This is a genomic window from Bacillus sp. AR2-1 (assembly GCF_008368755.1).
GTDB classification, from domain to species: Bacteria; Bacillota; Bacilli; order Bacillales; family Bacillaceae_G; genus Bacillus_A; species Bacillus_A wiedmannii.
This window is the reverse complement of sequence record NZ_QORY01000003.1, coordinates 115343-172962: the sequence shown is the minus strand read 5'-3', so window position 1 is coordinate 172962 and position 57620 is coordinate 115343. Positions and strand designations below refer to the sequence as shown.

Annotated in this window: 42 protein-coding genes and 7 pseudogenes (1 of these 49 cut by a window edge); 37 read left to right on the top strand and 12 right to left on the bottom strand. The window is 32.0% G+C overall.

All coding sequences use genetic code 11. The annotated features are described in order from the left end of the window. Nucleotides 1–26: 26 nt before the first annotated feature. The 5 genes and pseudogenes from DT250_RS03880 (at nucleotide 27) to DT250_RS03860 (ending at nucleotide 6648) form a co-directional block, all read left to right on the top strand. Nucleotides 27–1458 (top strand): annotated as a pseudogene (locus DT250_RS03880) (IS4 family transposase). Nucleotides 1459–2232: 774 nt separating this feature from the next. After that, nucleotides 2233–3462, top strand: coding sequence for an aminopeptidase (locus tag DT250_RS03875; protein ID WP_149212581.1), 1230 nt, complete (start codon nucleotides 2233–2235; stop codon nucleotides 3460–3462). A gap of 141 nt (nucleotides 3463–3603) precedes the next feature. Further along, nucleotides 3604–4977, top strand: a complete 1374-nt coding sequence (locus DT250_RS03870; RefSeq protein ID WP_149212580.1) for an alpha/beta hydrolase family protein — start codon at nucleotides 3604–3606, stop codon at nucleotides 4975–4977. A 400-nt stretch (nucleotides 4978–5377) separates the two neighbouring features. Continuing rightward, the gene (locus DT250_RS03865; protein ID WP_070169424.1) at nucleotides 5378–5962 is read left to right on the top strand and encodes a TetR/AcrR family transcriptional regulator; all 585 of its coding nucleotides are present in this window, start codon (nucleotides 5378–5380) and stop codon (nucleotides 5960–5962) included. 62 nt (nucleotides 5963–6024) lie between these two features. Next, the gene (locus tag DT250_RS03860) at nucleotides 6025–6648 is read left to right on the top strand and encodes a GNAT family N-acetyltransferase (protein ID WP_149212579.1); all 624 of its coding nucleotides are present in this window, start codon (nucleotides 6025–6027) and stop codon (nucleotides 6646–6648) included. 60 nt (nucleotides 6649–6708) lie between these two features. Here DT250_RS03860 and DT250_RS03855 read toward each other — a convergent pair whose 3' ends face one another. Both DT250_RS03855 and DT250_RS03850 read right to left on the bottom strand, forming a co-directional pair. Continuing rightward, on the bottom strand, nucleotides 6709–7188 hold the full coding sequence (locus DT250_RS03855; RefSeq protein ID WP_149212578.1) for a CPBP family intramembrane glutamic endopeptidase: 480 nt from the start codon (nucleotides 7186–7188) through the stop codon (nucleotides 6709–6711). Nucleotides 7189–7396: 208 nt separating this feature from the next. Further along, nucleotides 7397–7558, bottom strand: a pseudogene (locus DT250_RS03850) (zinc ribbon domain-containing protein); the annotation flags it as partial. Between the two features lie 491 nt (nucleotides 7559–8049). Between DT250_RS03850 and satA the strand changes: the two are divergent. Continuing rightward, a pseudogene (satA, locus tag DT250_RS03840) lies at nucleotides 8050–8199 on the top strand (streptothricin N-acetyltransferase SatA); the annotation flags it as partial. Nucleotides 8200–8334: 135 nt separating this feature from the next. Here satA and DT250_RS03835 read toward each other — a convergent pair. Continuing rightward, nucleotides 8335–9828, bottom strand: a complete 1494-nt coding sequence (locus DT250_RS03835; RefSeq protein ID WP_149212576.1) for a peptide MFS transporter — start codon at nucleotides 9826–9828, stop codon at nucleotides 8335–8337. 226 nt (nucleotides 9829–10054) lie between these two features. Between DT250_RS03835 and DT250_RS03830 the strand changes: the two genes are divergently transcribed. After that, entirely contained in the window at nucleotides 10055–11041 is a 987-nt protein-coding gene (locus DT250_RS03830) for a DUF4046 domain-containing protein (RefSeq protein ID WP_149212575.1), read from the top strand. 202 nt (nucleotides 11042–11243) lie between these two features. On the opposite strand, the gene pdxR is transcribed toward DT250_RS03830, so the two are convergent. Then, entirely contained in the window at nucleotides 11244–12635 is a 1392-nt protein-coding gene (gene pdxR / locus DT250_RS03825) for a MocR-like pyridoxine biosynthesis transcription factor PdxR (RefSeq protein WP_149212574.1), read from the bottom strand. A 109-nt stretch (nucleotides 12636–12744) separates the two neighbouring features. Here pdxR and DT250_RS03820 point away from each other — a divergent pair, with 109 nt between their 5' ends. From DT250_RS03820 to DT250_RS03795, 5 genes are all read left to right on the top strand, one after another. Then, nucleotides 12745–13650: a DMT family transporter gene (locus DT250_RS03820; RefSeq protein WP_149212573.1), complete on the top strand. Its 906-nt coding sequence runs from the start codon at nucleotides 12745–12747 to the stop codon at nucleotides 13648–13650. Nucleotides 13651–14409: 759 nt separating this feature from the next. Continuing rightward, nucleotides 14410–15174 (top strand): SDR family oxidoreductase, encoded by a 765-nt coding sequence (locus tag DT250_RS03810; protein ID WP_149212572.1) that lies wholly within the window; start codon nucleotides 14410–14412, stop codon nucleotides 15172–15174. A gap of 316 nt (nucleotides 15175–15490) precedes the next feature. Further along, a complete protein-coding gene (locus DT250_RS03805) occupies nucleotides 15491–15919 on the top strand; it encodes a DUF4879 domain-containing protein (protein WP_098346578.1) in 429 nt (142 codons plus the stop codon). A 494-nt stretch (nucleotides 15920–16413) separates the two neighbouring features. Then, nucleotides 16414–18375: a DUF3472 domain-containing protein gene (locus tag DT250_RS03800; protein ID WP_149212571.1), complete on the top strand. Its 1962-nt coding sequence runs from the start codon at nucleotides 16414–16416 to the stop codon at nucleotides 18373–18375. A 267-nt stretch (nucleotides 18376–18642) separates the two neighbouring features. Further along, nucleotides 18643–19293 (top strand): RpiB/LacA/LacB family sugar-phosphate isomerase, encoded by a 651-nt coding sequence (locus DT250_RS03795; RefSeq protein WP_149212570.1) that lies wholly within the window; start codon nucleotides 18643–18645, stop codon nucleotides 19291–19293. A gap of 231 nt (nucleotides 19294–19524) precedes the next feature. On the opposite strand, the pseudogene DT250_RS32635 reads toward DT250_RS03795, so the two are convergent. Both DT250_RS32635 and blaIII read right to left on the bottom strand, forming a co-directional pair. Beyond that, nucleotides 19525–19691: pseudogene (locus tag DT250_RS32635) on the bottom strand (IS256 family transposase); the annotation flags it as partial. 163 nt (nucleotides 19692–19854) lie between these two features. Beyond that, on the bottom strand, nucleotides 19855–20805 hold the full coding sequence (gene blaIII / locus DT250_RS03785) for a class A beta-lactamase BlaIII (protein WP_149212569.1): 951 nt from the start codon (nucleotides 20803–20805) through the stop codon (nucleotides 19855–19857). Between the two features lie 842 nt (nucleotides 20806–21647). Here blaIII and DT250_RS03775 point away from each other — a divergent pair. Then, the gene (locus tag DT250_RS03775; protein WP_149212568.1) at nucleotides 21648–22418 is read left to right on the top strand and encodes an ABC transporter ATP-binding protein; all 771 of its coding nucleotides are present in this window, start codon (nucleotides 21648–21650) and stop codon (nucleotides 22416–22418) included. Beyond that, nucleotides 22393–24336, top strand: coding sequence for an ABC transporter permease (locus DT250_RS03770; RefSeq protein ID WP_149212567.1), 1944 nt, complete (start codon nucleotides 22393–22395; stop codon nucleotides 24334–24336). The genes DT250_RS03775 and DT250_RS03770 overlap by 26 nt, the downstream gene beginning before the upstream one ends. 119 nt (nucleotides 24337–24455) lie before the next feature. Here the strand turns inward: DT250_RS03770 and DT250_RS03765 are convergent, their stop codons facing one another. After that, the gene (locus tag DT250_RS03765; RefSeq protein WP_087984373.1) at nucleotides 24456–24710 is read right to left on the bottom strand and encodes a LacI family transcriptional regulator; all 255 of its coding nucleotides are present in this window, start codon (nucleotides 24708–24710) and stop codon (nucleotides 24456–24458) included. Between the two features lie 1051 nt (nucleotides 24711–25761). On the opposite strand from DT250_RS03765, the gene DT250_RS03750 reads away from it, so the two are divergent. After that, nucleotides 25762–27189, top strand: coding sequence for an S-layer homology domain-containing protein (locus DT250_RS03750; RefSeq protein WP_149212564.1), 1428 nt, complete (start codon nucleotides 25762–25764; stop codon nucleotides 27187–27189). A gap of 148 nt (nucleotides 27190–27337) precedes the next feature. On the opposite strand, the gene DT250_RS03745 is transcribed toward DT250_RS03750, so the two are convergent. After that, entirely contained in the window at nucleotides 27338–27892 is a 555-nt protein-coding gene (locus DT250_RS03745) for a helix-turn-helix domain-containing protein (RefSeq protein ID WP_149212563.1), read from the bottom strand. Nucleotides 27893–28048: 156 nt separating this feature from the next. Here DT250_RS03745 and DT250_RS03740 point away from each other — a divergent pair, with 156 nt between their 5' ends. From DT250_RS03740 to DT250_RS03725, 4 genes are all read left to right on the top strand, one after another. Then, complete coding sequence (locus tag DT250_RS03740; RefSeq protein WP_227557778.1) at nucleotides 28049–28210, top strand: hypothetical protein; 162 nt, start codon at nucleotides 28049–28051, stop codon at nucleotides 28208–28210. Nucleotides 28211–28556: 346 nt separating this feature from the next. Then, on the top strand, nucleotides 28557–29378 hold the full coding sequence (locus DT250_RS03735) for a peptidoglycan-N-acetylglucosamine deacetylase (protein WP_149212562.1): 822 nt from the start codon (nucleotides 28557–28559) through the stop codon (nucleotides 29376–29378). A 258-nt stretch (nucleotides 29379–29636) separates the two neighbouring features. Beyond that, on the top strand, nucleotides 29637–31367 hold the full coding sequence (locus tag DT250_RS03730; RefSeq protein WP_149212561.1) for a methyl-accepting chemotaxis protein: 1731 nt from the start codon (nucleotides 29637–29639) through the stop codon (nucleotides 31365–31367). Between the two features lie 549 nt (nucleotides 31368–31916). Continuing rightward, nucleotides 31917–32912: a DUF4046 domain-containing protein gene (locus tag DT250_RS03725; protein ID WP_149212586.1), complete on the top strand. Its 996-nt coding sequence runs from the start codon at nucleotides 31917–31919 to the stop codon at nucleotides 32910–32912. Nucleotides 32913–32961: 49 nt separating this feature from the next. On the opposite strand, the pseudogene DT250_RS03720 reads toward DT250_RS03725, so the two are convergent. After that, a pseudogene (locus DT250_RS03720) lies at nucleotides 32962–33117 on the bottom strand (IS4 family transposase); the annotation flags it as partial. Between the two features lie 258 nt (nucleotides 33118–33375). Here DT250_RS03720 and DT250_RS03715 point away from each other — a divergent pair. The 5 genes from DT250_RS03715 to DT250_RS03695 all read left to right on the top strand — a co-directional run bounded on the left by DT250_RS03715 (nucleotide 33376) and on the right by DT250_RS03695 (nucleotide 38278). Then, nucleotides 33376–33756: a GntR family transcriptional regulator gene (locus DT250_RS03715; protein ID WP_149212560.1), complete on the top strand. Its 381-nt coding sequence runs from the start codon at nucleotides 33376–33378 to the stop codon at nucleotides 33754–33756. Beyond that, nucleotides 33753–34451, top strand: coding sequence for an ABC transporter ATP-binding protein (locus DT250_RS03710; protein ID WP_149212559.1), 699 nt, complete (start codon nucleotides 33753–33755; stop codon nucleotides 34449–34451). Before DT250_RS03715 ends, DT250_RS03710 begins: the two co-directional genes overlap by 4 nt. Further along, nucleotides 34448–35242 (top strand): ABC transporter permease, encoded by a 795-nt coding sequence (locus DT250_RS03705; RefSeq protein ID WP_149212558.1) that lies wholly within the window; start codon nucleotides 34448–34450, stop codon nucleotides 35240–35242. Before DT250_RS03710 ends, DT250_RS03705 begins: the two co-directional genes overlap by 4 nt. 39 nt (nucleotides 35243–35281) lie before the next feature. Further along, on the top strand, nucleotides 35282–36016 hold the full coding sequence (locus DT250_RS03700; protein WP_149212557.1) for a Bax inhibitor-1/YccA family protein: 735 nt from the start codon (nucleotides 35282–35284) through the stop codon (nucleotides 36014–36016). Nucleotides 36017–36886: 870 nt separating this feature from the next. Next, nucleotides 36887–38278, top strand: a complete 1392-nt coding sequence (locus DT250_RS03695; protein WP_149212556.1) for a family 8 glycosyl hydrolase — start codon at nucleotides 36887–36889, stop codon at nucleotides 38276–38278. Between the two features lie 197 nt (nucleotides 38279–38475). On the opposite strand, the gene DT250_RS03690 is transcribed toward DT250_RS03695, so the two are convergent. Beyond that, a complete protein-coding gene (locus tag DT250_RS03690) occupies nucleotides 38476–39468 on the bottom strand; it encodes a helix-turn-helix domain-containing protein (RefSeq protein WP_087984364.1) in 993 nt (330 codons plus the stop codon). A 383-nt stretch (nucleotides 39469–39851) separates the two neighbouring features. On the opposite strand from DT250_RS03690, the gene DT250_RS03685 reads away from it, so the two are divergent. After that, nucleotides 39852–41024 (top strand): tyrosine-type recombinase/integrase, encoded by a 1173-nt coding sequence (locus DT250_RS03685; RefSeq protein WP_149212555.1) that lies wholly within the window; start codon nucleotides 39852–39854, stop codon nucleotides 41022–41024. Between the two features lie 406 nt (nucleotides 41025–41430). On the opposite strand, the pseudogene DT250_RS03680 reads toward DT250_RS03685, so the two are convergent. Beyond that, nucleotides 41431–42276: pseudogene (locus tag DT250_RS03680) on the bottom strand (APC family permease); the annotation flags it as partial. Here DT250_RS03680 and DT250_RS31580 point away from each other — a divergent pair. The 11 genes and pseudogenes from DT250_RS31580 to colA form a co-directional block, all read left to right on the top strand. Next, nucleotides 42260–43193: pseudogene (locus DT250_RS31580) on the top strand (SLC5/6 family protein); the annotation flags it as partial. The pseudogenes DT250_RS03680 and DT250_RS31580 overlap by 17 nt on opposite strands. Nucleotides 43194–43422: 229 nt before the next feature. Beyond that, nucleotides 43423–43995, top strand: coding sequence for a sigma-70 family RNA polymerase sigma factor (locus DT250_RS03665; protein ID WP_011040847.1), 573 nt, complete (start codon nucleotides 43423–43425; stop codon nucleotides 43993–43995). Further along, nucleotides 43961–44632: a septation ring formation regulator EzrA gene (locus tag DT250_RS03660; protein ID WP_149212554.1), complete on the top strand. Its 672-nt coding sequence runs from the start codon at nucleotides 43961–43963 to the stop codon at nucleotides 44630–44632. Before DT250_RS03665 ends, DT250_RS03660 begins: the two co-directional genes overlap by 35 nt. A gap of 104 nt (nucleotides 44633–44736) precedes the next feature. Further along, nucleotides 44737–46167: an IS4 family transposase gene (locus DT250_RS03655; RefSeq protein ID WP_149212553.1), complete on the top strand. Its 1431-nt coding sequence runs from the start codon at nucleotides 44737–44739 to the stop codon at nucleotides 46165–46167. Between the two features lie 686 nt (nucleotides 46168–46853). Beyond that, nucleotides 46854–47606 carry a lipoprotein BA_5634 family protein gene (locus tag DT250_RS03650; protein ID WP_149212552.1) on the top strand — a complete coding sequence of 251 codons (753 nt, stop codon included), beginning with the start codon at nucleotides 46854–46856 and terminating at the stop codon, nucleotides 47604–47606. 26 nt (nucleotides 47607–47632) lie between these two features. Continuing rightward, nucleotides 47633–48340 (top strand): ABC transporter ATP-binding protein, encoded by a 708-nt coding sequence (locus DT250_RS03645; RefSeq protein ID WP_149212551.1) that lies wholly within the window; start codon nucleotides 47633–47635, stop codon nucleotides 48338–48340. Between the two features lie 2 nt (nucleotides 48341–48342). Further along, nucleotides 48343–50328, top strand: coding sequence for an ABC transporter permease (locus DT250_RS03640; RefSeq protein WP_149212550.1), 1986 nt, complete (start codon nucleotides 48343–48345; stop codon nucleotides 50326–50328). A 79-nt stretch (nucleotides 50329–50407) separates the two neighbouring features. Beyond that, the gene (locus tag DT250_RS03635) at nucleotides 50408–51106 is read left to right on the top strand and encodes a response regulator transcription factor (protein ID WP_149212549.1); all 699 of its coding nucleotides are present in this window, start codon (nucleotides 50408–50410) and stop codon (nucleotides 51104–51106) included. 8 nt (nucleotides 51107–51114) lie between these two features. Continuing rightward, complete coding sequence (locus DT250_RS03630) at nucleotides 51115–52350, top strand: HAMP domain-containing sensor histidine kinase (protein ID WP_149212548.1); 1236 nt, start codon at nucleotides 51115–51117, stop codon at nucleotides 52348–52350. A 45-nt stretch (nucleotides 52351–52395) separates the two neighbouring features. Next, nucleotides 52396–53202: a hypothetical protein gene (locus DT250_RS03625; protein ID WP_149212547.1), complete on the top strand. Its 807-nt coding sequence runs from the start codon at nucleotides 52396–52398 to the stop codon at nucleotides 53200–53202. Nucleotides 53203–53605: 403 nt separating this feature from the next. Beyond that, on the top strand, nucleotides 53606–56488 hold the full coding sequence (colA, locus tag DT250_RS03620; protein ID WP_149212546.1) for a collagenase ColA: 2883 nt from the start codon (nucleotides 53606–53608) through the stop codon (nucleotides 56486–56488). Nucleotides 56489–56708: 220 nt separating this feature from the next. Here colA and DT250_RS03615 read toward each other — a convergent pair whose 3' ends face one another. Further along, nucleotides 56709–57026 carry a winged helix-turn-helix transcriptional regulator gene (locus DT250_RS03615; protein ID WP_098802611.1) on the bottom strand — a complete coding sequence of 106 codons (318 nt, stop codon included), beginning with the start codon at nucleotides 57024–57026 and terminating at the stop codon, nucleotides 56709–56711. Nucleotides 57027–57329: 303 nt separating this feature from the next. On the opposite strand from DT250_RS03615, the gene DT250_RS03610 reads away from it, so the two are divergent. Beyond that, nucleotides 57330–57620: the 5' portion of a GTP cyclohydrolase II gene (locus DT250_RS03610; RefSeq protein ID WP_149212545.1), read on the top strand. 447 nt of this gene lie beyond the right edge of the window; only the first 291 of its 738 coding nucleotides appear in the window; it begins with the start codon at nucleotides 57330–57332; the stop codon falls past the right edge of the window.

Here is a 57620-nt window from a genome sequence, read left to right as displayed (position 1 = left end):
TATACAGAAAGGATGGCGTTTTTGGTATGAATTTATCGATTTCTGATGAACTAGAATTGTTTTCTCAAGAATTGCAACGATATATGTCACCGCATGCTTTAGAAAAGTTAGCCAGAGAACTAGGATTTGTCCAACGAAAAAGCAAATATCGTGCACAAGATTTAGTTGCTCTGTGTGTCTGGTTAAGCCAAAACTTAGCGAACACTTCATTGACACAACTATGTAGTCGATTAGAAGCTAACACAGGTATTTCTATGAGTCCAGAAGGACTCAATCAACGCTTTAACTCTCAAGCTGTTCAGTTTTTACAACAAATATTAACATCTTTACTCCATCAACAATTTTGTTCATCTAGCCACATTCTAACATCGTATACAAACTATTTTCGTAGGATTCGTGTATTGGATTCTACACATTTTCAGATTCCAGATAAATTCGCCTCTACATATCAAGGTTCAGGAGGTAGTGGGCATAGTGCAGGTGTGAAAATTCAACTTGAGTATGATTTACTAAATGGTCAGTTCCTACATGTTCATGTAGGATCGGGAAAGCACAATGATAAAACTTATGGTTCTACATGTTTAACGTCTCTTCAACCGCACGATGTATTTATACGTGATTTAGGATACTTCGACTTAAAAGATCTACATACTATAAGCGAGTGTGGTGCTTATTTTATTTCACGATTAAAGCTCAATACTCGTATATATCAGAGAAACAAAGAGCCTGAATACTTTCAAAATGGAATGATGAAAAAACATTCTGAGTACATCCAACTAGATATGGAACAATTTATTGACCAATTACAACCTGGTGAAACATATGAAATCCCTGAGATTTATATCGGAATGTATCAAAAGCTTCCTGCAAGACTTATTTTGTATAAATTAACTGAAACGCAAATGAAACGTAGGCAAAAGGATTTAGCATCTAAAGAACATAAGAAGCAAATTACCTATAAAGATCGCAGTAAACGACTTAGTGCAATTAACTTTTACATTACAAATATTCCATTGGAATATCTACCAAAAGAACAAGTATACGATTTTTACTCCTTACGATGGCAAATTGAACTTATCTTTAAAACATGGAAATCATTTTTTCGTATTCATCACTGTAATTCTGTAAAATTAGAACGACTAGAATGTCACTTATACGGACAATTAATTAGCATCCTGCTTTGTTCCTCCACCAATGTTTCAAATGCGCCAATTACTCCTCATCAAGAAGAAACGAGAATTAAGCGAATATAAAGCGATTTATATCATAAAAGATTATTTTCCACTTATCTATCAATCTTTACAAAAAGACATCCAAGAATTAACAAAGATCTTGTTTCGTCTGTTCAATCTCTTACAGAAAAACGGACGAAAATCCCATCGGTATGAGAAGAAAACAGTCTTTGATATCTTAGGCATCGTATACAATTTTTCTACGTCTCACAATCATTTAGCGTAATCAAAAAAATTGAAACCCGAAGGGGTTTATTTGGTATGCAAATCTTTATAGAAATTACACTGGATCTTTAGAAAAAAGAAAAAATTTCATATGAAATTAAATTTAAATAGGCTTAGCTTGATGGGCATGGGGTATCGCCCACATTTTAAAGAAAATATACGCTAAGCAAATTTTGAAACAAAAAAGCCGATTTTTACCCAGTTAAGAGTACATCGGCTCGTTAATATTTAGCAGTAATTTCGTACTGTGTGCATAAAGATCTTTCTGATATCGCTCCCTCAGATAGAATCCAGCTTCACTTAGTTCTCTACCAAAAATTTGAAAAAATAAGTTTAACGGCTTGATAATTAATCTTAAATGATTTATATTTGTATTAAATGATAGTATTATCTATCAAAAATGACTTTATACAGAGAAAGGTGTGATTGAAATTGTTAAACTCCACATTGGTGGAAAGCCTTTAGGTGCAGCAGCAATGAAAAGATTGGGAAGAAATGAGTGAGCTTTCACAATAAAGAACGCTATAAATTTAAGTAGTGCTTGATACCCTTGAATTGGATTATTTGGTAAAAACATCGAAACTCATTGAAATATATTCTCGTCTAGTAACTAAATTTATTTTAAGAGATAACTAATGAATTGAAAAAATCCATTAGTTGAAAAACGTAAAAATAGACAAGAGAAAATCCTGAAAAACCTATTCACAAAGTATGGTATGAAGGCAAGCTAGTAAGGGGAATTCAAAAATTATTGGATAAAAGCGAGGTAAATAATATGACTTTTGAAGAAAAATTACAAGCATATGCAGAACTTACGGTGAAAATTGGTGTCAATATTCAACCAGGGCAATATTTATTAGTCAATACATCAGTGGATGCATTGGATTTCGTTCGTTTAGTTGTGAAAGAGGCCTATAAGGCTGGGGCAGGACGTGTTCATGTTAATTTTACTGATGAGGAAATGGATCGTGCTTACTTTGATCATGCCTCAGATGAGGAATTTAATCATTTCCCAGAATGGATAGTCAAAATGAATGATGAGCTGATTGAACGTAAAGGCGCACTATTAATAATAGATGCTACAGATCCTGATAAATTTACAGGTATTTCAGCTGATCGTCTAGCTACCTATCAAAAGGTATCAGGAGCTGCTCTAGAAAACAATCGCAACGCCGTAATGAAGGATTTAATAGCTTGGTCGATGGTAGCAGTTCCTTCATCAAAGTGGGCATCAAAGGTGTTTCCGAATTTAGCATCTGAGGAGCAAGTACCAGCATTATGGGAGGTTATTTTTAAAGCTGTTCGTATCGGTGAAGGCAATGCTGTTGAAAAATGGCGTCAACATGTAACACATTTAGAATCTCGTGCGGTCCTACTGAACAATAAAAAATATGCGAAGCTTCACTATACATCACCAGGTACTGATTTAACAATTGCATTAGCACCAGAGCATAAATGGATTACTGGAGGTGGTAAAACGCCAGATGATACTAACTTTATGGCTAATATGCCGACAGAAGAGGTTTATACGTTACCGATGAAACAAGGTGTAAATGGCTATGTAAGCAATACAAAACCATTAGTTTATCAAGGGAATATTATCGACGGCTTTAAACTGACATTTGAAGAAGGAAAAATTATTAAAGCTGAAGCACAGATAGGACATGATTTATTACATGAGCTTATTAATGTGGATGAAGGCGCCTGCTATTTAGGTGAGCTAGCACTTGTACCACATCTATCGCCAATTTCAGCATCGGGGATTTTATATTTTAATACATTGTTTGATGAAAATGCATCGAACCATTTAGCGATTGGTACAGCTTATCCAACTTGCTTAGAAAATGGAAGGGATTTAGAAAACGATCAACTCGAAACGTTAGGTGCAAATATTTCAGTAATACATGAGGACTTTATGATTGGCAGCAGTGAGATGGACATCGATGGTATTTTACCAGATGGAACTGTAGAGCCAATTTTCCGTAAAGGTAGCTGGGCATTTTAAGTTATTAATTTGAAGAAAGGAGTATATGAAACGATTATTAAGCATAATTGGTGCAACTATATAGGTGTTTCATATGTTTTTGCTCAGATTGAAAATTACCTCTTTAATTAGAAGTAAAATGCATTCAAAGGAGATAGGCCAATGAATTTCTGGGAAATCGTTTTGATAGTTGTGAATTTTAGTCTATTGAGTTGGATACTGTTAGTAGACAGAGAAACGAAAAAGTGGTCTAAATTAGCTACTTTGGTTGCTGTTGTAATGGTTACAGTTCAGCTATTGGTAGAAGGTTTTAGATGGCAGATGATTCCGGCATATGCATCCCCAGTTATCTTGATTTTATGCTATTTATTAGCGGGGCGGAAAAATGGCTTTAGAAGCCGGGGGATATTCTTAGTTAAAACTTTGTTGTTGTGCATCTATTTGTCTGTAGCAGTTGCGCTACCCTTACTTATGCCAGTATTTTCATTTGAAGAACCAACAGGCCCACATAGGATCGGTACGAAGCTATATCATTGGGTTGATCATCAAAGAAATGAACCATATTCGCAAAATCCAAATGATCGACGCGAACTGATGGTGCAAATTTGGTATCCTGCAGCTGAAAAAAGCAAGGGGGATCAAGAACCTTATATTCGTAACATAAATGAACTCTCTAAGGGATTGGAAAAAACATTGTCCATTCCTGCATTTGCATTCAGCCACTTAGAATTGGTAAAATCTCATTCGTTTATTGATTTAGAACTCTCAGACTCAGAGAATCAATATCCTATATTACTTTTCTCTCATGGTTTTAATGGTTTTCGTAATCAAAACACGTTTGAAGTTGAGGAGTTGGCTAGTCAAGGCTATATTGTTCTAAGTATCGATCATACCTTTGATACTGCAGCTACCGTCTTTCCAGATGGTCGAGTTGCTTACGTACAGCCCTTCAATTTAACTGATGACGAAGGGGATAGCCACATAAAATTATGGGAGGAAGATGTCACCTTTGTGCTTAATCAGATAGAGAAACTTAACCAAAACGATGAGACCGGCTTCTTTACAGGAAGGCTTGATACCTCACGAATTGGAATGTTTGGGCACTCTTACGGTGGAGCTACCGCAGCACAAATACTTACAAAAGATTCTCGTGTCAAAGCAGCTATTAATATGGATGGCGCTTTGTATGGGGAAATTTTACCTGAAAGTGGGATTGGAAAACCATTTCTGCTCATGAGTGCAGAAGAGCCTGATGAAGCAGATCCCGATAAAGTGACGGAGCGATATGAACGTGGGTTAGCTGGCGGTGGTATGTCAATGGTCATTCCTCATACAGATCATACAAGCTTCACTGATTTACATTTGTTCTCCCCACTGTTGCAGAGCCCAGGTGAAAATCCAAAGGAAGTTCATCGCATTATCAACGAATTCAGCCTGGCATTTTTTGACCAGTATGTAAAACAGAAGGATGATGGCTCAAACCTTAAAAGGCTGATGAACAAATACCCGGAAGTGAATTTTAAAGTAAACCGATAACTTTATGCAGAAAGTACCTTCATGAAAAAATGCTGAAGAAATTAGCAAGAAGGATAACCATATTAGTGAAAAAAATAAAAATATCACAAGGGAACATCGTAAAAATAGCTTGGAAAACCCAGCTAATGTGATCATTTTCTCTACTAAGAAAGCGACTTGTACCATTTCCTTTAGCTTTTGTATTTATTACATTAAAAAATTAATTTCTTCATCGTCATCTAAATAATGAAATGCTAAAAATGAAACATTTAAGTACCATCAGTTTCAGTAATATAATTCTTTTGGAAAAGCTACATTCAGCAGCTGGACACTTTGTTTGGGATTGTTTATCATAATATCAAATGATATATTTATCTATCAAAAAATGAAGACTTTATATATAAAAAGGGAGAGATTGACGATGAAGAAAGACTTATCAACGTTAAAGGAAGCGAGATTTAACGCAATTCTTGATTCGGCTACTATATTGCTGGTTGAAAATCCTACTGCTTCGATGAATGAAATTGCGGAATATGCGGGAATTGGCATTGCTACACTCCATCGCTACGTCGAAAGCAGAGAGAAATTGATGCTATTCTTGGGCCATCGAGCTATACAATTGGTAAGTGATACCGTAAACCAGATTCCACTGGATGAGGATAGAAGCGAAAACTATATCCCAGAACTCATTGAAGCGTTAATCCCTTTAGGTGACAAAATCTATTTTCTAGGTCATGATGCATCTGTATTTAACAACAAAGAATTAGGTGAAGCCGAAGAGAAGCTGAGGGAACCCTTACGACGCGTTATTGAGCTGTTACAACAAAAAGGTTACTTTCAGCAAACGGTTAGCAGCGAATGGATTTTGAATACGCTTTATGCCCTGCTTTTCCATACTTGGGAACAGGTACATGAAGGAAATGTGGCTAAAAAATCTGCTGCAGAGCTTGTTTTAAATACATTTTATTATGGTTTCAAAGCTAAGGATGAGTCGAGAGGGAAGTGAAATGATACAAATCCATGATAATTAACATCAATAATATAGAAAGCGAAAAGGAGTACTGGGAAATGAATAAAATCTCTATTGTAAAGGCTGTTCATCAATCCATGGTCGGTGCCCAGCTAAATGTAATGGCATTGGAATACATGGCATTTGCACTTGCAGGATCTGAGGAGAAGAACAAAGTCGAAGGGACTTTTTGTAAGCTATGGCGGCAGGGGAACAACCGTTTTAGTCATCAATACGCTTATGAAGCTCAAATGGACGGAAAAACTCTAGGGATGATTACTTGCTATCCCATCCCCGTTTTAAATCGTCTTGCTTGGCCCACTTTTAAACAGCTGCTTTCATTCGGAAAGTTGGGTTTTGTTTTTTATAACATTCTGAATATCAAAATGCTTTATTCCATGATTACCTTGAAGGAGGGAGAAGATGACGAGTTTCACATCGGAACAATCGCTTTATTGCCTGAAAGTCGAGGACTGGGGATAGGTACCAGACTACTTGAGTTTGCCGAGGAACAAGCTTCCCTGCAAGGCTTTGCCAAATGCTCACTAACGGTAAAGAAAGAGAACCAACTTGCCATTAAATTGTATCAGAGGTTAGGCTACCAGATTACAAGTCAAATCAGTAAACCAAAGTTATCGTTGTACAGAATGGTCAAAAACATAGGACGTTACAACCTGTTATAAAAAAGTTGTAACGTATTAGGGCAGTACTAATGGTACCGTCACATCAATATCAATCCAAGATTAAAAATTTTTAGCTAAAAAGACAACAATATTATGTATGATATGTATACTCCATACAATCCAAAACGCTGAAATTTTAGTATGTCCATTTTCTTTTTTCTGTGTATAATTCCAATAAGAGTATGCAAATACCCATCCCATAATTCCAGCATATAACATATAAGTATAGCCAAAACTGTGGCTCAATCCAAATATACAAGATGAAATAAAGATAATTGATTTATTGTATTTTTCCATCCCGGGAATTAATCTTAAAATCCAAAATACAAACATTTGATATAGAGCTGTTTCTAATAAAGGTGCAAGGACTATACCATCGACTATTTGAACTGATAAATCTTCATCTTCAATAGGATTTTTTTGTATACCTCCTGGTAGAAAGCTAGTTGGCATTGGTAACAAGAAAGATGCAAAAGTCATGACTAGTATAAACCAGGGTGCTTTTAAATGATATAAATAATGTTGTATCTTCTGAATCATTGTTATATTCTCCTATTGTACATTTATAATATGCTGTCTATTAATTTTTAGAATAATAGAATTCAAAAGTGAAATACCCGCCACTTAACGTCCTAATGGACTGTTTGAAGTGGGGGCTTCTCGGTTAGTCGTTACTTTTGATAGCTAACGAATTCGTCCTAAGACAACCGAGCTAACTCCCTCGTTCCCAGGGTTATTTTATTGCTATCTATGCTAACGCTAATAGGCGTATTGCTTCATTTTTGATATTGATAGCTGCGTTATAATCTCTATCGAGATTTACACCACATATACAAGAATATACTCGCTCAGACAATGACATATTTTTCACATTTCCACAACGGCTACATGTTTTTGTGGAAGGAAACCATAAAGGCTTATGTTTTAGATTCAAATGATAATACAATACTAGAAGTTAATAGTGGAAAAAGTAAAAATAATATTAAAGTAAATAAAGATGACACATATCAAGTTAAAATTATAACAGAAGAACATGAGGGGGAATTTAGAATATCATGGAAAAAAGAAAAATAGCTAATTTAATAAAAAGACACTTTATAAAGTGTCTTTTTATACGTTGACATACTATGAAAGAAAATGTAGTGATTAATCAAAATATGTTGGATGCTTCTTGGTTGGTTTTATTATAACATTGATATCAATAATTTTAAATGCAATTTTACATATATATAGATTATTTTATATTTATGCATGCCGCTCGTCATCTTCTTTTCGTTTTCATATTTTGTTATTCTGATTTGCAATAACGATAATGAGTTAGTAAATTAGAATCAAGTAAAGAATATATAAAGAACCATGGGAAATAATATTAATTGTAGGCACTCCTTAAAGGAGGATACGATGGATCTTTTGATTAGAGAATTAGAAGTAAATGATTTAGACAATTCACTTGAGATTGATGATAGTTTTATAGTGGGTTCTTGGTTCATTCTTTCTCTTTCAAAAGTAAATAAAAGGATAGAATATACAGTAGAAGACGTTCCAAGTTATTAGAAAAGCTATTTACACAATCAATATGATGATGAACTGGTATGCAAAGAATATATAAATATATAAAACTAAATAATTATTCAAAAAAACTGTGCATAAAAACCTGCATTATAACAAGTTCTTAGCACAGTTTTTTTATTTTATGCCTTTCATTAAAACTTGAATCCTTGGGGCCATAAAATATAAAATTACACTTAAAATGATTGAAAGACCACCAATGACACCGAAATAAATAATTTCTGTTTCAGGATTATATAATCGAACTATTTGAGCATTTATAGCTTGTGCAGCTGCACTAGTTAAGAACCACAGACTCATTGTTTGAGCAGAGAAGGCAGCTGGTGCTAATTTGGTTGTAATTGATAGACCTACAGGTGATAAACAAAGTTCCCCGATTACTACTAATAGGAAGCTAATCGCTAACCACATAGGGCTTACAAGGGATTCTGTACCATGGATATATGCAGGGATAATCATAACTAAGAAGGATAAACCAGCAAATAGTAAACCAATAGCAAATTTATTAGCTGTACTTGGTTGACGTGAATTAAGCTTTATCCATAACCAAGCAAATACTGGTGCTAACAAAACAATATAAATTGGGTTTAATGATTGAAACCATGAAGATTGAAGTTCAATCCCGGCCAATTTTAATTGAGTACGCTGATCAGCATATGAAGCTAAAATGATAGCTCCTTGTTCTTGAATGGCCCAAAACATTGTAGCAGCGATAAATAATGGTATGTAAGCAATTAAACGAGACTTTTCAATTTTTGTAGTTTTCGGACTACGATACATAAAAATAAAGTAACCAGTTGGAATGAGAATACCTAAGATACTTACTAATAAAGTGAATCGATTAATAGTTAAAATACCTGTTGGTATCGTTAATATACAAAATAGTACTATAGCTATTGTACCAATACTAAACTGTATAATAACTTTTTTTCTTTCGATGTCTGTTAAAGGATTTGGTACTTGTGTTCCTGCTAAACCAAGATTTTTCTTTTTTGTAAGAACGAAAATAATTAAGCCTAATAGCATACCAATTGCAGCAACACCAAAACCTAGGTGGAAGTTATACTTTTGACCAAGTGTCCCTATAATAAAAGGAGATAAAAGAGCTCCTAAATTAATACCCATATAGAAAATACTGAAACCTGAGTCACGTCGAGTATCTGTTTCACTATATAAATCACCAACAATGCTAGATACATTAGGCTTTAATAAACCTGTACCTAGTACTAAAAATACCATAGATATGAATAAAGTACTTATAGTTCCTGGTAGTGCTAAAATCAGGTGACCTATCATAATTAAAACTCCACCCCAAAAAATCGTTCTACTTGAACCTAATAGACGATCTGCAATCCACCCACCAATAATGCCAGACATGTAAACGAGAGATCCATAGATGGCCATAATTGACGCTGCGGTCGCATGATCCATCCCTAAACCACCTTGTGAGATTGAATAATACATGTAGTAAAGTAATATTGCTCTCATCCCATAGTAAGAGAATCGCTCCCAAAACTCTGTAAAGAATAGGGTAAACAGCCCCTTAGGGTGTCCGAAAAAACCGCTTTGCGGAACAGTACGAATAATATCGCTTTTACTAAGCTTCTCCATACGAATGCACTCCTTATATTTTAATATAACAATACTAGATTAGTATAAACCAATAATTAGAAAATTAAAATAAAAATTTACTTAGTTAATTATTAGAATTTTTATAAAAAACAAATTTTGTGTTGCTTTTAATTTGGGTTTTAATTATATTATTTAATATAGATATATTGATTGGAAATAATGATAGTGTATAAATATTAATACAAAATGTAGGAGGATTTATATATTGTTAATGAAAGAAGTTGCTATAGAAGATATTTATCAGGAAATATTAGATGGAAAAAGAAATAAATTTCCTCCAAATACATGGAAAGAAGATAAAGATAATAAAATGGCGCGGAGGATAATAACATATTTGCTTAACAGTATTTTAAAATGGAATAAGGAAGACATAAGAAAAAAATGGAACACAAAATTAATTGTAAAATATAGGCTACGGGGATTACTCAAACATAGGTATGAAAATAGCCCTTTTAAAGCAATAAATGATTTGTACCCAAATCAATTCAAAGAATGGGAATTTGGTATGACTCCTTTAAATTATTGGACTAAAGAAAAAGCATTAACAATTTTGAAATGGATTATTGAGGAAAAAGAGGGCCTTTCACAAGAAAAGCTCTTAGGAGTATACGGGAAAAATTGGTTGAAAAAAAATAAGCTTAGTGCACCTCTGGCTATGTATTGGAATAGTAGCCCGTATGCAATGATTAGTGATCTTTATCCAAGGCGTTTTAAAGAATGGGAATTTGGTATGACTCCTAATAACTTCTGGACGAAAGAAAAAGCATTAGAAGCATTGAAATGGACCATTGAAGAAAAAGAGAGATTAACTCCTAAACAATTGCTTGATATATACAATATAAAGTGGTTAAAAACCCATAGATTAGCATCAGTATGTCAAATGTTTTGGGGGAATAGTCCGTTTAGAATGATTAATGATTTGTATAGAGACCGTTTTAAAGAATGGGAGTTTAAAGTTACTCCTGTTGGATATTGGTCTAAACGTAAAGCATTAGAGGCGTTAAGGTGGACTATTGAAGAAAAAGAAAAATTGGATGAAAAACAGCTATTAAAAGTATTTAATCAAAAATGGCTAATAAAACAAAAATTATGGACACCGTTAAAACGCTATTGGAAAGGAAGTCCATATGAAATGCTTATTGCTCTATATCCAAATCGTTTCTCAAAAAATATGTTAAAAGGATATATTTAAAAGTAATGATTAAATTCATAATTATTGAGAAAGTTTATGATATAACATTCGGTTATTAATTTGGAGGAAGACACCTTAAAGGTGTCTTTTTTTATACTAAAAAAGAAAAATATTAATTTGTGTAAAAAACTTCAAAATACTAAAGGGATTTCTATTCATAATTAAATAAAATTATTCATTAATTGTTTTATCTCTTTTCCTATTAGAACCAAATTTTTGCTAATTGAGATACTCCTTTTATTATCTCTTTTTCGCATAAATCACCAAATCCAAGTTGAATATGAGGATATTCTGGTAAATATTCCGAGAAATATTTTGAGCAAGGATAAACTATAATACCTTGATCATGTGCTCTTTGAATTAGCATTTTTTCACTCATTTTTGTTTTCACTTCAATAATAACGAAAATACCGGAGTTACCACCTTTAATCTTGACATATTCCTTAAAATGCTTTGATAATTCCTTATTTAATAGATTCATTTTACGTTTATATAAAGCTTTCATCTTCCTTAAGTGCGAGTACCAATATCCTTCATTCATAAAAGTTGCCAATGTTCGCTGATGAATAGATGAGGATGTTTGTTCAAGTAAAGGAAGTATCTTTTTATAGTCATTTATTAGCCGCCTAGGCAAAACCATATAACTGACACGGATAGAGGGGAGGAGTGCCTTTGAAAAGGTTCCTAAATAAACCACCCTATCATTAGAATCTAAACTTTGAAGAGACGGTATAGGTTGATGGATATATCGAAATTCACTATCATAATCATCCTCAATAATATAGCCTTCCACCTTTTTTGCCCATTCAATTAACTTTAGTCTTTCATTGACAGGGATGGTCACTCCATACGGAAAGTGGTGAGTGGGAGTGACATATAAAAGCCTAGAAGGCGATTTTAAAAGAAAATCGACTTGGATGCCTCGTTCTTTTACAGGAATTGGATCAATAATAAATGATTGAAGAACAAAAAGTTCCCTTGCCACGTTATATCCAGGATCTTCTACTGCTAGGTAATGATAGTTTTGCTTTAACATTAGTGACAAAAGTAATAACAAATGTTGTGTGCTACTGCCAATAATAATTTGTTCTGCAGAAGTAGTAACTCCTCTTGATTGAAATAAATAATCTGCTAGTGCTTTCCTTAATTTAATGTCGCCTTGTTTTTCTCCGTATGAAAACATGCTAGAGTCTTTAATAATTTTGTTTGTAATCATTCTCCATTTTTTCAAAGGAAAGTTCTCTTGATCCACTGTCCCAATCTTAAAATCAATAGTTTTCATGGCAGTATGATTTGTTTCATGATGCAGTTCTCTGATAGGTTCAAAATTTAGTGTTTCATCCGATATAATAGTCTCAACAAAAAATCCTTTTTTGTTTTCACTTCGAATATATCCTTCCGATTGCAGTTGTTCATAGGCAACCTGGGTTGTGTTTCTGCTGACCTCTAATTGGGTAGCGAGTTGTCTAATTGATGGCAACTTTTTACCTTGTTCTAATTTACCAGATAAAATCTGAGTTCGTATATATAGATAAACTTGTTGATACATAGGATTTTTACTTTTTCGATTTATGTTAAATATTAGTTCCTTCATTATTTGAATACCTCATCTGTCATTTGTATTTATTGTAAACTGTACCTTTTAGAAATGACAGTATAAATAAATAATGAATTTATAAAAAATTTAATCTAGGAGAAAGTTTATGACAATATTTATGTACATATTTTGTTTGATTGTATGGGGACTTAACTTTATTGCAGTAAAAATTCAAGGAACTCCTGTCAGTTTAGAACTATCCTTAACTTATCGTTTAGTTATGACAGCTTTTTTATTTTTGATTCTTATTTGGTTCCTTCGACCAAGAGGGATGCCAACAAAAAAAGATATTTTATTTATAATGATTTTTGGTATATGTAACTTTGCATTAAGCTATCTATGCCTTTATTACGCTACAATTTTAAGTTCTGCGGCAATTGTAACGTTAATTTTTTCATTAAAGGTGATTTTGACCCCAATCGCTCTTCGAATTTTTTTAAAAGAAAAGTTACATTCACGCGTTTTTTTTGGAGGAATTTTTGGTGTAGTAGGAGTATGCACTCTCATCTATCCGAATTTAAATAATTTTCAAGGTTTCAATGATATAAAAGGAATTATGGTCGCAATCTTAGGTACGGTTCTTACAGCAATAGGTGATGTGAGCTCGGCACGAAATGCAAAACACAAGGTGAACCCTATCTATGCAAATACAATTGGATTTACAGTAGGTAGTATATTGATGGGGGTAATTGTATTATTTCAAGGGGAAAAAGTTACGTTTCCCACATCGTTTTCATATGTAAGTATGTTGCTATATTTAACTCTGTTTGCTTCTTTTGTAGCATGGTTATTTTATTTGAAGCTTGTAGAAAAAATAGGAGGAGCTCGAAGTGGGTATATGGTTGCGCTATTCCCTGTAATTGGAGGGATAGCTTCCGTTTTAATCGGTGAGTCAAATCCATCCCCGTATTTGTTTGTTGGTTGTTTTTCTAGTTGTATTGGAGCTGCTATCGCATTAGGGTTTAGAACTCAAAAGCAAAATCCAAAATTAACTCTAAAAGGGTTTAATTAAAAAAGGAATAAGTGTAATGGACTTGAAAATAGGGCCCATATATTTTTGTTTTTTTACGTATAAATTGTGCAGGTTCTTTTGAAAAAAGACACCATTAAGCGTCCCTAAAATGGGCAGATAGGGATTTGTTTTTTCCAATCTAAAGAAATTATGTATCAGCTCTTTGAAAAAATATCATATTATCCGTTCGATTTAATATACATTATTTAATGGAAAAAGCCCTACAGGGGACGTAGGGCAAGTCTAAGGGTATTGAAGAATTATCGATTCTAAAAATAAAGAACTTCTTGGAATATAATAAGTTTAACATATAATTCTCTAAAACACTATATAAGAATGTTAAAGAAATGTGAATTGCTGCTTCTAAAGCACCAGCATTTAAAGCTGGAAAAAAATTAAAAGAAGCAGTGAAATAATTATACATAATGAAAAAAGGATTTGATATTCATATCAGATCCTTTTTTCATTATTATTTTAGTATAATTGCTCATCGTAGCTTCTTAAAAAGGGGTTAGAAACTAGATATTTTTCAGGTACTACAATCTAAAATTAATACTTTTCCTTGTTTGTGGTATTCACTTTTCCTAGCTTAACGGACATGGGTGCACTATATCATAAAAAGAAAATTAGATGTTTAGTATTAAATAAAATTAGTATCAATACAATATTGGTCCTTTAAGGAAACCAAATTAGAGAGCAACATTTCAAAGAGTATCCTGTGATATAACTAAGTAGAATTTTAAACAAGGGGATGATGAGGTGAATAAATTGAAGGGGAAAGTTGCATTAGTAACAGGGGCTAGTAGGGGAATAGGACGAAGTATTGTCTTACATTTGGCACAGGCTGGTGCGTTAGTTGTAGTTCACTATAGTACAAGAAAAGAAGAAGCAGAAAGTGTAGTGGATAAAATTAAACAAGATGGCGGTGCCGCATTTGCAATCAGTGCAGATTTAAGTACTTTTAAAGGCATTAATAACTTGTATTTAATGATGGATCAATCTCTTCAAAAACATATAGGTAATACTACATTTGATATTCTTGTAAATAATGCTGGAATTGGGCAGATTTTAACGTTAGAGGAATCTACAGAGGAGTCTTTTGATGAGGTTATGAATATTAATGTGAAGGCTCCATTTTTCATTATTCAAAAGGCTTTGCCACGTTTAAAAGATGGAGGACGGATTATCAATATTTCATCATTTGTTACACGAGTAGCCTCCCCAAGTGTTTTTGCCTACAGTATATCTAAGGGGGCAATTAATACACTTACTCATACTTTAGCACAACAACTTGGTGCTCGTGGTATTACAGTAAATGCAATTCTCCCGGGTATAATTAATACAGAAATGAACGCTGAGACATTGGGGAATAAAGATGGCCAAAAATATGCTGCAGGTTTATCGACTTTTAATAGGTGGGGAGAACCTAATGATATAGCTGATATTGTAGGTTTTCTTTCTTCATCAGATAGCCGTTGGATAACTGGTGAGTTAATCGATGCAAGTGGTGGATCTTGCTTATAATGCTAGAGGAAAAGCCGGCTTAATAGAGTTGGATTTGCAATTCTATTTTTTATTTGTTAAATAATCGAGCTACGCACCATTTATTAGATCTTACAAAAGTCACCTTGAAACGAGTCCAAGTATTGAAATTCAATCAAGTTAGAGAACCAATTATGCTGTAGTAGGATTAATGGTAAATGCAAATAGTAAAGATGCAATGAATATGCATAATTTCATATATAAATAGGTACTTTTTGTTAACTCTTTCACAGGGAACAAAATGTATGAAATTAGTATGATAGAATCAATTTGTATTTAATATAAAGGGGATGATTAAATGCTAAAAAGAATGATCGTAGGGGTTTCATCATTAGTAGTTGGAGCAACAGTTGGTTTAGCGACAGATGTATCTGCAGCACCTGCACCACCATTAACATCATTAAATGTAGTAAAAGTTGAATCTCAATTAGGCGGAGTTGAATTTATTGGTGCAAACAACTTAAGTACGGTTAAAGATCATGGAGGAAGCTATTTATATATTTATACAAATGAAATGGGATATGGTAGAAATCCAATTGCTCAAATGAGTGGACAAAAACTAAAAAAAGTAGATTCTAAGATGATTGATATTAATGGTGATAGAACAGTTGATGGATGGGAATATAAATGGGATGCTTCGGGACAGCAAAATGGACAATTCAAATATCAAAACACATCTACAAATGCACCTTGGAATACATTATCTACTTCATTAAATATTAAATAAGCTAACATAAGAATTTAATGTTAATTTTTGGTTGGTTGCAATATTTAATGTTTAGGTAACTAAAGGAGTCTACGTTTTTTGTGGGCTCTTTTAATCTATTGAAAAGACACGTGCAAATTGATAAGCTATTTTATCTAATTATCACGATGTATGTTTACATAATGCTATTTCCGTAAACAAATTTTTAGTTAATAGTGTGAGTAATTAAGGAAATAAATCTATTGGAAAATCATGAAATATCAAAGGAGTCTTTCAGTATAATAATCTAAAACGATATATTTATGAATTTTTATAATATTTTTAGCCAACATTAAGTCACAAATCATACGATTTTCTTACAAAATACTATAATTTGATTAGTAATAGTAGTGAAAAAAACATTAAACATAACTAGGTAGTATAGCTAATGTTATTTTTTTACATAATTTGTTTAATAGTATGTACATCGTTATTATTCAATGTAACTAGAATAATTTAAAAGGAGATAGGAAGTTATGTTTAAAGAAAAAACAAATAGAAGACTAAAAAAGATTGTTATAATTACTGCGGCTTGCACCATGATGTCAATGTATGGAGCACCAATTTCTAGTACAGAGGCAGCAATCCGATCTCATGCTCCATCAGTTTATGTAACACCACAAAATACTGCTGCTTCAGATATTATTAGCATAGACTGGTCACCAGTCCAAACAGCACCTTATACGTATTGGGCTGTGCATAACTGGAATCAGGGGGGAGAGGGTGGTGGTTATGCTGGCTTCCAACAACAAAGTGGTTTTGATCAAACCGGTAAACGTACTCTTCATTTTGCGCTTTGGGATCCAATAGCATCAAACCAAGCAATAAAGGCTGAATATTTATCACCGACTTCTGAAGCCAGTAGATTTGGTGGAGAAGGAACAGGTCTGAAGGTACAAACAACTTATAATTGGAAAGATAGTGAATGGTATCGAATGACTCTACGTTCTTGGCAAGAAGATGGCCATACAAAGTTTGGCCAGTGGATAAAAGATAATAAATTAAATCAATGGAAATTAGTTGCTATTATGGATCATCCAGTTGCGAATGTTGCATTTAACTATGGTCTATCGATGTTTCAAGAGGACTGGGCTGGTAATGGACAAGATGTAAGAGAAGCACGCCTTAAAAATGGATACAGCAGAAAAGTTTCAGATCAACAATGGAATTCTTGGAATAATCAGCGTATCTCTGGGCAACATGATACGTCCTATCAATACGATGGAGGAGCAACTTCAGAATATCTCTGGGTTAAGGCAGGAGGAAATACTCAATCAACTATTGGTAATGGAAAAAGTTTCAATATAATTCAGCCTAGTCAACCTGAAATGGGAATTTTGGATTTTGATATTCAAAATATTCGCTTTGAAGATGAGAAATTAAATGTTTCTTGGAAATTGAAAGAACAAAGTACTCCACAATTTAAAGGGAAAATTGAAATCTATAACAATGAAAAGTTAATGGGACAACCTTTGAAAGTAATTGATAATATTAAGTCCTATCAAACTGAGGTAAGTCAAACTATGCAATTGCCTCAAACGGCTTTTGCTAAAATTACATTAACAGACATATTTGATCGAACTGTAGAGAAAAAAGTAGGAATTACAAATGGAAATTCTGATATTTTAGTAGGGAACCAATTTACATGGTCCCTAAAAGGATATAGTGACCGAGAAATTGCAAAAGTAGATTATAATAAAGCGGCAGAAGAGTTGAAAATCAAATTAGAAGCTGGTGTACCGCATTCTTACTTCAATAGCACATATGCAAGTATTAAGGTCCAGAACTCATCTGGTAGCGTATTATACAATAAGGAAATCGTGGGGAATAGACAACAAAATACCGAAAGCCAAACTGTGTCTGTAAAAATGGGGGATTACATTGAATTAACTCATATAGAAGGAGACGCAGTAAAGGAAAAGACACGCGCAACATTAACGAATCTTGAAAATAACAAAAATGAGACTATTGGAAAGACAGCAAGGTATCTGGTTACTAAAGAGGGATTAAAGAAAGTTGAAAAAATGCCAGAGACAACAATTCTAGATGGAAAACAATTTGCATGGTCATTAAAAGGATATAGTGATCGAGAAATTGCAAAAGTAGATTATAATAAAACAGCAGAAGAGCTGAAAATCAAATTAGAAGCTGGTGTACCGCATTCTTACTTTAATAGTACATATGCAAGTATTAAGGTCCAAGGCTCATCCGGTAGCGTTATGTACAATAAGGAAATCATGGGAAATAGACAACAAAATGCTGAAACCCAAACAGTACCTATAAAAGTGGGAGATTATATAGAATTTACTCATATAGAAGGGGAAGCAGTAAAGGAAAAAACTCGAGCGACTTTAATTAACCTTGAGAATGGAAAACAGGAATATATAGGTAAGAAAAGAACATATCAGGTCACATCCACAGGATTAATAAGAAAATAGATGTATAAAAAAGTTGGGGGAATCCCCAACTTTTTCTATAGAAATGGAAGAATAACAGTTTCTGTAACATCAAATGACCAATACTTCTCAAAATACATAAAAAGCATCACAATACTGTGATGGAAAAATAGAAAATAATAACCGGAATTGTCAAAAAATATGTGTAAGTTTTTGAAACGAACAAAAAGAATAGCAAATATTAAGTTTAGTTTTATCTTCTTTTGAATTTCGGCTTGTGTAATAATTAAATCGAAAGGTCGTGAAAGAATGAAGATAGCTGTGATACAAGCAAGTACCCAAACTAGCAAAAATGAACTGATATTTGAAGAAACAAAAAGGGCTGTGGCGAAACATGGATATGAAGTGTTGAATTTCGGCGTTACTATTGAGGAATCGGAGTTAAGCTATATCCAAGTGTCCTTAGCTGTTGGTCTACTTTTAAACTCAGGTGCAGTTGATTTTGTCGTCACTGGATGTAGTAGCGGTGTTGGTATGTCGATTGCCTGTAATACACTTCCCAATGTCATTAGTGGTTATCTGCCAACTCCAACAGATGCATTTCTGTTTGGTAGGATAAATCACGGAAACTGTGCATCACTGCCACTTGGATTGAATTTTGGTTGGGCGGGCGAACTAAATCTTCGCTTCACGCTTGAGAAACTTTTTGAAGAACCGTTCAATACAGGGTATCCTCAAGAATCCGCTGAACGAAAGAAACGTGATGCAGAACTTTTTAAAACAATCAAGAGTGTTTCACATCATGGCATCGTTCAGATTCTGAGTCAGTTAGATGTAGCTGTTATTAATCCTGTTCTTCAAAAACAAGATTTAGTGGAATTCCTCTTGCGGAATGGCACCAACACAGAAATATCAAAGTATCTAATCGAACAAACGACGGATTTAAATCACTGTAGATAAATACTGTATTTTTTAATAAGTTTGGCAATTTTAATGTTAACCATAAGTTGATTAAATACCATTGACCAATTGGGGAATATGACCGCCATTTCATTTATTTTGGGGTTCTTTCACAGTCCTTCCCCAACGAAAAAGCCCATTGCCTTTAGGCATGGGGTGAAAGTGAGGTTGGATACGGAGTGCTACTAAACAACCGCAAGGTTTGTGGCACTTTAGGTATCCAAAATGTGGGTATCCATTACGACGATTTTCCTGTTCTTTTCGTTTTTTGAGTTTAAATCTTAACCTAGAAGGTGATTCATTTTGCCTTGAACCATTGCCTCAAACATAGGTCCAACGACGTCTTTCAAAGCCTCTTGCATATCTTCAACAGTTTCCGATTGGTAAGCTTTAAAAATTGATTGAGCTAAATTTACGGATTTTGGATCTCTTTTCTATCTAACAATAAGTGTAACCACTCCCTCATAGTAATTTTAGAAAAAGAAAAACCGTGAAGCAACCCTCTATCTAGGATAGTAGGTTATTTACACGGTTTATATTACACTCTACAATAATCAATTATTATTTATTCGTAGCTTTTAAAGTATCTAAGACTATTTTGGTTGCTTCTGCAATAAGTTTATCATCGTATTCAGCATCCTCTTTATCATGATTAGAAAGTATTGCAAGAACAATCGGCTTTTTATTTGGTGGCCAAATAATTGCGATATCATTTCTTGTTCCGTAAGATCCCGCGCCTGTTTTATCAGCTACTTCCCATCCTTTTGGTACGCCCGCACGAATCAATTTATCTCCGGTTGTATTTCTCTTCATCCAATCTACTAATAGTTCACGTTTTTCTATTGGAAGTGCAGTTCCTAATGTAAATGATTGAAGTGTCTTAGCTATCGCTTCTGGTGTGCTGGTATCATGTGTTTCTCCTGGATGCACTTCATTTAATTCAGGTTCAAATCGTTCTGAAGTAGTAACAGTATCTCCCATTTCTCTCAAGATTTTTTCAAATTCAGAGGGCCCCCCTAACTGTTTAAGAATCAAATTATGTGCTGTGCTGTCACTATATCGAACAGAAGCATCTGCAAGTTCTTTTAACGTCAGTCCTGTATCAACATGCTTTTCAGTAATTGGATTATAATTAGAAAGATCTTCATGAGTATACGTAATCCTTTGATCAAGAGCTTCTAATGAGTTCTTGCGTAAAAGAGCGCCCACAGCTAATGATTTAGATGTAGATGCAAATGCAAAACGATCATCTGAATGATAAGCAACAGTTTGATTTGTATCTGTGTCCAGTGCATAAATACCAAGCTTAGCATCATATTCTTTTTCAAGTTTAGCGAAAGATTGGTTACCTGTATTTTCTTGTTTAATTTGATTAGCTTGATTCGTTTGTTTAGGTGGTTCAGATTGAGTGTTATTATTGGAACAGCCTATAAGTGTTACACATGAAAGTAATACGACAGGTACAAACTTTTTGTAATGTGAAATGGTAAAGAACTTGTTTAAAATGAACATTAATTTTCAACCTCTTTCAAGAATATATGGATTTTGTCTAGGTATTCTAAATACTGATGTAATTAAAGATAGTATAGGGTAGCCGTGCTTCTGCAGCTAAAATTTTACAGTTTACATCACTTCTAAAACGTTTTAAGAATTAATAAGTAACTTTTTAAGGTGTTTTTTCTCTACCCGCAATGATTCACTCGTAAAAATAGTAAACTGCTAACCCCTAAACGTAGTCTTCAAATACCCACCTTTTTTACATCCTTTTACTTTTCAAAACAATATGTCCTTTCATATTTTTGTAAAATATAAAAATAGGTTTCCGAGGAAATAAATGGTATTCAATTTGGACTACTATTTTTAGGAATACACGTAATAGACATTCTAAGTAATACATTTGTTCCATTTTTAGATGAGGAAGAACAGGTTAATCAGTAAAGAATAACAATTAATTGTAATCAAAAACGATATAGTTATTTATTTCGGAAAATTAACTTGCATATGAAAGTCTCTTTTTGCTTTTTTTACAAAAAAAAACCATACTTGCAGGTTTAATAAATTGTATTTTCAGAAACATTGCAAGCGTGTAAGAAAAATGAAAGGTAATTCAATATGAGAAAGGCAACCTTACAATTACAATGAAAAACAGAAACATGCTTAAAAATCCTGAGATACGATAACAAGTTATTTTAGTGCTTAATACATTCGAACAAGTGTGACCGTTTAAATAAGAAAAGCCGAAACAAATCATTAATGAGTAGTACATTACTCATATTTTAAATAAGTCAAAAGGTAGGCAGGCAATAGTTATCAAATCTCATTCTTAGTCGATAAAATTGGGGGGAATTTCTCATATGAAAATAGTAGAAGTAAAAGAACTTAGTAAAGAATACACAGGAAATGTTTCACATACAGCACTTTCAAATATTAATTTAACAATAACAGAGGGAGAATTTGTTGGGGTTATGGGACCGTCGGGTAGTGGAAAAACAACGTTATTGAATATGATATCTACTATTGACTCGCCAACATCAGGTAGTGTATTCATTAATAGTAAAAATCCGAATCAGCTTTCGGTCAATGATTTGGCTGTATTTCGCAGACAGGAATTAGGGTTCGTCTTTCAATCTTTTAACCTGTTGCATACATTAACAGTAAAAGAGAATATGGTTCTTCCGCTTGTATTAGATGGCATGAATGTGAAAAGAATAAATAAACGAGTAGAATCTATTTCAGAAAAATTAGGTATTAATGAAATTTTAAATAAACGAACATATGAAATATCAGGAGGACAAGCGCAGCGAACAGCGATAGCCCGTGCACTCATTCACTCTCCTACATTGGTTCTTGCCGATGAACCGACAGGGAACTTAGACTCTAAATCCTCTCAAGATGTAATGGAGATATTAACACTATTAAATAAAGAAGAAAAGGCAACAATGATGTTAGTAACGCACGATCCAGTTGCTGCTAGTTACTGTGATCGTATTATATTTATTAAAGATGGACAGTTATACAATGAAGTTTGCTGCAACGGGGATCGCCCACTATTTTATAAAAATATTGTGGACAGTCTTTCTAGGTTAGGAGGTAATAAAAATGACATTTCGACAGCTCGCATTTAATAATGTTATACGGAATAAACGAATATATCTTGGGCATTTTTTTAGTAGCACATTTGCGGTAATGATTTTCTTCACTTATGGTTTACTTGTCTTTCATCCAAACCTACAAGGCGAATTGACACATGTAAGCACCATAATGAGTACGTTTGGGAAAATAGGATTTCAACTATCGTATTACTTAATCTTTGTCTTTTCATTCTTATTTATTTTCTATTCAGTTAGTGCCTTTTTAAAAAATAGAAAAAAAGAGTTTGGATTATTAATGTTACAGGGAATGTCTCATCGGCAGCTTCATCAATTAATTTTTTTCGAAAACATGTTGATTGGAATCCCTTCTATACTGGTAGGAATTGGGCTTGGGATGGTTTTTTCTAAATTGTTTTTACTAGTTACTGGGTCCTTATTGGGAGTAGGGCATAGGTTAGCATTTTACTTTCCATTAAAGGCTATGGGAATAACAGCTATCTCCTTTTTTGTTCTATTTCTACTTATTTCATTATTTACATCGAAAATGATGAAAATAAATGAGCTTGTAGAACTCATAAAATCAGAGGAAAAACCAAAAGCTGAGCCGAAAGTTTCCGTCTGGATATCCATGTGGGTACTTATTTTATTTGGGGCAGGTTACTCCTGTGTTCACCACAGTATCGTCGCAGTGAATTACATGGATTTAGATCGATTATTACTACTTGTAGGGGTAGGTGTCTTATTAATTGTTTTTGGAACCTACTTTTTCTTTAATCAATTGTGTGTATATGTGTTATATACTTTAAAAAATAGAGAAACTACATTCTTTAAAAGAACCAATCTTCTTGTTATTTCAGAATTGATGTATCGAATGAAAGATAATGCGAGAACATTCTTTATCGTTACAATTATATCTGCTGTTTCTTTTACAGCAATTGGAGTTTGTACAGCTATTGGAAATCCAGAACTAGCAAAATATGAGACCCCATATGCATTTTCGTATCGATCGGATAAAGGGAATATACAAGAAAAAGCCCATATTGAAGAGATAAAGAAGCAATTAAAAGAATATGGATTTTCTTATAAACTTGTTGCAACAGAATTTAAAAGGACACTAAACGGATTGGCGTTAATTAATCTATCTACGTATAATGAATATGCAAAACAATTAGGGTATGAAATAGAGAAATTAACAAATGAAAATGATAGCATTGCTGTACGACTAAATAAGAACGAGAAAAGTGCGGAGGATATAAAAACTTTTGAAATAATACATGGTCAAATAGAGGTTCCACTTTCTGTGCAAAAAACAATTTATATCCCAGAATTATCGTTAATCGAAAAGCCTGTTATTGTCTCTGATGCTGTTTATAATAAGGTCCAAAATGCTCAACAAGAAAACGTACTCCGAGATTACACCATATACGGTTTTATCGTTAAAAATTGGTCTGAAACGAATGAAGTTTCTACTAAACTTATGAAGATTATTGGTAAGAATCAAGAGGATTATTATATGTTTTCATCTTTGTATTTAAGATGGCTTGAATTGAAACAACAAAACGGATTACTTTCTATCTCAAGTGTAATGGTGGGGATTGTATTTTTCGTATTTACGCTAAGCTTTTTATATTTCCGTCTATTTACTGATTTAGAACGTGATCAAGAGCAATATCAAATGATTTCAAAATTAGGATTAAGTCAAAGTGAGTTAAAGCAAATCGTGACAAGACAAATGATGCTACTATTTTTCTTACCGATTATAGTGGCTATGGTTCATAGTAGTTTTGCATTTCTAACGTTTCATCAATTAGGACAAACTGTAAGTAAGGAAATGTCCGTTATTCAAAGTTCAATTGTTGTATTAATAAGCTTTATTTGTATACAAATTATTTACTTCTTTATTATTAGAAATCACTATTTAAAACGCATATATACAGAAATGTATTCATAGAAAAAGAATGCATCTAGAAGAGAATTTTTTTACCACAATAACTTTAAAGTAAATATTGTAATTGTCTATAAGAAAGTAATAAAAACACTCGAATTGAGTGTTTTTATTACTTTCATTTATCATTTATCTGGTACATAACAAGTGTTGTTATCCATATAGCATTTCTCTATCTTTGTTTTAGTATTACCTTTTTTATCCCTGTAAAAAACCTTAACTGTTCCCTTTGCACCATTATAATCAAATTCATATGCATTAGGGTATTTGTCTCTAACCCATATCAATCCTGAACCCGCACTTGCAGGCATTGCTGAAATAAGTAAAGCAGATGTTAAACTTAGCGCCCCAACGACCTTTTTAATTTTTGACTTTGACATAAAAAATCCCCCTCTATTTTTTTATTAACCTATTAGAATAATATATATTTAATGGGTTAATGGAATGGTAACATATTCCACTTATGTTTTGTATTCGTTAAACTTGATAAATAAATATCTAAAAATTCTAAAAATGTAATTTGATATTTTGTTACGTATAAAAATTAGATAATTGATATTATAAAACTATAAAATTAAATTATACATAATAATATTATAGTAAACTATATTGTTTGAATATGATAGTATTACTGTTGATTTTCTATTTAAATGGATGAAAATAGAATGAAATAGAAGTAGAAATGTATACCGTGTGAGGGGATAATACATCGGGTTTTTTGTTTGAACTTTTAAAAGAGAGTGAAAGAGCAATTAAGCGTGAGTATTCAACATATGTGCTAAGAAAGCAAGTGTATAAAAGGATAGCAGAAAATCCATTTTTCGCTGTGGTAAGATCGAGCATAGGTCTAAAAAGTAAAAGTATAGTAAAGATTCTCTTGATAATAGCATCTTGTCTTTTTTAATTTATATTGAATATACATTAATCATACTATATTCTTGATTAATTCTTTAAATTTTACTGTGAGAATTTATAATTCTGTTATAAAAAAATAGGCAATCCTCTTTATAATGGATTGCCCAATCAAATGAATTAAAACAAATAACAGACAGACTGATTATACTATAAATCTCAATATAAGTATATACAAATTATAAATATTTTATTACCAACTATTAAAAGCTAGTTATTCTATTATTAAATATACATTAACACGATTTTCAGTACTGGTAAATATAATTAAGTAAAAATTAATTAATAAATCCACCTTATACATAAGTTAATTACAATATTGCAAAATTATAATTCATGTAAATATTATACAATTTTGTAAAAGACATTCATTGACACTTATGTATATAAGTAACTATAATCGTTACATCAAATTGAATGCATGTTAATATAATTTCATCATGATTATAAGCATGTAAATATAAAAATATAAAATCTCAATTTGATTAATACGATAGAATGGTAGAGGTGTATATTTTTATGAAGCACAAATTCATCGCAACAAGTATCCTCGCAGGAGCAATATTATCTTATTCTTCTAATATTTTAGCAGATACTCAAAAATTTCCTGATGTTCCAAAATGGGCAGAGCAATCTGTTAATTATTTAGTAGATAAACAAGTATTAAGTGGTTACCCAGGCGGAACTTTTGGTTCAAATGATTCATTAGACAGAGCTTCCGCCGCAACAATTATGACAAAAGTTTTAGGTATACAAATTGACTTCGATGCAAAACCATCCTTTACAGATTCACAAAACCATTGGGGAGCGCCGTATATTGCCGCAGCTGAAAAAGCTGGCATTATTAAAGGCGAAGGTAATGGAATCTTCAATCCATCTGGAAAAGTAACGCGCGCTGCTATGGCGGCAATGCTAGTAAACGCGTATAAACTTCAAAGTACAGCAAATGATAATGGCCAAAGTAAATTTGTGGATTTAACAGGCCATTGGGGTGAAAGGTTCGCCAATATTTTAATTGATTTAAAAATTTCCGTTGGTACTGATAACGGTTGGCAACCAAATAGATTCATAACACGCGCTGAAGCTGCTCAACTTACTGCAAAAACCGATATGATGCAACTAACTCCAAAGAATGTTTTAAAGGAAAAAGAGATTATTACTGCTACATCATATGAAGATTTAAATTTAACAGTAGCTTCCAAAATGACAGCTCAAGAGATTGATAGTTTTATTGCAAAATATCATTCAGATAGTCCCTTAGTTGGACATGGGCAAGATTTTATCAATGCGCAAAATCAATATGGTGTGAATGCTCATTATTTAGCGGCGCATGCGATTTTAGAATCTGGATACGGAAAATCAGAAATTGCATACCAAAAGCATAACCTATTCGGATTACGTGCATATGATGGAGATCCGTTTAAATATGCAAAATACTTACCAACCTACGGCGACAGTATTGCTTATAACGCTAATTATGTACGAGAAAGATATTTAGAAGAAAGTGGTATGCATTATAACGGACCAACTTTAGCTGGTATGAACGTGAAATATGCATCAGATAAAGGTTGGGCTAAAAAAATTGCGGGTATTATGGAACGTATGAAACCGTTCCGTGTGGAAGACTATACATATGCAAGAAAGTTACCAAAGAGCCTTGAAACATTAGATGTTGAAGCATTATCTAATGAAATACCGTATAAAATGTATGCAGATGGTTCGAGAGCAAATATTGTATCGTCAGCAGCTTATTACTATGTACCTTATCCATTTGATTTGAAAATTAAAAGTAGATTAGATGTTGATGTAACGCAAAATAATGTTGGTACATTAAATCCTGGAACAAACATCTTTATTTATCGTGAAGATCCAAATGGATGGGTCGAATTCTCTTTTGACGCTAATGGGGAAAAATACTGGACATTAAAAAGTAAATTAAGTATGTAATCAAATAGCTCTACTTTACTATTCTTAATTGTTTAACTTTTAATCTCATATAATTATGAGACAAGTTTTTTATTTTCTTAAAATATAGTTATGTATACAAAAAGTTAGAGAATGATTTTCTCTAACTTTTATGTGATAGCAATTGAAATTAAAAAGATGGTGGGGTTACTGCAAATATAACAGTGACTTTGTTTAAAGAAGTGTTTTCCCATTTATGCTTTGCATATGGTGGAATTTTAACACTATCACCTGTATTGAGAAGTAAAATCTCCTCATTTAGATATAGTTTTACTTGTCCTTCCATAATAAATGCTATTTCCTCACCTTTATGTGCCACAGGCTCCATAGATGAAGAAGTTTGAGGTAAAAGATTCATTAAAGCTAACTCCAGTGATCCATCTAAATTAGGAGATAATAACTCATACGAAACATTGCCGCTTTCAGGGAAAGTTATTTTTTTTCTTTGATTAGCTCTTACAACTAATTCTTCTGTATTGGCATCTTCTAAGAAGAAATTAAATAAAGGAATATTTAATGCTACAGAAATTAATTTTAGTGTTTGTAATGATGGATTCGTGATTCCTTTCTCAATCTGACTTAACATGGAAGGTGTTATATCAGCTAATTCAGCTAACCGTTTACTAGTTAATCCGGCACTTTTTCTAAATGCCATAATTTTTTGACCAACATTAATATTGTTCATATGTGTAATCCCCTTTAAATAAGTAAATAAAATTAAATTATAATTAATTTTATTTACTTATACTAAACATGTTGTTAATATATACTTAATTATAATAAAGTATGATTAAATTTCCAAGCGCCTGCATAGTTGTGAGAATAGTAAATAAGAGGAGAAATGATTGGTATTTATTCTTCTTGTATGTTTTTAGGTATGATGACCGGATTATATGAGGGAATTTTCGTGCAAGATATTGGGATTGATAATAAAAAAATAGCAAATGGACTGGCGGTAGGAAGAGCATCTGGGTTTGTAGATAGAACATTAGCATTTTTTTAAGCGGGCATATACAATTAGTAATGATTATTTATATATGTTATTAAAATAATTAATAGATAAGGGTGATATCAGATTAGAATCAGCAGGAACAAGTGGCTAATTAAATTGTATAAAGGGGAAAAAACTATATACAAAAAAATGCTTTAAAACAAAATTTGAATCAAGTTACACATATTGTATGTGGAATAGAAGGAAGTATGGTTTCAAAAGAAGTAATGGAAGAGTACTATCAAACAGATTCTTAATCAATTAAAAAAGAGTTTGGTTAAAGAACTCTGTTATTTAATAAAATGATAAAACTAAAAAACATAGAGTGGAATAATAGGATAGAAAGAAGAATTATAGTATGAAAATTAAGGTTAAGAAAAAAAGAATTATAAGCGTTTTGCTGGCTATTACATTAGTAGCAATAGGTTATTACATGTTTCAATCTATAACGAATCCTAAGCTAGTAAATGCAGAAGAAGAAAACAGTGTTCAACAAGTGAGCAGTCTACCTAAAAATGAATTTAGAAAATCAATACCTAGTCGTTTTGATGGTAAAGAAAGAAAAGTTGTATATTTAACTTTTGATGATGGACCAGGAAAATATACAGCTAATCTATTAGATATATTAAAAAGAACTAATGTGAAAGCAACATTCTTTTTAATTGGTGACAATGTGAAAAGGTTCCCAGATTTAGTGAAACGAGAACATGTAGAGAGTCATTATGTTGGCATGCATAGCATGACACATGATTTTAAAAGGTTATACACCAATAAGGAATATGTTAAGGAAATGAAAGAGGATCAATCTTTAATTAAAAATGTTATTGGAAACTCACCGAAATTAACACGGCCACCATATGGATCAATGCCTGGTTTAAATGAATCACTTCGAAATCAAGTGGTCGGAAATGATTTAAAAGTATGGGATTGGACAATTGATTCTTTAGATTGGAAATACAATAAATTAGCCGTTGATGTAGCAGCCGCAAAAATTGTGCAAAATGTATTGGCAGGTGCGACATCTTCAAAAGAAATTGTATTAATGCATGATATTCATCCCCAATCTGTCGCGGCAGTTCCAGCAATTATAAAAGGATTAAAAGAAAAAGGTTATGAATTTGAAGCTTATAATGAGAATGATCATTTTCCAATAAACTTCTGGCATGATAATCGTATATAAAAAGATATGGATTAGTAAAAAGGAAATCAGAATGGAATAAGCAATGAATATAGGGTTTAAATATTTGCAGGAGCGTGTTTAGATAAATAGATGAAAACACGCTCTTTTTACCGGACTATTTTTAAATCTAGATTTAAGTACAAACTTTCTTATTTTAGAAAACTTTATACGATTTTTTAATGGATATAAATATTTAAATGTCTTTTATTTTTATACATAAAATTATTTAATCATAATATAACAATGAGGTGGAGTTAATTGTCGTTTTTAAAAAATAGTAAAATTGGCACAACATTAAGTGTATTGGTAATTATAGCAAGTGTGGCTTGTATAATATTATCTATCCTAGGATTTATTGGCCTGAAAAAAGGGGAGCATGCATCTAATACGATGTATGAAGATAGTTTGTTACCAATTCAGTGGATAGGAGCTATAGAGTCTAATTTTTATCTAATCAATATGAATGTAAAGGAAACTATTCTATCAAAAGATCAAAAAAGAATAAAAGAGCTTTTGACAGAAATAGATGAAGCTCGTTCAGAAACTGATCAGTTAATAAAGAAGTTTGAGTCTAGAGTCAGTTCTAACAAAGAAAAAGAATTGTATACAACATTTCATGAAGTATTTAATGAATTAAGAACACAACTGAGGAAAGTACAAGATTTGGGACAATCTAATAATGAAGAAGCATATGCTTATTATCTGAAAGAAGTTGACCCTAATATGAAAAAGGCAGTGCAGGCTATTCGTGAGCTCATTCAGGTTAATAATAATAATGCAGATCAATTACAAAAAAATAATACAGCCAGTGCAACAAATACTATAATGTTGTTTGTTAGTATCTCTATTATAGCAATCGCAATCGTTATTTTTATTGGCTATATCATTAAAAGTGCAATTAGACAACCAATTGTATTATTAGAAAGAGATATGGAAAAGGTATCTGCAGGTGATTTAACGATACGTACTTCTTATAAATCGGATAATGAATTAGGAAGTATTGTAAGGTCTTTTAATAGTATGTTGGATAACTTACAACAATTAATTGGAGAAGTAAAAATCACAACTCAAGAGGTCATTTCTTCTACCAATGGGATGTTGCAAGATACTAAACGAGCATCTCATATATCAAGAGAGGTAGTTCAAACTATATCTGAGGTTGATAAAAAAATAGAAGGACAAGTTACTAGTATTCAAGAAAGCTCCTCATCAATGGAAGAAATTGCGACAGGCGTTCAAACTGTAGCTGAGTCTTCAGCAACGGTTACAGAAGTGGCGGTCACAACAACAGAACAGGTCAATTCTGGTAGTGAAGTAATTAAACAATCTATCCTTCAAATGAATAGTATTCATGAGGTTGTTGAAGAAACATCCACAGTAATAGAGAGACTTGTTATGCGTACACAGCAAATTGATAAAGCTCTGGATGCGATCACTAATATTGCTGAACAAACAAACCTTCTTGCCTTAAACGCTTCGATTGAAGCTGCACGTGCTGGAGAAAATGGAAAAGGATTTGCAGTGGTAGCAGCAGAGGTTGGGGATTTAGCCGATAAGTCTAAAAAATCCGCAAATGAAATCAATCATTTAATACAATTAATTCAACGAGATACAAAAGATACAGTTGATGCAATGCAAAAAGGTCAACAAAAAGCGTTGGAAGGAAAAGAAACTGCTAATAAAGCGGATGAAGCATTCTCATCTATTATGGTAGCTATTAATAAAATCACTAGTCAAATTCAAGAAGTATCTGCAGCGACAGAAGAAATCTCTGCCGGTACAGAAGAAGTTAATGCCTCTATGTCGAATGTTTCTGAAACTGCAACGCAAGTAGCTAAGGAAACAACTCAAACGGTACAGTCAATCCAATCACAGGCAGCCTCAATTGAAGAAATTTCGAATCAATCTAACAAAATAAAAGAAAAAGTAGAAGCATTATCAGAATTAGTTTCGAAATTTATTATTGAGAAACAAGGCAAAGAAAAATAAATATAAATATATTGATTATGATATAGGAGTAATAAAAAAGACTATTGTAACTTTTATAATGCAGTAGTCTTTTTTACTTTTATTATTTATTTCTCCTGGATACTTATGTAAGAATTGAACAGACATCGACTGGATGTTTATACATAAAAGGTATTTAACAATTATTAATAAAGAAACAAGGCTTATTATAACAAATGCATACATATTAGTGATATTTCAATTATAGCAATTGGTATATCTAATATAAGATAGCAGCGCCAATTAGCGTACGAAATGTATCAATATTACAAAATTAATTATTTCAGAAAAAGAAGACTTCCGTCCAAAGAGGCTTCGATAATTAGTATTAAATAATTCTCCTAATTGTAGATTGGGGAATTAACTATTAAATCTACCGTATACATAAATTATTTTATAAATATCAACATTAATTTTCTTCAAAAGCATTATTGAAGTTTTCCCTAGAATAACAAGACAATAGTATTAACCTATATAACAAATTTGGAATTTTCTTTATTTATAAGGTTGGAAAGGAATGAAGATTGTGAAATGCAGATCAAAGCAATTACTATAGAGGAAATTTATCAGGAGATATTAGATGGAAAAAGAAATAGATTCCCAAGAAATACTTGGAATTCAGATAAAAACAACGATATGGCCAAAAGAGTAACAAGGTATTTAGTTACAAATATTTTAAATTGGAACGAAGAACAGATTAAACAGTATTGGAATAATGCATTAATTGTGAAGTATCGACTACAAGGCTTATTGAAGCTTAAATATGAAAATAGCCCGTATGCGATGATTAATGATGTATATCCGAATCGATTTAAGGAATGGGAATTTAAAATGACACCATTAAATTTTTGGACGAAAGAAAAAGCCCTACAATTATTAAGATGGATAATTGAAGAAGAAGAAAAACTATCTGCACAAAAACTTTTGCAAATTTATGGGCAAAAATGGTTAAATGAACGGCGACTAAGTGCACCTTTACGGATGTTTTGGGATGGAAGTCCGTACGCGTTGATTAATAATTTATATCCAAACCGATTTAAAGAATGGGAATTTACTAAGACTCCTAATAATTTTTGGACAAAAGAAAAGGCTTTAGAAGCACTGAAATGGACAATTGAAGAAAAAGAAAAGTTAAATCAGGAACAATTGAAAAATATATACAAAAAAAAATGGTTAACACAATCGGGATTAAGAGGGGCCATTCAATTGTATTGGAATGATAGTCCATATGCAATGATCAATGATTTGTATCCAAATCAATTTAAAGAATGGGAGTTTAAGATGACACCTAGTGGTTTTTGGACGAAAGAAAAAGCGCTCGATGCATTACGGTGGACAATTGAGGAAAAAGAAAAGCTAACAGATAATCAATTATTACAGAAATATACAATGAAGTGGCTAAAAAGGCATAGATTATGGACTCCATTAATAAGGTACTGGAATGGGAGTCCGTATGCAATGATTAATGATGTATATCCAAATAAATATGAAAAACATTTATTTAGGGGTTATATAAATAACTCTTAATGTATTTATAATTATATATTTGTGAACTTCTCATACAAAGTTATTTCTAATATACGAAAAGGGCAATGAGTTCGTTTGCTTGATACTTGCTAGATCGCTGTACAAAGCCAACTTGTTTGGCAATATCTTGTAGGAATACTGGAGATAAAAAGTATTGTAGCTCTTGTGCGAAAAGATTCAGTTCATTTGAAATGATAGGATTCATCAAAAACGCCATTCTTTCTGTATATTTTTACAAAAAGAATAGCGTTTTTTTCGTTTTATGTATACAATTTTTTAGCTTGATGGCGATGTGGCGTGACCCCATAGAGTTCCTTAAACGGTCTTTTATGGGACTTTGTTGGTTACACTAATTCACTAAATATATCACCTTCTATTTATTATATTTTTCAAAATAACTATTTACATATAATTTGTATCAGTGTACTATTTATCTAGTACACTGATACAGAGGAGGAAAGAAATGAAAACTGAGTTTTCTCCTAATATCCCCATTTATGTTCAGGTAATGGAATACATCAAAAAAGAAATTGTAACAGGACGTTTGGTGCCAGGTAATAAAATTCCTGCTGTACGTGAATTAGCGGGTGAATTACAAGTGAATCCAAATACAATTCAACGTACGTTTCAAGAGCTAGAACGGGAAGGTATTGCTGAGACACGTAGAGGAACAGGAAGATTTGTAACAATGAATGAAGAAAAAATTACAGGGCTACGCAAAGAAATGGCAAAAGAGTTGCTTGATAATTTTATAAATGGAATGAATAACTTAGGATTTATGGAAGAAGAGGTTCTCTCAATACTTCGTTCTTCTTTGGAAAAGAAAAAGGGGGGAAATGAATGAAAGAATTATTGAAAATTGAAAATCTATCGAAAAGATATGATTTAAAAACAGTGATTCAAGACGTAAGCTTAACAATATCAGAAGGAAAAATTATCGGTCTTGTTGGTGAAAATAGTAGTGGTAAAACGACATTATTAAAAATGATATCTGGTTTACGTTACCCTTCGAAAGGAAGTATTACAATTAAAGATAAAAAGGTGGGATTAGAAACGAAAAAAATCGTTTCATTTATGCCCGATAGTCCTGTTTTTGAAAAATGGATGACTGTAAAAGATGCCTTGTTGTTCTATCGAGATATGTATGCCGATTTTAATCTACAACAAGCAATAGAATTAATAGCTAACTTTAAAATCCCACTAGAGGAGAGTATAAGCATCTTATCAAAAGGGAAAACAGGGATATTACAGCTAATATTAACCTTTTCAAGGAAAGCAAAGGTATATGTATTAGACGAGCCATTAGGTGGAATTGATCTTGTTTCTAGAAAGCATGTATTAGATTTAATTCTTAACTTTTATCGTGAAGATAGTACCATTCTTATTTCGACTCATTTAATAGAGGAAATTGAAAATATATTTGATGAGGTAATCTTTTTAAAAGGCGGGAGTATTGTATTGCATGAAAATGTAGAAGAAATTCGTTTTCACCATGGAAAAGCAGTACATGAGTTATTTAAGGAGGTTTTTGAGAAATGAATCCACTTTTTCGTTATTTATTTAATTGTAATAGAAAAAAGATAGCCGTCTTTTATTTTGGATTTATTACTATTTCGTTACTTCTTTTATTTAATATGATGGGACTATCGAAGGTTACAAATCAGCTTACAAAGGATATAACATTAGGTATATTTATTTCAATAATAGGTGGCACTGCATTTTTACTGATTTTAATAGCTTTGCCTTCTTTCAATAAAATGCTAAAAAATACTATGATACGTTATACAGCCATCTCAGGAAAAAAATATATATATGCAAATTTATTCTTTTTCACATTAATGTTTATTCTTTTACTTGTTATAGGCTTAATTTTTCTATACTATTTTTCCAAAAGTACCTATGGAGGAAATGTAGTCGGAGGCTACCAACAAGATTTTCATAAGTTATATGCATATGGAATTCTTCATCACATACTTTCTGTTTTTTTATGGGGAATCGATTTCATGAGTATATTAATTTCCTGCTATTTCATCATGGTAATTACAAGGCTGATTCCTATAAAGTCATCAATGAGTAAGATGGTTATATCGATTATTTTCTTCGCTTTATTTTTAACAATCCAAACATTAGTACTGGATGTTTTAAGTAAATTAGAGAAATATGTAATCATCATAAAGAGTACGGGATTCATAGATAAAAATGGTTTTATTGACACATCACTGTATCCTAGTGAAGGATTCACTATTTTATATGTATGTTTTACTTGCTTATTCATAATTGCCCTAACAGCTATTACAGGACGTATCATTGATAAAAAATTAGAAATATAAAGTTCCAATTTAAAGGTAGAATTTATTTAGGAGGAAGAAATGAGAACAACTAATCCAATATTAAAAAAAGACAAATTTCATAAAGAGAAGACAAATGCTGCTACAATGACTATTGGCGGAACGATAGGAAAAACATTCGTTTTGCTTATCTTACTTCTTGCATCATCTGTTTATTCGTACGTACAGATGATGCAAGGAGAAATGAAAATACCCGTGTTGATTGGAATTATAATAGTTACTCTAATTGTCGCATTTGTAGTTATATTCATTCCGCGCATATCCCCAATTTGCGCACCGATTTACGCAGTATTACAAGGGATTTTATTAGGAAGTATTTCAGCATATTATACACTGCGTTTTGGTGATTCTATCGCTTTAACTGCCGTATTACTAACAATTTCAATTTTATTTGCCATGTTAGTGTTATATGCAACTCGAATAGTAAAAGTAACTAAAAAGTTTCGTGCGGTTGTAACGGTTGCAACACTTGGAATTCTTATTATGTATTTTATTGTTTTCTTACTGGGCATCTTAGGGGTGACTGTTCCATATATTCACCAAGGTGGGACAATTAGTATTATAATAAGTGCAATTGTAATTATTGTTGCTGCATTAGATTTATTACTAGATTTTGATTCAATTGAAAATGGTACTCATAGTGGAGCGCCGAAGTATATGGAATGGTACAGCGCAGTAGGGCTTATGATGACATTAGTATGGCTATACCTGGAGATCCTTCGTCTAGTTTCTTACATTATGAAAAACAAAGACTAAAAAACATCCTGCATGGTTCAAACATGCAGGATGTTTTTGGTATCTCATATTATCAATTAGGTCAATATAGGCAGTAACAAATGTATGATGTTACTGTACAAAAGGCCCAACCCATACTTATAAGCTTTAAGCTCCCCCCTCTGTAATCTTCCTTTGATTACTACAAACGAATTAACAGTTTAAAAAAGCCGATTATTCCTTATCGTACGATATTCACGTTATGTTGGCGGAACCCCATCGCCATCAAGCTAAAAGAATGAGTTATCCCAAAACAATAAATACGAGCAAAATGCACAAAATTTTCAATCTGGGGGTGGTATGAGATTTTAATTTGATGGGCATGGGGTATCCCCAAAATGATATTAATTAATATCTTTTGATTAGAATTCTCTTATAAAAATAGTTGAAAATGTAAATTTAGACGAAATTTGAACAAGATTTTTCAAATCTGTTATTTTGTAGCTCTATATTCCTTTTATCTAAGATTTATAAGGAAATATTATTATTAAAATATAGTTTTTGATTTGAATAAAATTAGTTGTTTATTAATTATTAAAAATTATTTGAGTTACCGTCACTACATAATAATATTTAGTTACTGTATGATAATTTTAATTATTTTTTTATGTGCATATCATTATTTATGTTAACTATTTCAAGTATTAAATACCATAAGTTATTGAAATTGCTTAGATGAGTATTCTTATATTAGAAAAGTATAAAAAATATACCAAGTCAGACTTAGTTTGAAAAATATCTAACTGTATTCCAAATCTTTCAAAAAAAGGGTACGTTTGTTATGGGAGTAATTATCATAGAAATACAAAATTTTATCTGAATTTTAAAATTTATTTTAAGGGAGACAAAAAAATGAGACAAAAAAGAACGATATTCACCGTTATATGTGCATGTGGGATTGGGTTTGCAGGCTATACTAATTGTATTTCAGCAGCATCTTTAGACAATGATACATTAATAAAAAATGGACACAAAATCAATTCTTCTCTTATAACAAATTCTACTCAAGTATCCGCTGTCGCTAAGGAGATGAAACCTTTTCCTCAACAAGTAAATTACTCAGGGATTTTAAAACCGAATCATGTTTCACAGGAAAGCCTGAATAATGCAGTTAAAAATTATTATAACGATTGGAAAAAGAAGTATCTAAAGAATGATTTATCATCACTACCTGGTGGGTATTATGTTAAGGGTGAGATTACGGGAAATCCAGATGGGTTTAGACCATTAGGAACTTCAGAAGGACAAGGATATGGGATGATTATTACAGTTTTAATGGCAGGACATGATTCAAATGCTCAGACAATTTATGATGGCTTATTTAAAACAGCAAGAGCTTTTAAAAGTTCCATAAACCCAAATTTAATGGGGTGGGTTGTAGCAGATGACAAGAAAGCACAAGGGCATTTTGATTCTGCAACAGATGGGGATTTAGACATTGCTTACTCACTTCTTCTTGCTCATAAGCAATGGGGATCAAGTGGGAAAATCAATTATTTAAAAGAAGCTCAAAATATGATTACAAAAGGTATTAAGGCTAGTAATGTGACCCAAAATAACGGTTTGAATTTAGGGGATTGGGGAGACAAAAGTACATTTGATACTAGACCATCCGACTGGATGATGTCTCATTTAAGGGCATTCTACGAATTTACAGGAGATAAAACTTGGCTTAATGTTATTGATAATCTCTACAATACTTATACAAATTTCACAAATAAATATTCACCAAAGACAGGATTGATTTCTGATTTTGTTGTGAAAAATCCACCACAGCCTGCACCAAAAGATTTTTTAGATGAATCGAAATATACTGATTCATATTACTATAATGCGAGTCGTGTACCACTCCGAATTGTTATGGACTATGCGATGTATGGAGAAAAGAGAGGTAAGGTAATTTCTGATAAAGTTGCTACATGGATAAAGGGTAAAACAAAAGGTAATCCATCTAAAATTGTAGACGGCTATAAACTAGATGGAACAAATATTGGTGATTATCCAACAGCGGTATACGTTTCGCCTTTTATTGCCGCTGGTACCACTAACAGCAATAATCAAGAATGGGTAAATAGCGGTTGGGATTGGATGAAGAATAAGAAAGAGAGTTATTTCAGTGATAGTTATAATCTTTTGACCATGTTGTTTATAACAGGTAATTGGTGGAAGCCGATTTCGGATGAAAAACTGATACAAAGTCCAATAAATTTAGAAGTTCAATCTGAATTGAAGGAACAGAATTAAGATTGTATGAATATCAAATTTTAAATTTGATACCTTTTAAAAATATAGATAAGCGATTAGTAGCAACTTATATAGTAAAAAACGTAGGAATTTATAATTTCTACGTTTTTTACTTATAAGACAACTATATGGATTAGATAATTCTTGGAGGATGGAAATAAAATAATGTACCCGTAGGAAGTTGATGTAAATAAACTTCAAAACTTTTCAATATATGATTTTACAGCTTGTAATAAAAACTCTTCTTGCCCCATACCAGATTCAGCAGCCATTTGAATTACTTTTTGCTTAAAGTCATGATCTGCATGAAAAGTTAATGGCTCTACATTACTTTTAAAATAAATACCTTCAACATGAGGGAGTATTGAGCCTGACTTCATATGTGAATGTAAATACTTAATCTCTTCTTGGAACTGTAATGGATCTACCTGTAAAACAAATGGTTTAATTTCCAATCTGATGATATCTTGTGTAGTAGTCAATCGCATATTTGTGACACCAAGCTCTTTATAAAATAAATTTATTAGATTATAAGTAATAGAATTAAATAACTGAGGCTTTTTAAATGTAAAAGATAAATAGCCTCGCTTCGTAATCACTGTGTGTTTTTGGAAGGGTTCAAGGGAATAATCATGTTCTTTATAAGCTGATAATGAGAAAATTTCTTCATCTTCTGTAAGAACCTTTCCATCGAATCCATTAATTTCTATTACCCTAGCTTTTTTTTCTGTATGTCGCTGTATTAATAATTGATATAAATAAATGTCTGTATCCTGAATCTTAGTAATGAATGTTTTACGTTCTTTTGTTGTAGCTTTTTCGTAATTGAGCTGGAAATTTTCTAGTTCTTCTTCATCAATGACATATACTTGTTTACCTCGCTTTTCTACCATCGAGGCTTTTAATTTTCCGGATTTAATATATGTAAAGATAGTGGAGGGTGCTATATTTAGAATTTCTGCTGCTTTTTTTGTACTTAATCCTTTTATTTCATCGTTATTCATTAACCGTTCAATATCTTCTAAATAGAATATTTTACTTCCGAATTGTTTCCAATTATCTTTATATACACATTCTATAAGACCTTCTTTTTCTTTCTTTAGAACGGTCTGAACGGTAACTCCCATTAAATCTGCTGCTTCTTTTGTTGTTACTGTAGGTTTTGTAATAAACAGTAAATCTTGTGTCATGAAAGTATACCTCCTTAGTTACTCTCTATAATTCATAAAGTATGTATATATCATATCAGATTCTTAATTAGATATAAAATAAAATATCATTATACCAATATGTAAAAGTGATTTATAACTTTATCTTAATGTTAGACAAAATTTAATACTTATTTATATATATATGTTTTGTAAAATTGTATAAAATTATGCTAAATATTTATCTATATAGTAAAAAATTATAGGAAATTATATGTATAACTAAATAGAGAAGAATATAGACTTATTACAGAAATAAAATGATTATTAATTTCTATAATCGATGTAAGTGATGTAAAAATCATAGTATACTTAATAAATATAATATAAATTAAAATCTATACAAGAAGAGGTGATGTATAGGTATGGATGATAAAAATCAAAAAGGACTTTTACCTATATTAAAAAATCAAAAAGAATTTATAAATATATATTTAGACAATATAAAAGATATATCTTCATTTATGTATAATACTCGTTATATGTATGATGTGGAAAAAAAGATAGAGGTAGCAGAAAAAGAAGGAAAGAGAAAATATGAATTTCTAGGTGACCTTGAAGTGATATATCATTTTGTACATTTACAAAATGATATGGATGAAAACAAAAATAGAAAGGAAGATACAATAAAGAGTTATGTGTCTGAAATAATATCATTTTGCAAATGTATGGTACAGCATGCAGAAGAGTTTGAAGTGAATGGGGAAGAAGTTCAACGAAATACTTCTTTATTAAAAACATTACAGCCTTGGCATATTCGTAAATTTAATTACTGGTTAAAAAATGTACAAAATGGTAGAAGTGGGAATACGTATGCTGTTGCAACTTTGGCGAAAAAAACAGTTTTGATTCGTTCTTTTTTAAAGCATCTTCATGTATTTGGGTATATTGAAAAACCACTTCATGAAGAATTACAGCGTGCGAATGTAAATGAAAAAGATCGACCGAATCGGGATTTATCCTATGAAGAAGTCATGAAAATATTAGGTTTTTATAAAGAAAGAGGACATTTAATAAACTATACAATAATACTTGCATTAGCAAGTACTGGTGCGCGTATTCAGGAGTTGTGTACTGCAAGAGTAAAAGATTTACACTATGATGGAAAGTATTGGTTAAAGGTTAGGGGAAAAGGGGACAAAGTGCGTGAACTTTTTATTTCAGAACATTTATACCAATGCATTTGTGAGATGAGAAGAAGAAGAGGTTTTCAAACGGTATTGGAAAAAGGGGATGAAAGTCCGTTATTTATAAATCAAAGAGGAAGTGCATATAATTCTAAAACACTATCAAATCAGGTAACAGATATGATAAAGAAGACAGACTTAGAGTTCTTACAATATCGTGAAAATTCAGTAACTGCACATACATTTCGACATGCTTTTGCAATTATGGCAGTAGAACAAGGAAATGCGGATTTATATCATTTAATGCAAACACTCGGTCACGAAAATATTCAAACTACAAAAATATATTTAGAAAAACATATGAAGCGTAAAAATAACGTTGGATCTTCTTTCGCTGATATGTTGATATGAATTTTATAATGATTATAACTTTATTTAATTATGTATTTTTTACATAATTAAATAAAGTTAATTCTCTTTTATTTTTAATTAATACAGTCCATTATCAAACTTAATTAATTGAAGAATAAAAAATTCCTTCTATTATATACAAGGTTATCTACATTGAAAAAATTCATAGAAATATATAGAGTCGATTAGAGCTGTTAGATATGATCTCTATAAATAGGAGACGATAGATTTTATTAAATATAGAAAAACCAGGATGATTTTAAAAAGTTATCCTGGTTTTTGAATGTGCATAATTAGTAGGTTATTTTGAGCTACTTATAAGTCAGTGGAAGATTTCCTTATTCCACCATTAATAGTATTAATATTAGTTTATATTTTGAGTGGTAAATTTTTAGATTATATGAGACTAGTTTTCATTTGATGTATTTATTAAATGATTGGCTATAGTACTATACTTCTTATTCATAACTATATAAATCCAACCAATAATTGATAAGATAACTGGATAGAAAATAGCCCAACCACTAAATGAGTATATAATTAGAGATAGGAAGGCCATCCACCAACCAATATCACGCACTTTTAATAATTTAAGAGCAGCTAGCATTGTAAAAATATATGAGGTAATAAAAATTACACTAGGACCTTTAAGAAGCATTTCTAAATTTGGTCATGCCACATCATAAAAAATTAAAATACAACTAAAAATACCTCCTAAAACTAGTAATACCCTAGTTGGAGTTTGAAATTTAGAATGTAATCTAGAATGTAATCTAGCAAAAAAGGAAGGGAAATGTCCTTCTCTAGCTTGAGCGTAAATCATTCTTGAAAAACCTGCATTGTTAGCATGTACAGCACTAAACGAAATGAAAATTGCTAAGATAGTTGTTATATATGTACCTATTGGTCCTAATCCTTTTGATATTAGAATACTAAGGGAAGCTATCTGGTTCTTATCACCATATGAGTGGGTCCCTATTGTTACAAAAGATATAGCAATGTACATAATGGAGATACAAATTGCCCCTAAAAATAAACTAATGGAAATATCTTTAGCGGGTCTTTTAAATTTTTCAGCTAATGGGGTAATCATCTCCCATCCTACAAATGAGAAAAAGATAATTACAGAAGAAGCGCCAACGGAAGACCACCCGTTTGGTACAAATGGTGTAAAAGAACTTAATTTTACATAGGGTATAGAAACAATTACAGCGACAACTATTAAAAGTGAAATAATACAAATTACAAACACAACTGCAAGTAGTTTTATTGTGCATCAATTACACATGCCAGAGCCTCCAAGGGCTATTTTATCACTTGTATTAGTATTCGGTCTTATCACTATACTGAATTTTGGTCAAGATATTACTGTAAAGATAATGAGCATGTTAGTATATCCTTTCATTGCTTCTCTACTTTTTATTGCAATATCTTTAATTCCACAATGGAATACTTCAATGCTAAGTTTTTCAAGTGTTTCTACTGCTTCAACTGGAACAGGATATTTTGGAATGATTTGGATGATACTACCAATCATAGTATTCTCTTTTAATCATTCTCCTATGATTTCGTCATTCGTTATGAAACAGAGAGCTACGTATGGAATAGACGCTACTGATGCCAAGTGTGCTCAAATACAAAAAGTTTGTTATATCATGACATTCGCTGTTGTTATGTTCTTTGTTTGGAGTAGTACTTTAAGTTTGACTCCAGATGATCTTAAGGTGGCAAAAGAACAGAACTTGTCAATCCTATCATATCTTGCTAATGAGCTTAATTCTCCAGTAATCACTATTGCAGCTCCTATCATTGCGTTTGTGGCTATTACAAAGTCTTTCCTTGGTCATTATAGGAGCGTATGAGGTAATGCGTGACATGATTATCAAGTCCGGTAAAAAACGTGGGAAAGATTTAGGAGAGAAAACAGTTAAGACAATGATTCTTACTTTTGTCGTATTAACATGCTGGTATGTTGCTTATACAAATCCAGGTATTCTTGGAATCATTGATGCCCTTAGCGGTCCGTTAGTTGCTGGTATCTTATGTCTATTACCAATGTATGCGATTCGTAAAGTACCAGTACTAGCAAAATACAATAGGAAAATAAAGAACGGCATTAATTTGTTGATTTGCGGAATAAAGCCCATGCCTGTCGAGCTAAGATTTTAAAATAAACCCAAAACGAAAAAATGAGCTTTTTTGTCACAAGTTAGCACAAAATTTCGTTTTGGGGTGACTTGTTTTCTTAATTTGATGGCGATGTGGTGCTACCCCTACTTTTACTAGTGCTACAATATAGAAGCATAAAATTGAGATCTTTTTATCATAATGTCAGAAAACCATCATTATAATTCGTATATTAAGTGAATAGAGAATGGAGCAAAGAGTGGTGATAGGAATGCGAGAAGTAGAAATAGTAGAAGGGTTGCGAAAGAAAGATATGAAAGCATTACATGCAGCAATTGATCAGTATGGAGATTTAATTTATAAAGTTGTTCACGGTGTATTAGATACATCCCATAGTAAAGTGTTAGTGGATGAGTGTGTTGATGATATTTTGTTAATCATTTGGTACAACATTGATAGTTATGATGAGAAACGCGGAAAATTTAGAAATTGGCTTATATCTATCGCGAAGTTTAAAGCGATAGATTTTAAGAGAAAGAGTAATCAAGTATATAGATTACAAGAATTTCAGCAGGATATATATGAAGAGAGAACAGGCACAAATCAAACAAAAGAAGAGGAGGAAGAAAACTTTTATCTTTTAATTAGGTCGCTAAACAATGAAGATAAAAAAATTTTTATAAAAAGGTATCTGGATGAATATAGTGTGCAAGAGATTGCTTCTGAATTAGGGCTGGCAACAGATACTGTGTATAGCAGGCTTTCAAGAGGACGAAAAAAAATAAAAAAGATAATAGGAGGGGAAACTGATGCGCAAAGAGGAACTGTTGCAGGGTTTAAATAATTTACAATATAGTGATCAAGATGTAGCAGAATATAATGTTGAAACAAAAGTAGATGAAAAGAAAATAGGACGTGCAAAAATGGTAGTAACAAAAAGTATTTTGATGCAGCGTTGTTATCATCAGGTGCAAGGTAATTTACAGCAGGGTGAAGAGATTTTATATAACATGGCTGCGTCCAATCCGCGTGTAAAGGGTTGGCAAACAGGGACGGCTATAACATTAGGAATCGGTTTTCTTTCTATGAATTTTGGTATTAATAACGTCCTCGTTGTTACAAATAAAAAACTGTATGTGTTCTTTGTTGATCAATATTATAACGACGTTGATTTGAAAATATATCAGTTAGATGAAATTGTCTCTATGAAAACAGTATTAGATCGTAAAAGCGGCAGTGAATTTTTATATATAAAATATACAAACGATAAAGAGTACGTACTTTTAGGGATTAATGAGGAGTATCGTGAATTGTTTGAAGTAGTATGTAACGTGCCAAAAGGAAGTAAAATAAAGCTGTCGCTACAGGATAGAAAATTAAAATGGATATTAAGGGGGAAAAGAAGTCTCTTTTATATCTTAAGCTATTCAATTGTATTCTATTTGTTCTATAAGGCGTACGTTAACTTTATACCACATTAAAGGGCAGTAATATCCCATGGCCATCAAGCTAAAAAATTGTATCCATAAAACGAAAAAAACGCTATTCTTTTTGTAGAAATATACAGAAAGGATGGCGTTTTTGTATGAATCTATCGATTCAAGATGGGTTTCATTTATTCGCTGAAGAACTACAGCGATATCTATCTCCAAGTATCCTTCAACAGCTCGCACAGCAGACGGGTTTCGTAAAACGTAAAAGTAAGTATGGCGCACAAGAGTTGGCCGCTTTATGTATTTGGATTAGTCAACACGTAGCAAGTGATTCTCTCACTCGATTATGTAGTCAGCTTTATGCAAATACAGCTACACTCATGAGTCCAGAAGGACTGAATCAACGCTTTAATCCAGGAGCTGTCGCATTTCTTCGAAAAGTCTTTACTTCTCTTCTCACAAAAAAACTCTGTTCAAATCACTCACTTTCTGCACACTTAATCTCTACTTTCAATCATATCAGAATTTTAGATGCAACAGTGTTTCAACTGCCTGACCATTTTGCCACTAATTATCAAGGTTCAGGTGGGAGTAGTAATAAGGCAGGCGTGAAAATCCAATTGGAATATGATTTACTTAGTGGTCAATTTCTTAACGTGCAGCTTGGAGCAGGAAAGAATAATGATAAGACATACGGTACCATCTGCCTTGAAACCGTAGAGGCGGGCGATTTGTGTCTACGTGATCTTGGTTACTTCGATTTAGGAGACTTACAAACCATTCATGATAAAGAGGCTTACTATATCTCGCGGTTGAAGTTGAATACACGAATTTATATCAAGAACCCTGAACCAGAATACTTCAACAATGGTACGTTAAAAAAACAAACAGAATATATCCAGCTTGACATGACACAAATAATGTCTGATCTAATCCCTGGCGAAACGATAGAAATCCCCAAGGCATACATTGGCCAAAACCAAAAGCTTCCAGCACGTGTCATTATTCATCGTTTAACCGATGATCAAACGCAAACACGTTTGAAAAACCAAGCAATACGCGAAAAGAAGAAAGGCATTGTCATGAAGGATAAAAGTAAACGATTAATGGGCATGAATGTATATATCACGAACACATCGCTAGAAGATGTGCCGACGAGCTACGTACATTCATTATATTCACTTCGTTGGCAGATTGAAATTTTGTTTAAAACGTGGAAGTCATTCTTTGAAATTGATGAATGTAAAAATATAAAAAGAGAACGCCTAGAGTGCCATTTATATGGTCAACTCATCGGCATCCTCCTCTGTTCTTCTACGATGTTTCAAATGCGTCAGTTTCTGCTTGAAAAGAAAAAGCAAGAGCTGAGTGAATACAAAGCAATTTATATGATTAAAGATTACTTTCCATTACTCTTTCAAGCGATGGCTGTTGGAACAGAAGAACTTTTAAAAATTCTGCATCGCCTTTATCAACTGCTCAAAAAGAACGGTCGTAAATGTCATAGATATAAGAAAATGACCGTCTTTGATATTCTAGGGATTGTGTATGAAACGACAGTGAAACATAGACAAGCTGCCTAGCGAAAAAACCACGTTTTAATGGGCTTCTTTGGCATGCTTGCTTTTCTATCGCTTGCTAGTTTTGAAACAAGGATCATTTCGCACCTAGTAATTTACTTGGTTAGCTTGATGGGCATGGGAATAAAGCCCTAGTATATAATTCATCTGATCTTGTGGTGTTACCGAATATTTCCTTTGTCCCATAATTTTTCCCCTCTTTTCAGGCTATTTTTGGTTACAATCTTGTTTTTCATAGGGTTGTAACTTTTTTAAAGGATCCATATTGTTTTATTTTCACTTTTTTAGTATTTCACTTATGAAAGTATGATTTCTGTACTGGTTCATGTTGTTATTGGTATTAACAGTATTTATCAAGTTTTGTTTAGTTTTTTTGTATAATATAATAAACGATGTGTATTTTCGTTTGGTTATACATAAACATTTTGCATAAAAGTTTATAAAAAATCCACTGAAATAATCGGATCATTTTTATCTTTTCTCGACAGTATCTCCCATCTATTTACTAGCGCTATCCCACCATTAAACAAATTAAGTAGGGAGTCTTCTGACATAAAATATAAACTATGTGACTTTTAATCTTACAAAATTGTAAGATTAAAAGTCACATAGTTAGATAGAAGTCATTAACTTATGAAAAAATCTCATCTATAATCCAGATATAAATCATTTATTAAAGGAGTATTCTAATGAAAAAAATTATAAGTTATGCGGTGGTTATTGCTATTTTTATAGGAATAGGATTAGGAGTAAAACGTTATGTGCAAGGTCCAGGACAACCAGTCGATGGCATCTTAGTTAGTGGTACTGCAGCTGATGTAGAAAAAGTCAAAAAAGAATTTAAAGATGATATTAAGCAATCTATAGACTATAAAATTAAGTACGTCACTACATTAAGAAAGACCCAATTATCAGAAGAAGATAAGAAACAAAATGATACAAATGAAGAATTTGAAATCAATACTACAGAATATGCAGTTATCAATAGTTCTACCGCGGTAAAATTATTTAATAAGGGACTTCTAAGAGCTAGGAAAGATCCGAATTCAGCGTCTACTATTTCTGAGATGGTGAAAGATAAAAATAAAGTATCTAGTAATCAGAATCTATTATTTTCTTATGCGGGTAAGAATTCTACGGGTGATACCCCTACGGTTGATAATTTTGAAAATAACCAGTTGAATTTGAACGGTAAGATGGTACCTGCCCAGTATGTTGAACAGCAAATTTGGATTGGTTATGACCCCATGAACCTAGTTATTCTAAAAGACGAAGACTATAATGCAATTTCTGAATCAGAGTCAATAATGAAATTAATTCAATTTAAAAAACGTGATTTTGATTATAAAAACAAACAAGAAGTAAACAAAGTTTTACAAGAGATTGATAAGGTCTCGCCGAATAATCAGCATAAAATGAACTTTGTAGAGGTACAAGACTAATTTAAAATGAAAATAAGGTGATATGAATGGAAATCGTAAGAATAGAGAATGTCGTCAAAAGTTATGGTGATGGTAATAGTAGGGTAGATGCTTTGAAGGGCATAAACCTTACAATACATCAGGGAGAATTTGTTTCAATCGTAGGAGCTTCTGGATCAGGTAAAAGTACATTGTTGCATATTTTGGGAGGGTTGGACCGCCCAAGTTCAGGAAAAGTATTTATTGGAGAGAATAATATTTATAATTATCCAGATAATGAACTTTCAATATTTAGAAGAAGAAAAGTTGGCTTTATATTTCAGTTCTTCAATTTAATTCCTGTATTGAATGTGCAGGAGAATATAGCTTTACCCACTTTACTGGATAATGAACCTGTAGATAATCCTTATTTGGACGAAATTATTGATATTTTGGGACTTCATGAAAGAAGAAATCATTTACCATCTGAATTATCAGGAGGTCAGCAACAACGGGTTTCGATTGGGAGAGCACTTATAAATCGACCGCATTTGATTTTAGCTGATGAGCCTACAGGGAATCTTGATACTCAAAATACAAAAGAAGTCATGGATTTATTAAGATTGACGGCAAAAAAATATAATCAAACTATTGTATTGATTACTCATGATTTAAAAATTGCATCAACTTCTGACCGTATTATTACAATTGAAGATGGCCAAATCATTTCCGATCAGTGGCTAGCCGCGAATAAGCCTAAGACGGGAGGAAACTAATTTTGATTGGTAATTATAAACAATTAAGTAGGAGATACTTAAAGGGGAATATGAAACGTACAATTTTAACTTTAATCGGAATCATACTCTCTGTAGCGTTAATTTCTACAATCGGCCTATTTATGAACGGAACTCAGATTTCTCAAATTGAGAATACGAAAAAAAGGCAAGGGTATTCTTTTCATGCTGTTGTATTAAATTACGATGAATCGATATTGAAAAAAATTAAATATAACCCTCAAATTGAATCATTTGGTTTTATGTCACAGGGAGAAACAGTTCCAGTCGGAGAGGCTGCTGTACAAATGAATTTTGCTGATGATAACGCCTTGGAGTTTTTAAAATACAGTATTATTAAGGGGAGATTGCCATCTAATGATCAAGAAGTTGCTGTTGACCCCTGGGTATTACCTTATATAAAAGATAATATTCAAATAGGTGATTCATTCGAATTAAATGAAAAAAAATACAAATTGGTAGGCTTTCTAAGTGATAGTGTATATACACAGGAAAATAAAGTGGCACGGGTACTAACCTATAAGCGTAAGTTTAGCACTGGGGAAGGAAAAATATTAGTCGGAATTAGCCCGGAAGCAAACTTTAATGAGGTTTTAGAGGGGATCAAGACTATTTCCGGAGGGAATAATATTGAAATAAGTGAAGAATTAATTCAATTAGAGAAACCAGGTTACAATAATTCGATTATGGCCACGCTAATTATTACTATCAGCATTGTTGTGATAGCGACAGTTGTTGTGATTTACAACGCTTTTCAAATTAGTGTCGTGGAACGAACGCGGCAGTTTGGCTTGTTGAGAAGCATCGGTGCAACACGAAAGCAAATTAGACAAATCGTGCTGAGAGAAGCTACTTTTCTGGCTGTTATCGCTATACCATTAGGGATTATATGCAGCTTAATAGCACTTGTCTCTCTTCAATTCACTTTTTCACTTTTAATGGAAAATAGTAAAGGAGTCTCCATATTCCATGTTGATTGGAAGATTTTATTAATCAGTTCGATTATTACCTTCCTCTCTGTTATAGTGTCATGTTTGTACCCAGCTTATTTTGCAGGAAAAATCTCTCCATTGTTAGCAATCAGCAGTAGGTTGTCAATTAAAAAGGAACAAATCAAAAAACAAAAGAATTCCATATTGAGAAAACCTTTATCTTTTCCTTTGAGTATGGCTATGAAAAATGTGAAGCGCAATAAAAATCGTTATACCATTACAATTTTATCAATTATTATAAGTAGTGTGTTATTTATTACCTTTTCGTATTTAATGAATGTTGCATTTACATCTAAATCTTTTGATAAATTATCTGTTACATCGGATATTACAATTAAGCTAGCGGATAATAATTCAGATCATTTAGCTGAAAGTGAACAAGTTTTCCATCAATTGAAATCACTTGGAAATATATCTAATGTAAACGAAAAGAAGGAGAATAGATTTGAAACTAAATTAAAGGATGTAACTCAATCTTCCGCGACAGTTAAGGAAATAGAAGACACGATTGGAAAAAGATATTCCATTACAATTGTAAATAATTATCAAGAAAATAAAACAAAAAAAGAAGAAAAACTTACTTTACAAGTGCTTGCATATAGTTTTATCACAGTCATTTCTTTAATTAGTAGCGTTAATATCCTCAATACTATAACTATAAGTATCATGACTAGACGAAAAGAATTGGCTGCTTTGAAATCCATTGGTATGTCACAAAAGGATTTGAAAAAAATGATTACCTATGAAGCTCTGATTTACGGTTTTTCTGGAAGTTTACAAGGAATATTTTTTGGTTGTATATTGTCTTATATTTTATATTTAGCTATTTCTGATAAGTTGAAAATGGCCTGGACGATTCCCTATGAGGCTTGTATCATTACGTTTGTTTCAGCTTTAATAATTAGTTATTTATCAGTCTTAAATCCATTGAAAAAAATTAAACAAGATAATATTATTGATACTATCAGAGAAGAATAATATTATAGGCCTGGCTAGATTATAGTCAGGCTATTGTGATTGAAGAATAAACTAGGGGAAGAAAAAGGAGAGGGCATACTTGAATAAAAAAATATTACTAGTTGAAGATGATGAAGCTCTTGGCCTAGCCATCGAATTTTCATTAAGAAATGAAGGTTATGAGGTAATTAGAGCGTCCAGTGTACAAGAAGCAAAATACCAGTTTGTTCACAATACATTTGATTTGTTCATCCTTGATATTGGTTTACCAGATGGTAATGGTTATGACTTATGTATATATTTTAAAAGGCAAAATGAAAAATCGATTATTATTTTCTTAACGGCACTAGATGAGGAAGCAAATGTGGTAATGGGCCTGGATATAGGCGGAGATGATTATATAACCAAACCATTTCGGGTTAGGGAACTCATGGCTAGAGTGAAAGTACAATTGCGCAAACAAGCAACGCTTGAAACATCTCCTCAGATTTTAAAATCTGAGAATATAAGAATCGATACGAATCTAGTCAAGGTCTATAAAGATTGTGAAAGTATTACATTGACGAATTTAGAATATAAGCTTCTATTGAATTTCATGATGAATGCTCACAAAGCCATTAAAAGAGATGAGCTCTTACTAAAAATAACGGAAGGAGATAATGTCTTTTTTGATGAAAATACGTTATCTGTATACATTAAGCGTTTAAGGGATAAAGTTGAAGACAATCCTCAAAAACCGCAGTTTATCGTTACCGAAAGAGGATATGGTTATCGTTGGAGTAAGGACGTGATTGGGTGAGCAAAATAATGAAAAATACTGAAATAAAAAGCTATATGACGATACTAACCCTTCTTTTATCTTTATTTACGATTTACCAATTTATTACTCAGCAATTATTCTATGATCATTTAAAACGCGATTCTATTGCAACCTGGGGGGAAATCACCGCTAGATTGGTTGAGCAAAATCCTGAAAATGAATCCGAAATTATGAAAGCCTTAACAAATCATTCGTCTCATTCAAGTGAATATCAGCAAAAAGGGACAGAGATCCTAAAGCAGTATGGATTATATGAAGACTTGGAATCAAAATTTTTTCCTCACTTAAATAACTTAATTATTAATCACAATCAATTTATTATTTGGGGATTGATTGCTTTTGGATTTTTGCTTTTTTTTGCAAACTACATGCAACAAAAAATTATTTTTAATAAAATTAGCCAGCTTACTAGAGCTGCAAAAAAAATAATCGAGGGAGATTACTCAGTTGTCATTAATGAAAATAAAGAAGGGGATTTTGCGAAACTGGCAATTTCATTTCGCTCAATGAAGGATATCATTAGAAAAAATATGCAGGATTTGCTTGAAGAAAAGCAGTTTTTAGGAGAAATGTTGCAGGATATATCTCATCAGTTAAAAACACCGCTCTCAACTATTTCTATCTATAATGAAATGTTATTAAGTGAAAAACTATCCCGTGAGCAACAAGTTCAATTACTGCAAAATAATGATATTCAAATATCCAGAATGAATGTCTTGATTCAGAATTTGTTAAAAGTAGCAAAAATTGATGCAAAAGCTATTTCGTTTGATAAAGAGCCAGGGAATTTAGTAGATACGACTAAGGAAGTTCTAAATCGCTTGCAAAGCATGATAAGTGATAAGAATATATTGATTGATTGGAATGCACCGAGAGAAATAGTCGTTATTCACGACAAGTTATGGATGCAGGAAGCTTTGTTAAATCTGTTGAAGAATGCAATTGAACATTCTAAACCTGGTGGTAAAATAATGATTCAGGCCAAAAATTCTCCAATCTATACAGAACTAGTGATCCAAGACTTTGGAGAGGGAATCTCAGCTGAAGAATTACCTCATATTTTTGAACGATTCTATAAATCAAGTAGTTCTAAAAAGCACGGCTCGACCGGAATTGGATTGGCACTCGTCAAAGCTATTATTGAGGCACATCACGCCTTAATTACAGTTGAAAGTGAAAAAAATGCTTATACAAAATTTACAATTACTTTTATGAAATTTTAAAGTTGGGTATATATTTTAATCTTTTTCATATAAAGGGGTTTTTTTATGGTTAATAGATTGAAGTATTTTCTTTTATCTGAGAAAGAAATAGTTGATACTGTGAAAAATTACAAGGAGGAAAAAATACACGTTTCCATAATAAAAGATTTTTTAGGGGATTTAATCTTAATAAGAACTTTTATATTTTTAATGTTTGTTCCAATATCAACTTTTATTTTTTCAATTATAATTTATGGAGCTGTTTTCTTTTTATCCGGTATTAAGATTACTGTTTGGGGCATCACTATAATGTTATTGGTACCAATAACATTACTTTTCTATATGAATATAACTAATACATCAATTATTATTACTGATTTAGTGAGGAAATTTTTATTAACCATAAAATATCTAAATCCATTTTACTCAATATTAAATAAACCTTGGCAATTTATATTTGAATTATTATTTGGTTTTTTATATGTCTTTGTACTATCTTTATTTTCTATTTGGATAGTATTACATTCATTAGAAATAGATTTCTCTGAATTTAGTTCGGAGGACAATCGAAGTTTCCAATTTTCAATTGTTATTTTGCATACAGCAATTTATTTATTTATAAGAGTTCATGGCAAGTATTGTAAGACAACTAAGCAAAAAATTAAAAAGCTGAAAATGAAATTTTATTTATGGTTTTGTTCTATGATTGCAAGTATTGTATATATATTTGAATCACTCTTTAATTATATGAATGGAATCCAAGCAATTTATTTTATTTTTGTTTTAATGATTGCCTTAGAAAGAACAGTGACACATTACAAGAAATTTATAGATTTTTTAGAATCTGAAAATTTGTATGAAAAACATTTTTAGAGAAAAAAGTCTTTTGAAATACAAAAAGTAATACCTACTAAGTACTAGACGAGTACAAAAACGCTATTCTTTCTCTAGAATTATAGGAAAGGATAGCGTTTTTGTATGTCTATTTTTGTATCTGATGAACTACAACTATTTGCTCAAGAAATTCAAAGCGTTTTATCTCCAAATCTCTTACGGAATCTTGCCAGAGGGTCTGGTTTCGTGCAACGAACCTGTAAATCCCAAACAAAAGATTTACTCAATTCATGAGTACGGATGAAAGAGATTCTATAATAATTTCTTAATATTAGTTTATATAGAAATTCATTTAATATAATATGAAATAATACATTTTATAATAATTTATTAAGATAAAATGTTATATTTCTGGATGGAATATATAAATGGAGGTAATGTTATGAACAAGAATTTAAGATTTACTCAAATGATGATCGGTATTAGTACGATGGCATTATCATTTGGAAGTATTCAAACACAGGTTTCAGCAGAAGAAAAAGCACCCTATAATACGTTACAGATGAAACCGATTGGGACAGAAACTTTAAAAGATGAAATTGCACATGCTACAAAAGCAGATGGAACTTTGACTTTTGAAGAGCGTTTAAAAATAGGCGATTTTTCACAACGACCTACTCCGGTGATGAAACCTGAAGAAAGGCAATTAAAGCAAAGCTATACTCTGGCAGAACTGAATAAAATGTCTGATAGTGAATTCATTGATACGCTATCAAGAGTTTCATGGAATCAAATTACAGACTTATTTCAATTCAATCAAGATACGAAAGCTTTTTATCAAAATAGCAATCGCATGAACGTTATCATTGATGAATTGGGACAACGAGGGAAATCTTTTACGAAACAGGACTCAATGGGAATTGAAACTTTTGTTGAAATATTACGTTCTGCTTTTTATGTGGGATATTTTAATAATGAAGTAGGTTACTTAAATGAGAGAGGCTTCCATGACAAATGTTTACCATCATTAAAAGCAATTGCAAAAAACCCAAACTTTACATTAGGTACAGCTGAGCAAGATAGAGTAGTAGTTGCGTATGGGAAATTAATTAGTAATGCTTCTAGTGATGCTGAAACAGTACAGTATGCAGCAAATATTTTAAAACAGTTTAATGATAACCTTTCTATGTATGCTAATGATTATACGAAAGAACAAGCTGTATATGAAATCGTAAAAGGTATTGATTATGATATACAATCTTATTTGCAGGAAACGAATAAAAAGCCTAATGCAACAATGTGGTATGGAAAGATAGATAACTTTATAAATGAGGTTAGTAGAATTGCTCTCATACGGAATTTAACAACTGAGAATAGTTGGTTAATTAATAACGGTATTTATTATGCAGGACGTTTAGGGAAATTTCATAGCAATCCAAACAAAGGATTGGAAGTTATTACACAAGCGATGAATATGTATCCTCGTCTAAGTGGACCTTATTTTATAGCGGTAGAGCAAATCAAAACAAACTACGGTGGAAAAGATTATGATAGAAATACAGTAGATTTACAGAAAATACGTGAAGAAGGGAAGCTACAATACTTACCTAAAACATATACATTTGATGATGGATCTATTGTTTTTAAGACAGGCGATAAAGTAACAGAAGAAAAAATTAAAAGGTTATATTGGGCAGCCAAAGAAGTAAAGGCACAATATCACCGTGTAATTGGAAATGATAAAGCACTAGAACCAGGTAACGCAGATGATGTGCTGACAATTGTAATTTATAATAATCCAGATGATTATCAATTAAATAGACAATTATATGGATATGAAACGAACAACGGTGGTATTTATATTGAAGAGAAGGGTACTTTCTTTACATATGAGCGTACACCAAAACAGAGTATTTATAGTCTAGAAGAGTTATTCCGTCACGAATTCACTCATTATTTACAAGGAAGATACGAGGTTCCTGGTTTATTTGGGAGTGGAGAACTATATCAAAATGAACGCTTAACTTGGTTCCAAGAGGGGAATGCAGAATTCTTTGCAGGATCTACACGTACAAATAATGTTGTTCCGCGTAAAAGTATTATAAGTGGCTTATCATCTGATCCAGCAAGCCGTTATACTGCAAAGCAAACTTTGTTCGCAAAATATGGATCATGGGATTTTTATAATTATTCCTTTGCACTACAGTCTTATCTATATAATCATCACTTTGAAACCTTTGATAAGATCCAGGATTTAATCCGTGCAAACGATGTGAAAAATTATGACGTGTATCGTGAAGCATTAAGTAAAGATGCACAGCTGAATACAGAATATCAAACGTATATGCAGCAGTTGATTGATAATCAAGATAAATACAATGTACCACAAGTAACAAATGATTATTTAATACAACATGCACCTAAGCCGTTAGCTGAAGTGAAGAAAGAAATTGTAGATATAACTAATATAAAAGATGCAAAAATTACAAAACATGAGTCTCAATTCTTTAACACATTTACTGTGGAAGGTAAGTATATAGGTAGTACATCAAAAGGTGAGTCTGAAGATTGGAAAACGATGAGTAAACAAATCAATCAAACCTTGGAGCAGTTGTCTCAAAAAGGATGGAGCGGCTATAAAACAGTTACAGCCTATTTTGTTAACTATCGTGTGAATGCAGCCAATCAGTTTGAATATGATATTGTTTTCCATGGTGTTGCAACAGAGGAAAAAGAAAAAACAACGACTATAGTAAATATGAATGGACCATATAGCGGGATAGTAAACGAAGGAATTCAATTCCATAGTGATGGCACAAAAAGTGAAGATGGAAAAATTATTTCTTATCTATGGAACTTTGGAGATGGTACAACAAGTACTGAAGCCAGCCCTACCCATGTATATGGAGAAAAAGGAACATATACTGTGGAACTAACAGTGAAAGATAGTAGAGGAAAAGAAAGTAAAGAACAAACAAAAGTTACTGTAAAGCAAGATCCGCAAACAGGTGGATCCCTTGAAGAGGAAAAGGTACTCCCGTTTAATAAGCTTGTAAAAGGAAATCTGATTGCTCCTGATCAAACAGATGTTTATACGTTTGATGTTACAGTTCCAAAAGAAGTAGATATTTCTGTGGTAAATGAACAAAACATTGGGATGACATGGGTACTTTATCATGAATCAGACATGCAAAATTACGTAGCTTGTGGTGAAGATGAAGGAAATGCTATAAAGGGAAAATTCGTAGCGAAACCAGGGAAATATTATTTGAATGTGTATAAATTTGATGATAACAATGGTGAATATTCATTATTAATAAAATAAATTTATTTTCAATAAGTATATAATGGTTGTTTTTTGGGAGGAGTCTGTCACGATAGGCTGCTCCTATTTTTTATCTAAAAGCATAAAAATTAAGTGAGTATTTTTAATTATTCAATCATGAAATAACGCTAGCTTTCATAAATACTTGAAAAAGCTAGCGTTTTAAATATGAATATACATAATTTGATTAATTAAAGCTAGATACGAAAAATCTCTTATACTATTCTTCAAGTTCTATCCATTCTTGTGACCATTTTTCTATTCCGCGAATAATGGATTCTAAAGCAAATCCTTTTTGAGTTAAAGAATATTCTATACGAACTGGTGTCTCAGGAAAGACCTTACGCTCTACAATTCCTTCTTGTTCTAATTCCTTTAGTCTTTCTGAAAGTAATCTTCCGCTGACAGGAAGAGAGGATTCAAGCGTACAAAAACGCTGAGATCCAGAGAAAAGTTGGTAAATAATTAGTGCTGTCCATCTTTGACTAAAAAATCTCATTCCTTTTTCAAAGCGAGGGCATAATGTAGAATCATTCATTTTACTTCACCTCCTAAAAGAAATTATATAACATCTTACAATTAGTAACAAATTTTTTTATAATTAATTACTTGACGTAAACTGATTGTAAATGTATACTCACTTACATAAAGTAACTAAGTTATTTTATATAACTAACAATTTTTTTCTCTAATTTGCTAAAGATATGATGATATATATTGAATCTAAGTTAAGAGAACAAGAATATCATTTGTAAAAATACTTACGTTGTGTAAGTTAAATAATAAAAAATATAAAATGGAAGAGAACTTTTTAGAGATTCTCTAAACTAGGAGGTACCTAATGGTTACAACAGATACAATTCATATGTTAGAAGATAAAATTCAATTAATACATCAAGATGGAAAAGAGATTTATCTTGTTGGCCCTATCAAATTACCAATTAATTTATATGGGGAAACGAGAATTTTCCAATGGTATTCTTGGTTACAAACTAATGAAGTTACGAATGGTATAGAAGGTATTATTGAAAAACTATCATTTCTTAATTTAGCAGATATGCAACAATCTAGTGTACTTGTGTACGGTGATTTTGAGAATGCTGAAGATGCACTGATTCGTATGCATAGTATT

Bases quoted from the DNA above. Each gene is read 5' to 3' on its own strand.
- DT250_RS03875 (WP_149212581.1), top strand. From the start codon at position 2,233: ATGACTTTTGAAGAAAAATTACAAGCATATGCAGAACTTACGGTGAAA.
- DT250_RS03870 (WP_149212580.1), top strand. From the start codon at position 3,604: ATGAATTTCTGGGAAATCGTTTTGATAGTTGTGAATTTTAGTCTATTG.
- DT250_RS03865 (WP_070169424.1), top strand. From the start codon at position 5,378: ATGAAGAAAGACTTATCAACGTTAAAGGAAGCGAGATTTAACGCAATT.
- DT250_RS03860 (WP_149212579.1), top strand. From the start codon at position 6,025: ATGAATAAAATCTCTATTGTAAAGGCTGTTCATCAATCCATGGTCGGT.
- DT250_RS03855 (WP_149212578.1), bottom strand. From the start codon at position 7,188: ATGATTCAGAAGATACAACATTATTTATATCATTTAAAAGCACCCTGG.
- DT250_RS03835 (WP_149212576.1), bottom strand. From the start codon at position 9,828: ATGGAGAAGCTTAGTAAAAGCGATATTATTCGTACTGTTCCGCAAAGC.
- pdxR (WP_149212574.1), bottom strand. From the start codon at position 12,635: ATGAAGGAACTAATATTTAACATAAATCGAAAAAGTAAAAATCCTATG.
- DT250_RS03820 (WP_149212573.1), top strand. From the start codon at position 12,745: ATGACAATATTTATGTACATATTTTGTTTGATTGTATGGGGACTTAAC.
- DT250_RS03805 (WP_098346578.1), top strand. From the start codon at position 15,491: ATGCTAAAAAGAATGATCGTAGGGGTTTCATCATTAGTAGTTGGAGCA.
- DT250_RS03800 (WP_149212571.1), top strand. From the start codon at position 16,414: ATGTTTAAAGAAAAAACAAATAGAAGACTAAAAAAGATTGTTATAATT.
- DT250_RS03795 (WP_149212570.1), top strand. From the start codon at position 18,643: ATGAAGATAGCTGTGATACAAGCAAGTACCCAAACTAGCAAAAATGAA.
- blaIII (WP_149212569.1), bottom strand. From the start codon at position 20,805: ATGTTCATTTTAAACAAGTTCTTTACCATTTCACATTACAAAAAGTTT.
- DT250_RS03775 (WP_149212568.1), top strand. From the start codon at position 21,648: ATGAAAATAGTAGAAGTAAAAGAACTTAGTAAAGAATACACAGGAAAT.
- DT250_RS03770 (WP_149212567.1), top strand. From the start codon at position 22,393: ATGACATTTCGACAGCTCGCATTTAATAATGTTATACGGAATAAACGA.
- DT250_RS03765 (WP_087984373.1), bottom strand. From the start codon at position 24,710: ATGTCAAAGTCAAAAATTAAAAAGGTCGTTGGGGCGCTAAGTTTAACA.
- DT250_RS03750 (WP_149212564.1), top strand. From the start codon at position 25,762: ATGAAGCACAAATTCATCGCAACAAGTATCCTCGCAGGAGCAATATTA.
- DT250_RS03745 (WP_149212563.1), bottom strand. From the start codon at position 27,892: ATGAACAATATTAATGTTGGTCAAAAAATTATGGCATTTAGAAAAAGT.
- DT250_RS03740 (WP_227557778.1), top strand. From the start codon at position 28,049: ATGATTGGTATTTATTCTTCTTGTATGTTTTTAGGTATGATGACCGGA.
- DT250_RS03735 (WP_149212562.1), top strand. From the start codon at position 28,557: ATGAAAATTAAGGTTAAGAAAAAAAGAATTATAAGCGTTTTGCTGGCT.
- DT250_RS03725 (WP_149212586.1), top strand. From the start codon at position 31,917: ATGCAGATCAAAGCAATTACTATAGAGGAAATTTATCAGGAGATATTA.
- DT250_RS03715 (WP_149212560.1), top strand. From the start codon at position 33,376: ATGAAAACTGAGTTTTCTCCTAATATCCCCATTTATGTTCAGGTAATG.
- DT250_RS03710 (WP_149212559.1), top strand. From the start codon at position 33,753: ATGAAAGAATTATTGAAAATTGAAAATCTATCGAAAAGATATGATTTA.
- DT250_RS03705 (WP_149212558.1), top strand. From the start codon at position 34,448: ATGAATCCACTTTTTCGTTATTTATTTAATTGTAATAGAAAAAAGATA.
- DT250_RS03700 (WP_149212557.1), top strand. From the start codon at position 35,282: ATGAGAACAACTAATCCAATATTAAAAAAAGACAAATTTCATAAAGAG.
- DT250_RS03695 (WP_149212556.1), top strand. From the start codon at position 36,887: ATGAGACAAAAAAGAACGATATTCACCGTTATATGTGCATGTGGGATT.
- DT250_RS03690 (WP_087984364.1), bottom strand. From the start codon at position 39,468: ATGACACAAGATTTACTGTTTATTACAAAACCTACAGTAACAACAAAA.
- DT250_RS03685 (WP_149212555.1), top strand. From the start codon at position 39,852: ATGGATGATAAAAATCAAAAAGGACTTTTACCTATATTAAAAAATCAA.
- DT250_RS03665 (WP_011040847.1), top strand. From the start codon at position 43,423: ATGCGAGAAGTAGAAATAGTAGAAGGGTTGCGAAAGAAAGATATGAAA.
- DT250_RS03660 (WP_149212554.1), top strand. From the start codon at position 43,961: ATGCGCAAAGAGGAACTGTTGCAGGGTTTAAATAATTTACAATATAGT.
- DT250_RS03655 (WP_149212553.1), top strand. From the start codon at position 44,737: ATGAATCTATCGATTCAAGATGGGTTTCATTTATTCGCTGAAGAACTA.
- DT250_RS03650 (WP_149212552.1), top strand. From the start codon at position 46,854: ATGAAAAAAATTATAAGTTATGCGGTGGTTATTGCTATTTTTATAGGA.
- DT250_RS03645 (WP_149212551.1), top strand. From the start codon at position 47,633: ATGGAAATCGTAAGAATAGAGAATGTCGTCAAAAGTTATGGTGATGGT.
- DT250_RS03630 (WP_149212548.1), top strand. From the start codon at position 51,115: ATGAAAAATACTGAAATAAAAAGCTATATGACGATACTAACCCTTCTT.
- DT250_RS03625 (WP_149212547.1), top strand. From the start codon at position 52,396: ATGGTTAATAGATTGAAGTATTTTCTTTTATCTGAGAAAGAAATAGTT.
- colA (WP_149212546.1), top strand. From the start codon at position 53,606: ATGAACAAGAATTTAAGATTTACTCAAATGATGATCGGTATTAGTACG.
- DT250_RS03615 (WP_098802611.1), bottom strand. From the start codon at position 57,026: ATGAATGATTCTACATTATGCCCTCGCTTTGAAAAAGGAATGAGATTT.